The following is a 57,102-nucleotide window of genomic DNA, read 5'->3' on the forward strand; positions in this document are numbered from 1 at the left end:
CCGCGCGGGGGGTCGTGGGGTGGGGCGCGCGCCCGGGCTCGGTCCCGCGCGCGGCGCCCCGGCGGCGGGGGGGGCGGCCCCCGCCGCCCCCCGGGCGGCCCGTGGCGGCCTCCGCCCCGGAGAAGGCCGGGGATCCGAGGGCCGGCAGGCCGACGGCGAACGGGCCGGCGACGAGGGAGCCGGCGGCCGACCCTGCCGCGGCGCTGCGGCGCATGTACGTCGACACGAGCCCGTTCAGCGCGGCGCATCTGAGCCTGAACGCGGAGGTGTTGGGCCCCGAGCGGATGCTGTTCGGCACCGACTCACCGCCGATGGCGGCGCCGCTTGAGGACTTCATCCACATGATCGAGAAGCTGCCGGTCGACCAGGCGGCCCAGCGGCAGATCCTCGGCGGCAACGCCGAGACCCTCTTCGACCTCAGGAGCCGTCCGTGACCACCACGCACGAGGCCGTCACCGCGGCGGAGCGGTGCACCCCCGAGTTCCGGCGCGATCCGCACGCGTTCTACGCCCGGCTCCGGGAAGAGGCGCCGGTCTGCCCCATGCGACCGCCGCACGGCAACGAGACCTACCTCATCACCCGGTACGAGGACGCGCGGGCGGCCCTGTCGGATCCGCGGTTGAGCAAGGACATGTACGGGGCCATGGACGCCTACCGGAGGATCTTCGGTGACTCGTCCATCGCGCTGGACGACAACATGCTCAACTCCGACGCGCCCAAGCACACCCGGCTGCGCAGGATGGTCAACTCCGCGTTCACCCCGAAGCGGGTGCAGGCCCTGCGACCCCGGATCGAGGACATCGTCGAGAGCCTGCTCGACGAGTGCCCGACCCAGGAACGCTTCGACCTGCTGCCCGCGTTCGCCTTCCCGCTGCCGATCGTCGTGATCTGCGATCTGCTCGGCGTGCCGCCGCGGGACCGGTCACGGATGCAGCACCTGTCCACCACGGTGGCGCAGACCGGCTTCGGCGAGGAGGCCAAGCGGGCCCAGCAGAAGGCGGAAGAGGATCTGCACGCGTACTTCACCGAGCTCATCGGCGCCAAGCGGGACCATCCCGGTGACGATCTGCTCAGCGCGCTCATCGCGGTCCGGGACAACGACGACGCGCTCACCGAGAACGAACTCGTCTCCACGGCGTTCCTGTTGATGTTCGCGGGGCACAAGACGACCGCCTACCTCATCGGCAACGCCGTCCACCACCTCCTGTCCCATCCCGCGCAGCTGCGCGCCGTGCGGGAGAACCCGGACCTGATCCGTCCGGCGGTCGAGGAACTGGTGCGCTACGACGGCTCCGTGGAGAGCGCGACGTTCCGCTACGCGACCGAGGACATCGAGTACAGCGGGACCCGGATCCCCAAGGGCGCCCTGGTCCAGATCGCGATCTCCTCGGCCAACCGCGACCCCCGGAAGTTCGACGCCCCGGACGAGCTGGACGTGATGCGGCCGGGCAACGCGCAGGACGCCCATCTGGGGTTCGGACACGGCAGCCACTACTGCCTGGGAGCCCCGCTGGCCCGGCTGGAGACGCAGCTGGCGCTGACCCGTCTGTTCGACCGCTTCCCCAGGATGACCCTGGCCGACCCCGCCGCCGGAGCACGGTGGCTGGAAGTCCCCTTCCCTGCCTTCCGCGGGCTCGCCGAACTGCCGGTCGTCCTCGACCCCGCCGGGTGAGCCACACCGAACGCCGGCCCGGCCACGCCCCCGGTACGCGTGCGAGCGTGCCCCGGAGCGTGGCTGGGCCGACCCAGGCCGCTGACCACCCTGCGGCGAGGTCATGACCATGTACGAGCGGCCTCCAGCAGGTGTTCGCGGACGCGGATCACGTCCGTGTTACCAGGAGCACCGGGTCGCTGGACCAGGTAGCCGGTGTTGATCGGCAGGTCGTCGGGCTCGTGCAGGGGGACGAGGGCGCCGGAGACCAGTTCGTCGGCGCACAGGTAGCGGGGCAGCACGCTGAAGCCCGCACCGCCCACCACCGCGGCCTTCACGCCGCGCAGGTCCGGCACCGTGACGGCGGCGGGGCAGGAGAGCCGGCGGCCGAAGACGTGCCGCCAGTAGCGGCGGACGATGGGCAGGTCCTCCGCGTACGTCACCAGCGGAACCGGGTGCAGGACCGAGGGGCCCTCGACGGCGAGCGGCTCCTTGAGCCGATCGGCCCACGAGGGCGCCGCCACCAGGACGAACTCCTCGTCCGTCAGCGGAACCGCGGACAGCGCACGGCCCCGCGGGCGGATCGTGGCGATCACCAGGTCGTGGCGGCCGGCCCGCAGTTCGTCGAGCAGCGCGTCGGTCAGCCCCGTCGCCACCCTCAGCCGTACCCCGTCGGCCACGAGCGGTGCCAGCGACGGCAGGACCCGGGTGCACAAAAACTCGGCGGGACCCGCGAGATGCACCGGATCGGCCCTGCGGCCCGCCCCGGCGTCCGGGCCGGCCACCGCGGCGAGCATGTCGAGCCCCGGGGCGACCCGCGCCGCGAGTTCGTCGGCCACGGTCGTCGGCGCGACGCCGCGCGGCAGCCGCTCGAACAGCTCCCGCCCCGTCTGCCGTTCCAGCGCCCGCATCTGCGTCGTCACCGTGGGCTGCGACAGCCCGAGTAGCTGGGCGGCACCGGTGAAGGAGCCCGACCGGTACACGGCGAGGAACGTGCGCAGCAGGTTCAGATCGAGGGGGTGCGGGGTGCCGGCGGCTTGGGGCGGAGCCGGAGACGTGCCATGAGAATCGCTATCGCTCACACCGGGAATCTAAGCGTTTCCCTATGGGACCGCCCAGTGCCATGGAGGCTGGGGCAGCCATAGAAGTTTCAATACCAGGCATTGAAGTCTTCATTGGAAACCAATGGCTCAGCGTCCTACGTTCGAGAGCGTCAGCCTCTCTCCCGAAAGAAGCACCATGTCGAAGATCCTGTTTGTGATGACCGGCGCCGACCACTGGACGCTGGCCGACGGCACCAAGCACCCCACCGGCTTCTGGGCCGAGGAGGCCGTCACCCCGTACGAGGCGTTCAAGGCGGCCGGGCACGAGATCGTCGTCGCCACCCCGGGCGGCGTCGTCCCCACCGTCGACAAGGGCAGCCTCGCCCCCGAGGTCAACGGCGGCCAGGAGGGCGCCGACAGGATCGCCGCCACTCTCGCCTCCATCGCCGAGATCAAGAACCCGATCCGGCTGGAGGACGTGAACCTGGACGACTACGACGCCGTCTTCTACCCCGGCGGCCACGGCCCCATGGAGGACCTCGCCGTGAACGCCACCTCCGGCAGGCTCCTCATCGACACGCTCGACTCCGGCAAGCCGCTCGGCGTCGTCTGCCACGCCCCGGCCGCGCTGCTCGCCGCCGAGAAGAGCGACGGCTCCAACGCCTTCGCCGGGTACAGGGCGGCGGCGTTCACCAACGCCGAGGAAACCCAGGCCGGCCTCGCCGAGAGGGCGAAGTGGCTGCTGCAGACGCGCCTCGAGGAGGCGGGCGTCGACGTCCAGGTCGGCGAGCCGTGGGCGCCGAACGTGGTCGTCGACCGCAACCTGGTCACCGGCCAGAACCCCTCCTCCTCCGCCCCGCTCGCCGCCGAACTGCTGAAGAAGCTGGGCTGAGGAGCGGGCGCCGACCGGCTCGACGAGGTCCTGTCACCTCGCTCTCTCGGTGCTGTGGCTCACCGGTCTCGCGTACCTGGCCTCCCGCGTCGCGGGTGCGCTGTCGAGCCGTCTGACCACCCGCCTCGAACAGGTCACGGGAGCGGTGATGATCGCCCTCGGCATGCACATCGCTCTCCAGCCCGCTGCCTGAGCCGGACCGCTAGCGATCGGCGAGGCGCGGCACCGCCCACGGCATCAACTCCGCTGCCAGCGCCCTGCTCCAAGGGCGTACGAGGTCGCGCAGTTCGGTGCAGCCGTCGGCGCCCAGAGCCAGGTACGGGGCGGCGCCGAGGCGGTCCGTGGCGCGTTCCACGGCCGCTCTCCACTCCTCGCCCTCCTGCGTGAGGACCAGGTCCGGGCTGTCGGTCAGCCAGCCTCGGGAACGCAGGCCGGTGACGGCCGCGTCCCACTCCTCCTGCGACCAGGACCGGGTCGTGCGCAGCGCCTGCGCCCCCACTGGGCCCACCGCGGCGTGGGTGACCAGCGCTTCGATGCCGTTCAGGCCGGCGTCCACGAGTGCCATGACATGCCCGTCGCCACGGAATTCACGCAACAGCGTCTGCGCGTGCCACAGCGCCAGGTGGGGCTGTTCGGGCCAGGGCAGTGCCGTGTGCGCCGCGAACAGGGGCCGCCCGTGCAGGTACGCCAGGGTCGCCCGCGCGGCGGTCGAGGCGAGTTCGGCCGCGCGGAGCATTTCTTCGGAGGCGAGCACCTCGTCCCCGAGGACCCGGCGCAGGGTCGCGTCCATACCGCGCAGCCGTGCCGCGAGAAGCGCCTCCGGGGGTGCCGCTTCCCACACGGCGGGCAGTGCGGCCCGTACCGCCTCGGGGTTGAAGTTGTAGAAGGTGGCCGTCACCACCTCGGGACCGACGGGTCCGAGGGCCGCCGCACGGGAGGCGAAGTATCCCGCCTGGCCCACCACTCCCAACTCCCCGTAGGCGGCGTGTGCCTCGGGCGAGAAGTAGACGGCGCCGTGGTACGGCTCGAGTGTCTGCCACGTCTCCCGCACGTGGGCCGGCGTCGGGTCACTCACGAGGTCGCTTCCCGCCCGCTCGACGCTCCCCGGCGCGCACCCCGCTCGGCTTCACGCCGGCGCAGTTCCCGGTGCGCGATGGTCCGCTTGTGCACCTCGTCGGGTCCGTCCGCCAGGCGCAGGGTGCGCAGGTGGGCGTACATGCTCGCGAGGGGGAAGTCGTCGGAGACGCCGGCTCCGCCGTGGACCTGGATGGCGCGGTCGACGACCTTGAGGGCGATCTCCGGTGCGGCCACCTTGATCGCGGCGATCTCGGTCCGCGCCTCCTTGTTGCCCACGGTGTCCATCAGGTGGGCCGCTTGGAGGGTCAGCAGCCGGGCCATGTCGATCTCGACGCGGGCCTCGGCGATCCAGTCCTGGATGTTGGCCCGCTCGGCGATCGGCGCCCCGAAGGTCGTCCGCTGCTGGGCCCGGTCGATCATCAGGTCCAGCGCCCGCTCGGCCATGCCGATGCTGCGCATGCAGTGGTGGATGCGCCCGGGTCCCAGCCTGGCCTGACTGATCATGAAGCCGTCGCCCTCGCGGGCGAGCAGGGCCGTGGAAGGCACCCGTACGTTCTCGAAGAGGACCTCGCCGTGGCCTTCCCGGTCCTGGTAGCCGAACACGGGCAGGTTGCGCAGCACGGTGACTCCGGGCGTGTCCAGCGGCACGACCATCATGCTCTGCTGCCGGTGGCTGGGCCCGTCCGGGTCGGTCTTGCCCATGACGACGAGGACCTTGCAGTGCTTGTGCAGGACGTTGGAGGTCCACCACTTGCGGCCGTTGAGGATGTAGTCGTCGCCGTCGCGCTGCATGCGCAGCTGGATGTTGCGCGCGTCGGAACTGGCGACGGCCGGTTCGGTCATCGCGAACGCGGAGGCGATCTCACCGGCGAGCAGCGGCTTGAGCCACCGCTCCTTGTGCTCCTCGGTGCCGAAGAGCGTCAGCACCTCCATGTTCCCGGTGTCGGGCGCGTTGCAGTTGGTGGCCTCCGGGGCCAGGTGCGGGCTGCGGCCCATGATCTCGGCCAGCGGGGCGTATTCCAGGTTGGTCAGGCCCGGTCCCCACTCGGGATGCGGGTGGAAGAGGTTCCACAGTCCCTGCTTCCTGGCCTCCTCCTTCAGCTCCTCCAGGACGGGAGGGTGGAAGTGCGGATCGCCGGACTGCGCCATCTGCGCCTCGTAGACGGGCTCGGCGGGGTAGATGTGCTCGTCCATGAAGGCGAGCAGCTTCTCCTGGTACGCCTTGCCCCTGTCGGTCGTCTGGTACACGGCTTCCCCTCTGTGGGTGCGTGGGGTGCGAAAGGAACGGGAGTGCGGAAGGAATGTGGGTGCGTAAGGAACGTGAGTGCGGGAGGAACGTTGCTGCGTGGCTGTGGAACGAGCAGGGTCACCGCGTGCGTGGCGTGGCCGGCGGCCGTGCGGCGGGGCCGAGTACTGACTTCAGCGCGGCGGCTGTCGCGGAGGCGTCCTTGTGCAGGATCCCGGCGAGACCCGCGCGCTCGGCCGCGGTGATGTTCTGCTTCAGGTCGTCCACCATCACCGCGCCGTGCGGGCGCACGCCCAGCCGTTCGCAGGCGATCTCGTAGGCCCGGCGCGAGGGCTTGCGGACGCCCACCTCGCCCGAGACGGTGACGGCGTCGAACATGGCCGGCAGGTCGAACCCGGCGTAGCAGTCGTCGCCGAGCGAGTTGGACAGCAGCCCGACGCGATACCCGCCTGCGCGGACCCGCGCGACCAGGTCGATCATGGCGGCGTCGGGCCTCAGCCCGCGCTGGATCCGGCGTACGAGGCCCGGTTCCGCGCGGTCGACGGCCACACCGTGGGCACGGAGCCGCTCGGCGAAGCCCCGTTCGAACTCCAGCTCGCCGATCCGGCCTTCCTCGTGCGCGACGAGAAGGGTGCCGCTCTCCTCGTCCGTGGCCAGAAGTCGAAGCGGCAGCCGCGGGTCACAGCCGAGGTGGGCCCCCAGCTGCTCGAAGGCCGCGAACACGCTGGTGGTGAGCACCCCTCCGAAGTCGAAGAGGACGGCACTGCGTGTCCCGGGCGACGTCTCCGTGCCACGGCTGTCGAGACCGGTACTCACGACGCACTCACCTTCTCGGATGTCTCCCTGCGGAACAGGGTCTGGTCGATGGCGCGGCCACCGTCGCCTCGCCCTGTATAGTTGAATCCAACGTCAAGTTCAATACTTCCAATCCCTTGTTGAACAGGGCATGTTCGCTCGGGGGATCAGCCGATTGGGCGGTGTACGGACGCATGACGACGAAGGCCTCACTCGCGAACTGGGAGCGTCTCGAGCCCCGTGATGTCGCCACGAACGGCATCACTCTCCGCGTCTTCGAGCATGGCGAGCACCGGCCCGGGACGCCGCCGGTCGTCCTGTGCCACGGGTTCCCCGAGCTCGCCTTCTCCTGGCGCCACCAGCTCTTCGCGCTCGCCGACGCCGGGTACCGGGTCCTCGTGCCCGACATGCGCGGCTACGGAGGGAGCTCACGTCCGCAGGAGCCCGAGGCCTACGACGTGCTGAGCCTCTGCGCGGATCTCGCGGGTCTCCTGGACGACGTCGGCGCCGAGGACGCGGTGTTCGTAGGGCACGACTGGGGCGCGAACGTCGTGTGGCACATGGCCTGGCTGCATCCCGAACGGGTGCGCGCCGTGGCCGGCCTGAGCGTCCCTGTCACCCCGCGCGCCCCCGCCCCGCCGCTGCCCATCCTCCGTTCGCGCCTGGGCGACGACTTCTACATCGTGTGGTTCCAGGAGCCCGGGGTCGCGGACCGGGCGCTGGCGCGCAACGTCCGCAGGACGCTCGTGGCACGGGAGATCTTCTCCGCCGAGTGGGCCGCCCGCGACGAGGCGGACCTTCCCGCACCGCCGTGGCTCGACGAGGACGAACTGGCCTACTACGTCAAGACGTTCGAGGAGACCGGCTTCACGGGCGGCCTCAACTACTACCGCGCCATGGACCGCAACTGGGCGCTCACCCGCGAGCTGGAGGGCCGGCCCATCACGCAGCCGTCCTTCTTCCTCACCGGCTCGAAGGACCCCGTCGCGCGGTTCATGCCCGCGGACCGCCTCGGAGACGTCCTCACCGACCTGCGCGAGCACGTCGTCCTGGACGGCGCCGGCCACTGGGTCCAGCAGGAGCGCCCCGCGGAGGTCAACGCGGCACTCCTCCGTTTCCTCGGCTCCCTCGGCCTGGAACGGTGAGGCCTTCGCCGCGTGCGGACCAGGGCCGAACCGCCCGGCGAATACTATGATCGGCTGCCACCCCGCATGTGTTCGAACGACGGTGAATGGACTGCATTGGCTTCCCAGGCCCCGGCCCATGACGGCCCCCGGCAACCGCTCGCCCCGCGCAGCCCGCGCGGCGAGCGTACGCGCAACGCGCTCATCACCGCGGCACGCGAGGTCTTCGAGCGCGACGGTTATCTCGACGCCCGGATCACCGACATCACCGGGGCCGCCCATGTCGCGTCCGGCTCGTTCTACACGTACTTCAACGACAAAGAAGACGTGTTCCGGGCGCTCGTGGACATGGTGCAGGAGGAGATGCTCCACCCGCATCTGCGCGAGCGCACCGGCATCACCGACACCCGGCAGCTCATCGACGCGGCCAACCGCGACTATCTGCGCTCGTACAAGAAGAACGCGCGCCTGATGGCGCTGTTCGAACAGGTCGCCCACATCGACGACAACTTCCGGGCGATGCGGCTGGAACGCGGCAACGCCTTCGCGCGACGCAACGCCAAGATGATCCAGGCACTCCAGGACAGCGGCGAGGCCGACCCCACGCTCGATCCGCTGGTGACGGCCCACGCTCTGTCCGGCATGGTGAGCCGCATGGCCTACAGCGTGTTCGTGCTCGGCCAGCGCATCCCCTTCGAACGCCTGGTGACGACGCTGAACAAGATCTGGGAGAACGCGCTGCAACTGAAGCCCGCCGACGACGGATCGACGGCGTAGGCGACGTCAGCCCTCGCGTGCCGGGCCGACGGGGTCATCCACCCGACGGCGGCGAGGCCATGGTCATGGGTGACACGCGGGTCACTGCGCGGCCGCCTCGCGGGCGATCCGGTCGAACTGGGCCCCCATGGCCTCGGAGAGCGCCTTCGCGGCGGAGAGCGGGCGGACCATCACCAGGAAGTCGTCGATCTTCCCCTCCTCGTCGAAGTGGAGGAAGTCGCAGCCCTGGATCTGCTTGCCGTCGACGGTGGCGGTGAAGACGAAGGCGTGGTCACGGCCGTCGGGGTTCGCGATCTCGCGTACGTACGTGAAGTCCTCGAAGACACGGGACACCCCGCGCAGGATCGCGGCGGTGATCGCCTTGCCGGGGTACGGCTTGAAGGCGACCGGGCTGGTGAACACGACGTCCTCGGCCAGCAGCGCCTCCAGGGCGGCGTGGTCCTGGGTCTCGGCGGCCTTGCGGAAGGGGTGCACGGAAATCACCTCTGGGTATTCAATTCGTTGAATAAGCGTAGGGGAGACTATGGCGTCCCCGCGGAGACTTGTCCACCCTTGACCTAGTCACATCCGCGATTAATCAGCCATGTGCTAGCTTGCGCCTCATGGCATTGCGCAACGCGGTGATGGCCGCGCTCCTCGAAGGCGAGGCGTCCGGCTACGACCTCGCCAAGGGGTTCGACGCCTCTGTCGCGAACTTCTGGATGGCCACCCCCCAGCAGCTCTACCGGGAGCTGGAGCGCATGGAGAGCCAGGGGCTCATCGCCGCCCGGATCGTCGAGCAGGAGCGCCGGCCGAACAAGCGGCTCTTCTCGCTCACCGAAGCCGGGATGGAAGCCGTGCGGGCCTACGTCGCCGAGCCGCCGGGCAAGCCGACGACGATCCGGGACGAGCTCATGGTCAAGGTGCAGTGCGCGGACGTGGGCGACATCGAGGCCGTACGCGCGGCCATCAGTGAGCGCATGGAATGGGCCGCGGCCAAGCTCGCGCGCTACGAACGCCTCCGGGAGCGACTCCTGAAGGGGCGCACCGAGGACGAGTACTGCGCGGAGGCCGAACGCATCGGTCCCTACCTGACATTGCTGCGCGGCATGGCCTTCGAACGGGAGAACATCCGGTGGGGCGAGATCGCGCTCCGGGCACTCGAACGACGTGCGACGCCGACCGGTGGAGAGGTCCGCGCCTCGTCGGAGACCACCTGACGCTCCGTTGACCAGGACCTGCCGCCCGACTCATCGAACAGAGGCTTGCCCATGCCCGGCACAGAGGTTCACTTCTCACGGTTCGTGGCCCTTGGCGACAGCCAGACGGAGGGTGTCGGCGACGGCGATGACATAACCGGGCTGCGTGGGTGGGCCGACCGTCTCGCCGAGCACCTCGCACGGCACAACCCCGCCCTGCGGTACGCCAATCTCGCCGTCCGTGGCCGCCTCGCCGGCCAGGTCCACGCGGAACAACTCGCCCCGGCGCTCGCCCTGCGGCCGGACCTGGCGACCGTGGTGGCCTGCGTCAACGACCTGCTGCGGCCCCGCTTCGACGCGGACGAGGTCGTCGGCCACCTGGACGCGATGTTCGCCGCGCTCACCGCCCAGGGGACGCGCGTCGTCACGCTCACCTTCCCGGACGTCGCCCGCATCACCCCGCTGGCCCGGCCCGTCAGCCACCGTGTCACCGCCCTCAACCACCGCATCCGGGACGCCGCACGCCGACACGGCGTCGTGGTCGCGGAGACCAGCCACCACGCCGTGGTCACCGACCTCCGCCTGTGGAGCCCGGACCGCCTGCACGCCAGTCCACTCGGCCATCAGCGCATCGCCGCAGCCGTCGCCCACGCCCTCGCCCTCCCGGGCAGCGACGACTCCTGGACGCACCCCCTGCCCACCCCGCGGACCCCCGCCCCCACAGGCTGGCGCGCCGGGGTCGGCGAACTGCGCTGGGCCGCCGACTTCCTGGGACCCTGGCTCGGCAGGCGGCTGCGCGGCCGCTCCTCCGGCGACAACCGCACCGCCAAACGCCTGAGCCTCACCCCCTTCACCGCCGCGCCCGGCCGCGAGGCGTGACCTCGGCGCCGAGCGTCGAGTGATCACCAATCCCCCGCCTAAATCGCCCAAACAATCCACATTTAGGCGATAGAAGCCATCTGCACCCCTTTGCCGTAATAGGTAAGAGTTGTACGGTTATTTCACTCGAGGGTGCGGAAGCAGCGCGCACACGGCCGACCATGCCACGCACCTCCACACAGGGGGCACGGAAGGAACGACCCATGGACGGCTCCGCGCACACAGCAGTCACCTCGGCCCGCCAGCCCCTGGACGAGGCCGGCACGGCGATAGCCCTGCTCGACGCCCACCAGGTGGTGGTCGGGTGGACGGAGACCGCGCAGCGGCTTGTCGGCTATTCGGCCGCGGAGGCAGTGGGCCGCTCCGCCGCCGACCTGCTGGCGGTCGGTGCGGACGAGGGGGCGCAGGAGTCGCCGTTCTCGGAAGAGGTCAGAACCCTGGGCCGGTGGTCCGGCCGCGGGGTCCTGCGCCATCGCGACGGCCGCAGGATCGGCGCGCGCCTGTGCGTGCAGTCGTTGTCCGGACACCAGGGCCGGGCCGGGTGGATCGTCACGGCGGCCGACCAGGCCACGCTCCCCCCGTGGGCGGCGAACACCAGGGTGCTGGAGTCGCTGCCGGCCGCGCTGCGTCTGCCCACCCACCCATCGATCGGTGTCGTGATCCGCGACCCGCAACTGCGCTGCACCTGGGTGAACGACACGCAGGCCGCCAAGGACGGCATCCCTGTGCACCAGCGACTGGGGCGCAAGCTGACAGAGGCGGCACCCGGCACGCAGGCCGCGACGCTCGAGGCGTTGATGCGCCAGGTACTGGAGAGCGGTGCCCCGGTGTTCGACGTGGAATTCCGGGCTTCCGGGCCGACGGCGGGGCGCAGTGGGCTCTCGCTGTCCGCCTCCTTCTTCCGCCTCGACGACGCACAGGGCCGAGCGCTGGGCGTGTGCGTCGTGAGCGTCGACGTCACCGACAGGCGGCGCGCCCACGAGCGGCTGGCGGTCCTGGGCGAGGCCAGCAAGCGGATCGGAACCACCCTGGACGTCATGCGTACGGCACAGGAACTGGCCGATCTCACGGTGCCGCTCCTCGCGGACCATGCGACCGTCGACCTGGCGGAGGCGGTCTGGACCGGCGGGGAGCCCGTGGTGCGACTGGGCACCCAGGGCGGGGACCTCCCGGCCCTCCGTCGCGCGGGCCTGGCCTCGGTGCGCCAGGGGGCCCCGGAGTCCCTGTTCGCACCGGGCGAACCGGTTCTCGTCCCACCGACGTCGCCGTTCACCGGTGTCCTGCGCGATGGAAAGTCCCACTTCGAGCCGGCGCTGGGCACCTGTCCCCGCACCTGGCTGAACCCGGACGTGGCGCGGTTGGAGCGGGACCGCGACGACACGAACCACTCCTTGATCGTCGTCCCGGTCCACGCGCGGGGCACGGTGCTGGGCGTGGCGGTGTTCCTGCGGAAGGGGGACCGTGCCCCGTTCGAGGAGGACGACCTGCTGCTGGCCGAGGAGCTCGTCAGCTGGGCCGCGCTGTGTCTGGACAATGCCCGCCGATACGCGCGTGAACGCTCCGCCGCCCTCACCCTGCAGCGCCACCTGCTCCCCCGGCACCCCACCTGCGGGTCCGCCGCCGACGTGGCCTGGCGCTACCTGCCCGCCGACAGCCACCGCGGTGTCGGGGGCGACTGGTGCGATGTGATCCCGCTGTCCGGCGGGCGCGTGGCCCTGGTCGTCGGTGACGTGGTCGGTCACGGCATCAACGCCGCCGCCACCATGGGCCAACTCCGCACCGCCGTACGCACGCTGGCGAACCTGGACCTACCGTGCGAGGAAGTGCTCGCCCGCCTGGACGAGCAGGTCATCCGCGTCGCCGAGACGGATTCCGCCCCCTGGGACCCGGACCCCGGAACCATGGCCGCCACGTGTCTGTACGCCGTCTACGACCCCGTCACGCGGCGGTGCGCGATGGCCTGCGCCGGCCACCTGCCGCCCGCGATCGTCGACCCGCACGGCACGGTCACCTTCCCCGAGCTGCCCACCGGAGCGCCGCTCGGCGTCGGACTGGTCCCCTTCGAGTCCGTGGAGCTGGAACTGCCCGAGGGAAGCGTGCTCGCCTTCTACAGCGACGGCCTGATCGAGGCCCCGGACCACGACATCGGCGCCGGCCTGGACCGGCTGAGCACCGCCCTGGCCCGGCCCGGCCTGCCCCTGGAGGAGCTCTGCACCTCCGTGCTGGACACACTGTCGACGGCGCCGTCGTCCGACGACGTCACCCTGCTGCTCGCCCGGACCCACGCGTTCGGCCCGAGCCGGGTCGCCTCCTGGGAGTTCCCGGCCGATCCCTCCGCCGTCAGCGACGCCCGGTCCCTCGCGACCGCGCAACTGGCCCTGTGGGGGGTGGAGGACCAGGCCGCGGCCACCGAGCTGATCGTCAGCGAACTGGTCACCAACGCCGTCCGTCACGCGGGCGGGCCGATCCTGCTGCGCCTGATCCGGGACCACGTCCTGACCTGCGAGGTACACGACACCGGCAGCTGTTTCCCGCACCTGCGCCACCCCCGCCTCACCGACGACAACGGCCGCGGCCTCTTCCTCGTCGACCAGCTGAGCCACAGGTGGGGCTCCCGCGACACCCCGGACGGCAAACTCCTCTGGGCCGAACTGCACCCGACGCCTGCCCCATGAGGCCGCCGATACCGCGACGCTTCTGTTCGTCGTACGGGCCTGCGATGGCGCAGCCCTTCAGAGCAAGCCGCAGGACGCACGTCCTGTATCGGGAGAGATGACATGAACCGCATCGACCGTTTAGACTTCACATGTAATAGGTGAAATGGCTATGAGCATGTTGCACCGGTCGCCGGTGTGGAGAGAGAGCCGATGATGTCCTGGACCGCGACGGTCCGATACGACCTGGAGCCTGCCCCGGGCGGGCTGGCCCTCGTACAGGACCTGCTCAACACCCTGTCCGCCGGCCGGCCGCGCGAGGCCGACCTCCTGGAGAACGCCGAGGACGCTCGCGCATGGCTCGACCAGGCGCTGAGGAGCTGGAGCGACGCCACCCACCGGCCGGCACCCGCCATCGACCTGACGGCCGAGGACGCACAGGGGCTGCGCGACTTCCGTCATGACCTGAACCGACTCGTGGGGACACAGACCCCTGACGCGTCCTCGGAGCCCGGCCCGGTGGCCTCACTCATGACCTTGCCGACCGCCCTACGGCTCGACGAACAGGGCCATATCCACGCCGAACCGCGCGGCACGGGATGGCGACAGGTCGCGTCACTCGCCCTCATCGAGGCCTACCAGGCCCAGTGCACCGACACCCTGCGCCGCCTGAAGACGTGCCGGAACCCGCGCTGCGCGACGGCCTTCTACGACCGCTCCCGCAACAACAGTGGCGTCTGGCACGACGTCCGCGTCTGCGGCAATGCGGCCAACCTGCGCAACTACCGCGCCCGCAAGCGCGCCGGCGCGGGCGCCGACCAGGCCTGATCACATCGGTTTATGCGGCTTCAGCCGTCCACGAGTGAGTCGAACAGGGCGAAGAAGTCGTCCAGCGACTGCCTGCTCCGGGTCACCTTGGACCGCAGAACGGCGCCTTCCCAGGCGTTGACGAGGAAGTTGGCCAGCGACGCGGAGTCGAGCGTGCTCTTGAGCGTTCCGGCGGCCCGGCACTCCTCCAGTACCGCCGTCACCTTGGCGGTCCAGTTCTCCAGCGCGGCTTCCACCTGCCCGCGGACCTCGGCGCTCTGCGTGGAGAGCTCGGCACCGAAATTGCCGAAGAGGCAGCCCCGGGCGAAATCGAAGCGCTCCAGGTCCTCGGCGAGGAACCGGAAGTGCGCGCGCAGGCGAGGAGCCGGAGCAAGCGTCCGGTCCTCGAGCATGTCCGGCCGGCGGGCCACCGCGTAGCGGTTCATCACCTCGACGGCGAGCGCTTCCTTGCTCGGGAAGTGGTTGTAGAAAGACCCCTTGGGCACGCCCGCAGTACGGGTGATCTCCTGAACGCCGATCCCGTTGAACCCTCGCTCCTGAAAGCAGTCCGCGGCGGCCTCGACCAGCTGCTCCCGGACGCTCGGCCTCGGCATGTGTGCCTCCCCTGTGGAACTCTCCCGGCAAATGCGACCGGTCGTCTTGAGAACGTCAAGCATACGTCCGGCGGGCGTCAGCGGGTGATGGCCCGGGCCGCCCGCTCTATCAGGCCGGTGACCGTACCCGGGTGGGAGATCGTGACGGCGTGGGAGGACGTGACCTCCACGGTGTGCGCGTGGGCGCGCTTCGCCATGAAGCGCTGTTCGTCGGGTGCGATGGCCCTGTCCTGGGTGGTGATCAGGTCCCAGGACGGGATGGTCTTCCAGGCGGCCACGGTCGCCTTCTCGTCGAAGGCCGACGCCGAGACGGGACGCTGGGCGGCGGCCGCCACGTCGGTGACCGACGCGGACACATCGGCGGCGAACACATCGTGGAACTTGTCCGCCTTGACGTACAGGTCGGTGCCGGTGCCGCCGCCGGGCAGCGGGTAGGGCACCGCGTCGAGGGCCGTGGAGAGCTCGGCACCGGGGAACCTGTCGTTCAGCTCCGTCACGGTCTCCCCCTTGTCGGGCGCGAAGGCGGCGACGTAGACGAGGGCCTTGACGTCCGGGTGGCCCGCGGCGGCCTGGCTGATCACGGAGCCGCCGTAGGAGTGCCCGACGAGCACGACCGGCCCGTGAACGCTCCTGAGGAAGCTGCTGATGTACGCCGAGTCGCTCGCCGGCCCGCGCAGTGGGTTGGCCGGGGCGACGACGGGATAGCCGTCGTGCTGCAGGCGCTTGATCACGCCGTTCCAGCTGGAACCGTCCACGAAGGCACCGTGCACCAGCACGATCGTGGGCTTCTGCGCCGGCGGGCGGTGCTCGGCCCGCGCGGCGTCGGCCGGAGCGGTGGCGGCCATCGTGACCGCCGCGACACCGGCGACGGCTCCCAGTGCGACAACGCTCCTGCGGGTGGGGCGGAAGACGTTCCTGACGCTCATGGTGACTCTCTTCGAGGTGGCGAGGTGGCGAGGTGGGAGGTGAGCCGGCCGGCCGACCGGCTCACGGGTGTGGCGTGGCGTCAGCCGGCGTCGAGTACCGCGCGGAAGCGGGCACGCCCGGAGAGCATGTGCTCGTACGCCTTGGGCGCCTCGGACAGCGGGAAGGTCTCGATCCGCGGGCGGATGCCGTTCGCGGCGCTGAAGGCGAGGTTGTCCTCGTTCTCGATCGGGGTCCCGGTGAGGTGGCCCTGGATGACCCGGTTGCCGAAGATCAGGTCGGCGGTCTGCGCCTGAACGGGGTCGGGGGCGGCGCCGAGGACCAGGAGCCTGCCGTGCGGGGCGAGTCCCGCCACGAGGGGGCTCATGGAGGAGCCGCTGGCTGCCGTGGCGAGGATGGCGGAGGCACCGCCCAGGTCCTGCAGCGCGCCGGCGACGTCCTCGTCGGTGCTGTCGATGTAGTGGTGGGCACCCAGCTCCCGTGCGAGGGCCTCCTTTTCGCCGCCGCGGGCGATGGCGGCCACCCGGTGACCGAGACTGCGTGCGTACTGGAGGGCGAGGTGCCCGAGTCCGCCGATGCCCTGAACCGCGACGAGCGCGCCGGGACGGCCGGCGGCCTTGTGGAGCGCGGTGAACGTGGTCAGGCCGGCGCACAGCAGCGGGGCCGCCTCGGCCGCCGGGAAGTCCCCGGGGACCCGGACCAGGCCACTGGTGCGGGCGTAGACGACCTCGGCATAGCCGCCGTCCACGGTCGTGCCCGTCTGCTGCTGGTGCCGGCAGTTGACGAAGTCGCCGCGGCGGCAGGGGTCGCATTCGCCGCAGTGCCCGGCGAGGAAGCCGACACCGACACGCTCGCCCACCTGCCAGGCGGTGACTCCGGCGCCGACGGCGTCGATGACGCCGACGACCTCGTGTCCGGGCACGATCGGCTGTTCGGGGTCGGCGCGCAGGCCTTCGGCGGCGAGCACGTCGCTGTGGCAGACCCCGCAGTACTCCACCCTCAGCCGCACCTGATGCGGCTCGGGGTCGACCAGCTCGCGGTCGACAAAGCGGAAGTTTCGGCTGCCGGTGACTTCCCAGGCCTTGTACGTGGTCATGAGCTGCTCCTGGCGTGTATCGCGGTCAAGATGACCGACCGTCTTAACCAATATGACCGACCGTCTTGGATGGTGCAACGGGGCGGCGCATCCCGCACGCGGGGCCGGCCCTCACGGCGGAGCCTCGACCTCGTCGGGCTCCGTCACCCCCTTGACAGGTGACGAGGACGGGGCACATTGTCGGAGGGACGGTTTCGCCGAGACCAAGAGGGAGTTCGATCATGGAAGACCAGAACACCGCGGACGGCGCCGGGGCGGCACGCCGAGCACGGTTCGGCAAGCTTCCCGAGCGCATCAAGTACGAAGACATGGTCGAGGAAAGGACAGCCGGGCCGAACGACCCGACGCGCTACGCCTACGACCCCGAGGCGTCGTGGACGTCCTTCTCCTGTCTCGCCGCCGACCTCGGCCTCTGAGCCGGCACCCTTGCCCGGCCGACCGTCACCGCCCAGAATGGTGATGTGAATCTCGACCACGTCTTCGTATGCGGCAACCCGGCACTCGACTTCGCCGCGACCCTGCGGGCGCGCCGTTCGGTGCGCTTCGAGATGTTCGCGACGCCGGACAGGCTGAACGCCTGGTATGTGGAGTCCGGCATCGTCGACGCGGTCTCCCCCGCTCAGGAGGCCGACGTCGAGCGGGCGACGACCGTACGGGAAGCCGTCTACCAGCTCGTGACCGCCCGTCGCCTCGGGGAGGAGTACGACAGGGCGGCGCTGACGGTGGTCAACAACGCGGCCCGCAGGCCCCCCGCGGTGCCACAGCTCACTCCGACGGGGCGATGGACCCAGGCGACGCCGGACGAAGCCCTCTCTCTGGTGGCGCGCCACGCCATCGAGCTCCTGAGCGGGCCGGACGTCCCCCTGCTCAAGGAGTGCGGCAACCCCGAGTGCACCCGCACCTACATCGACCGCTCGCGGGGCATGCGCCGGCAGTGGTGCGACATGGAGTCCTGCGGCAACAGGATCAAGGCTGCCGCGTACCGCGCCCGCAAGAAGACCGCGCCCGAGACGGTGTGACCGCCGCGGTCATACCGACGGGAGCGAGCCGATCATTCCGTTCCGCGCCACGACCGCACACGCTTGATGCATCGCAGGCTTGACACATCACAGGCTTGACACATCGACGTCCGACCCGGACGAGAGGTCGGCACAGCCCCCAGGAGCGCACATGCCCACCCTCGACCGCCACGACAACGTCTTCGTGCTCGATCTCGGAGACGGTGAGAACCGCTTCCATCCCGACTGGCTCGCGTCTGTCGACGCCGCGCTGGACGAGGTGGAGAAGGCGGAAGGGCCGCGGGCCCTGGTGACCGCCGCGACGGGCAAGTTCTTCTCCAACGGCCTGGACCTGGAGTGGCTGTCCGCCCACGCCGACCAGCAGGAGAGCTACCGCGGTTCCGTCCACGAGCTCTTCGCCCGCGTGCTGTCCCTGCCGGTGATCACCGTGGCCGCCCTGCAGGGACACACCTTCGCCGCCGGCGCGATGCTCTCCCTCGCACACGACTTCCGTGTCATGCGCGCCGACCGCGGCTTCTGGTGTCTGCCCGAGGCCGACATCAACATCCCCTTCACGCCCGGCATGTCCGCCCTGATCCGGTCCCGGCTGGCACCGCAGACCGCGCACGAGGCCATGGTCACCGGCCGCCGCTACGGCGGGTCGGCTGCCGCGGCCGCCGGCATCGTCGACCGGGCGGTGGACGAGGACGCCGTACGTTCCACCGCCGTGGAGATCGCCGAGGCACAGCTGAGCAAGGCCGGCGAGACCCTCGGCACCATCAAGGCACGCATGTACGCCTCGGTCCTGGACACACTGCGCGACACGGCCGACCCGCTCGGCTGACACCGCTCGACTTGACCGGACACCGCTCGACCCTCTGTCCAACGCCGGCAGGCCCGGCGGTATGGCCCGTAGTACCGTGAACGAAGGTGTTGCGAAGCACTGGGGCGAGTGACATGCGGTCTCCGGCATCCCCTTCTCAGCCGTCGTCCGGCGCCGGCACCACAGCCGACGCGGCGGGCCGCGACGACCTGTTCGTGTCGGTGGCTCGCCGATGCATGCGCGACCTGCACGCGTCGGCCGCCGCCGTCTATCTCGCGGCGCCCGGGGATCAGGTGTTGGCGGCCGCGGTGGTCGTCGCCTCGCCCTTGGGCCTGATCGCACCCGAGCGTCTGCCCCTCGACGACCTGACCCTTCCCTCCGTCCGGGCCCATCGAACGGGGCGGATCTGCACGGACCGCACCTACGACATAGCGGCACAGCATCTCGATTTCGGGGTCTACGCGGCTGCTCCGCACCTCGTGGCCGCCGCACCGCTGGCGGCAGGAGCGCGGCGGTTCGGTGTGCTGGTGGTGTTCTTGCCGCGCGACGTTCAGGAGCCGTCGACGGAGGAGACGGACTACCTGCGCCAAGCAGCCCGACATCTTTCGTTCGAATTGGACCGCCTTGCCCACCGCGGTGTCTCTCTGTCTCCTCCGAAGCTTCCGCTGGTCGTCTCTCCTGAGAGCGGTGCCGCTGCGGAGACCGGCCAGGCCGCCCCGATGGAAGGAGACGGACCGCAGACCTGCTGGAGCGCACCCTTCATCTTTCACCTGCACAAGCTGGCCGTCTCCCTGATGTCGGTCGTGCATACGAGGGACGCGGTGGCGCTGACGATCGAGCGCCTGGTGTCCGGATTCGGGGCCCGAGCTGTGGCCATCAGCCTGATGGAGGGCGATCGGCTCCATGTGGTGGGCGCGTCGGGCTGCTCGAAGGAGTATCTGAAAGCCGTCAACGGAATCTCTGTCAGCACGACGTCCCCGGAAACCGACGCCATCACGCACAAGAGGCAGGTCATCCACGAGGCCGGAGAGCAGGGCCGGCCGTCCGGGCAGGGCCGCCTGACAGGGGACGGCCGTGACGAATACGTGTGGGTCGTGCTCCCGCTGCTGGCGGGCGACCACGCACTGGGCACGTGCTCGATCGGGCTCGCGCCGGAGCAGCGCCCGGTCGCCACGCACCTGTCACCCCTGTCCACCCTGTCGACGCTGCTCGGCCAGACACTCGAACGCACCCAGCTGTACGACGCCGGCCACGCGTTGGCGCAGAAGTTGCAGCAGGCCCTGCTGCCTCGGATGCTTCCCCAGCTCGCGGGTGTGGTGACCACGAGCCGGTACGAGCCGCCCAGTGGCGCGATCGAACTCGGCGGCGACTGGTACGACCTGATCACGCTCCCCTCCGGCGGCGTGGCCGCGGTGGTCGGCGACGTCGAGGGCCACAACACCGCGGCAGCCGTGGTGATGGGGCAGCTCAGCAGCGCGGTACGCAGCTATGCGCTGGAGGGCCACGACCCGAGCACGGTGCTGTATCGCGCGAATCGCCTGATGGTCGACTTGGAGACGGATCACTTCGCGACCTGCTGCTGCGTCTGGCTCGACCCCGACACCGGCACGGCCCAGATCGTCAGCGCCGGTCACCCGCGCCCGGTGATCCGCACCGCTGACGGCGCGTATCCGGCGGCCGCCGCCGACATCGGCGTCCCGCTGGGAGTCGAGGCGAGTCCGTCGTATCAGGCCGGCATCCTCACTCTGGAACCGGGGACGCTGCTGGTTCTGTACACGGACGGGCTGTCGGGAAGGGGTGGCGAGCTGACCCGGGAGACGCTGGAAGCGGCTGTCGCGGCCTCCGGAGACGAGCTGGAACTGCTCGGCGACCGGCTGATGGGCTCCGGTGTCGGAGGGACCCCGCGGGCGGACGACGCCGCGCTTCTGCTGCTGCGGTACGAGGGCCCCTCGGTGGAGGTGAAGGAGTACATCAGACGGCTGCACCTGCACCGCCACGACTACCAGGGCGTCCGGCGCGCCCGGCACTTCCTCACCGCGTCCCTGGACAACTGGCATCTGGCCGAACTGTCCGATTCCGCCGAGGTGCTGGCGTCGGAGGTCGTCACCAACGCGCTCGTCCACGGGGACAGCGACGTCGACCTGTGTCTGCGCAGGTACCCGGACCATCTCCGGGTGGAGGTACGGGACAGTGACTCCCACCCCGCCATGCTCGTGGATCTCGGTCCCGACGAGGACAAGGCGGAGGGAGGACGGGGGCTGGTGATCGTGTCCGCCCTGGCTTCCTCCTGGGGGAACTCGCCGAGCGGCCGGGGGAAGACGGTGTGGTTCGAGATGGACACCGAGGAGGCGTCGTAGCCGCCGCTGCCTCATGGCCGCCGTCGCGGCATGTCCCGTCCGTGCCGGCCGCATCGACTGCCCCTTGTGCCCCGCCTCCCATGTAGTACGGTATTCAACTGTTGAAGCCCAGGAACCGGGAGGCGTCCGTGGTGCTGGAGGTCGTCGGCGTCTCGCCCGAGGAGGAGTCCGTCTACCGGCTGCTCGTCACGTCCGGCCGGGCCACCGCGGAGGACCTGGCCCAGCGCGCGGGTCTGCCCGCCGCGGACGCGGCGCGCATTCTCGACTCCCTGGCCCTCAAAGGCCTCGCGAGTCATACGGACGGCACACCCCGGTTGTTCCGGGCCGCTCCCCCGGACGTGGCGCTGCTTCCCCGGCTCAAGCGCAGCGCCGACACGCTGGAGCTGGCCAGGCTCGAGGCCACCCGTCTGATCCAGGCCTACCAGGACACGATGCGCAGGCACGACGCAGGCCAGTTGCTCGAGGTCATCACCGGGGCGGAGGCCCTGCGCCAGCACCTGAGGCAGATCCAGACCTGCGCGCAGGACGAGATGCTCTGGTTCTGCAAGGCCCAGTACGTGGCCATGCCGTCGGGCAGCAACGCCGAGGAGTTCGAGGCACTGGCCCGGGGCGTGCGCTACCGGGTGCTGTACGAGAAGGCGTTCTTCGACGACGAAGGGGCCGTGGACAACGTGGTGGCGGGCGTGCGCGCCGGGGAGGTCGCCCGGGCCGTGCCACACCTGCCGCTGCGCCTCGCGATCGCCGATCGGTCCGTCGCCGTCTTCCCGCTCGTGGCGGGCGGGCCGCACGGCAGCCCGGAGGAGCCCACCACCGCGCTGGTCAGGGACAGCAATCTGCTCGCGGCCCTGATCGCCCTGTTCGAGCGCTACTGGGAGGATGCCGTCCCCCTGCGTGTCGACGGCTCCGACGCCCTCTCGGGGACGGACGGATCCGGTCCGGCCGAGGCGCTGTCCCCCACCGATCGCAAGCTGTTGTCCCTGCTGGTGGCCGGAGTCGCCGACAAGGCGATCGCCTCGCAGATGGGGCTGAGCCGGCGGACCGTCCAGCGCCGCATCCAGGCCATGATGGAGCGCGCCGGCGCGGAAACCCGCATGCAACTCGCCTGGCACGCCGCCGGCCACGCATGGCTGTGAGCCCGCCCGCTCCCTGGTCCCGCCACGTCCCTGTCGTGATCCCGGCCTGCCCTTAGCGCAGTTGTGCCATGGCGCAGGCGCGCCAGTCGGACCCCATTGCCGGAGGCGGAGGGTGGCTCCATGATCCAAACCACCTTCCGTACTTCCCTGCCTTTAGGGGTCCCCCTTGCCCGAAATACCCGCTCTCAGACCAGGGTTGTCGGCCCTCGGCATGGTCGCCGCCCTGTGCCTCGGGGCCATACCGGCGACGGCCACCGCGTCCGCAGACCCGGCCACGTCCGCGCCCGCCCGGACGGCACAGCGCACGCCCGGTGGCGCCGTACACGCCGTCACGCTGATCACCGGTGACAAGGTCACCATCGGTACCACCGCCGACGGCACCGTCGTCCGGTCCTTCCAGGCGGCGAACGGCGCCACCGCGGGCTTCCACCGCGCCGTCATCGACGGTGCGACGTACGTGTATCCCGACGCCGCCCTGCCCTACGTCAGCGCCGGCAAGCTCGACAAGCAGTTGTTCAACGTGACCCGGCTGATCGCCGACGGCTACGACGACGCACAGACCTCCCGGCTGCCGCTCATCGTGCGCTACACCGACGCCGCCGCCAGGTTCCGGACCCAGCCGAAGGTGGCCGGCACCAACGTCGTCCGCCGGCTGGACAGCATCCAGGGTGCCGCCCTCGCGGAGAACCGCGCGCAGGCGCCGGCGTTCTGGTCCGCGCTCACCCGCGCGTCCGGCGCCGCGGCCCGCTCGGCGACGCCGGCCTTCACGGGCGGCATCGCCAAGATCTGGCTCGACGCGAAGGTGACGGCCGACCTGGCCGACTCGACCGCCCAGATCGGCGCGCAGCAGGTCTGGGCGGAGGGGAACACCGGCAAGGGCGTCAAGGTCGCGGTGCTCGACAGCGGCGTGGACGCCGAACACCCGGACCTGACCGGGCAGATCGACTCCAGCGCCAGCTTCGTCCCCTACGACGAGGACGTCGCCGACTACAACGGCCACGGCACCCACGTGGCCTCGACCGTCGCGGGGACCGGCAGCGCCTCCGACGGCAAGGAGCAGGGCGTCGCCCCCGGCGCCCGGCTGGCCGTCGGCAAGGTGCTGGACTCCGACGGCAGGGGCCAGGAGTCCTGGATCATCGCGGGCATGGAGTGGGCCGCCCGGGACCAGCACGCCAGGATCGTCAGCATGAGCCTGGGCGGCGGCGGCGACGCCACCGACCCCATGAGCCAGACCGTCGACCGGCTCAGCCACGACACCGGCGCGCTGTTCGTCGTCGCGGCCGGCAACGGCGGCCGGCGCGCCATCAGCAGCCCCGGCGCCGCGGACGCCGCGCTGACCGTCGGTGCCGTCGATGCCAAGGACCAGCTGGCCGACTTCTCCAGCCAGGGCCCGCGGGACGGCGACGCCGGGCTGAAGCCCGAACTCACCGCACCCGGCGTCGACATCGTCGCGGCCCGCTCGCACTACAGGCGGGGTTCCGGCTACTACACCACGATGAGCGGCACGTCGATGGCCACGCCGCACGTCGCCGGCGCAGCCGCGCTGCTGGCCTCCGAGCACCCCGACTGGACCGGCTCACAGCTGAAGGAAGCGCTGGTCAGCAGCGTCAAGGCGACGCCGTCGTACACGCCGTACCAGGCGGGCGCCGGCCGGCTCGACGCGTCCGCGGCGGTGCACGCCACGGTCTTCGCCACCGCGAGCGCCTACTCCGGCTTCCACACCTGGCCCCCGAAGCCCGCGGAGACCGACGTCCAGAAGGTGACGTACACCAACGTCGGTGACGCCCCGGTCAGCCTCGGGCTGGCCGTCGACGGCACCGTCCCGGCGGGGCTGTTCACCCTCTCCGACGACCGGATCACCGTTCCCGCGCACGGCACGACCTCGGTCGGCCTGACCGCGCACCTGGACCGTCTGCCGGCCGACCAGCCCGTCAGCGCCATGGTCACCGGTACGGACAGCGCCGGTGCGGTCCGGGCCCGGACCCTGATCGGCGGCGCCAGAGAGGGTCAGCGGCAGAACCTGACCGTCGTCGCGAAGGACCGGTCGGGCCGGCCGCTGTCCGGCAGGGTCATCCTCACCGCCGAGCACCTCTTCACCGTCATCGACCTCGACGAGTCCGGCACCGGCACGGTGCGGCTGCCGGTCGGCGACTACAGCGGATGGCTCACCGCCGACGTGCAGGGGGCAGGCGGGCCGCACTCACGGGGCATGGCACTGCTCGCCTTCAACGACGTGCAGTTGGACCAGGACCGCACGGTCATCCTGGACGGCCGCAAGACCCGGCGGATCCTGGCCCGCGTACCGAAGCAGACCACCGCTGTCGCACCGCGCCTGGACGTCCACCGTTCGTTCACCGACAGCCTGGTCGAGTCCTCCATGCTGCCCAACGAGTCCTATGACAGCATCTGGGCGCTGCCGACCGGCAAGAAGGTCACCGCCGGCGAGTTCGAGTTCGGTGCCCGATTCCGCCTCGAACAGCCGGCGCTGACCCTGCGTACGACGTCGACGCGTTTCGCCGACCCGCTGGTCAAGCGCGCGGCCGAGCCACTGCCGGCCGGCACCCGGACGCTCACGGCGGTCTACGCCGGCGAGGGCACGGCGACGGACCTGGCCCGCCAGGACGTGCACGGCAAGGCCGTGGTGGTCCGGGGCAGCAACACGGCGGGGATCAGGGCGCAGGCGGAGGCCGCCGCGGCCGCGGGCGCCCAGGTGCTCCTCGTCGTCAATGAGGGCCTCGGCCGGCTGCGGCCCTGGGACGAGACTCCGTGGAGTCCCGAGAGCCCTGCCCCGCTGACCGTGGCGACCCTCGACGCCGACCAGGGCGCCGGTCTGATCGGCGCGCTCGAACACGGAACGGTCAAGCTGACGGTCACCTCCCACCCCACCACCGACTACCTCTACGACGTGGTGCACCACTGGTCCGGCGCCGTCCCGGCGGACCCGACCTGGCGGGAGGAGCCCGAGGATCTCGGCAAGGTGGAGGTCTCGTTCCGCAACTACCGGCCCGGCAAGGCGATGGAGTTCCGTCCCGACGTCTGGCATGGCTGGGCCGTCGGCAACCAGCTCACCGCGCCCGCCCAGGGTGAACGGACCGACTGGGTCACCTCCGGCGCCACCTGGCTGGACGACGCCTTCATCCAGGGCGAGACCGGACAGCACTCCATCGGCGTCCTGCGCTACCCGGCGCGGAGGACCGGCGAGGTCAGCTGGTTCGGGCCGATCCAACGACCCCGGATGGGTCCGATGGGCTACCAGCCGGTGCGCTACCTCGACACCATGTACATCACCGCGCCCGGCTGGGGTGACTCCGGGGCCGGACACGTGGGCGAGGCGCGCGCCAACTTCGACGTCAAGGACTGGATGGCGCTCTACCAGGGCGACCAGCAGCTCGACTGGGGCAACGCCGAGTGGCTGCAGGTGCCCGCGCTCGCCCCGGGACGGCTGCCCTACCGGCTGGTGCTGGACAACGACCGGGGAACCTGGGCCGACCCGTACTCGACACACACCCTGACCGAGTGGGACTTCACCTCCGCGGCCACCGGGACCGAGTCGACCGAGTCCCTTCCGCTGATCCAGCTCGACTACGGTGTGGACACCGACGCGGCCGGCCGGGCCGATCGGCGTGCCGAGCTGACGGTGACCGCCTCCCACCTGCCCGGCACCACCGCCGCCATCGGGAAGCCTGCCCTGGAGGTCTCCTACGACGACGGCAAAACCTGGCTCAGGAGCGACCTGAGCCGCGCCGGCGACGGATGGCGGACCGGCCTGAGCGCGCCGGCATCGGCGGACTTCGCCACCCTCCGGGTCACCGCCCGGGACGACGCCGGGAACACCGTCTCCCAGACGATCACCCGGGCCTTCGGACTGCGCTGACATCACCGACAGGGTGACGGCCGGGCGGGGTCGGTCAACGACCCCGCCCGGCCAGGGCGTTGTCTCCGCGAACGCGCACAAGACGGCGTGGAGTAGGCGCCGTACGCGCGGCCGGCAGCCGAGTGCGCCTTCTCAGAACGCGGAGTTGGCGAACCAGTGGGCCAGCAGGTGCTCGTCCCCCTCGTGGGCAAGAGCCTCCGACTCGTAGGTCAGTCGGCCGTAGACGAGCAGGAGCAGGTCGGCCGCGGTTCCCTGGACCGTGGCGTCGGCGGGGGCCGTGGCCGGGTGGGCCGTGTCGAGCCCGAAGCCGTCGGGCCGCAGGCGGACGACCCAGGCCTCGCCACCGTCGGTCGCGCGGAAGCGGATGGTCCGGTCGGGGCCGCGCAGGTCGGCCACCTTGGGGGCGAAGAAGGTGGCGTAGGGCAGATTGACGAGGAACTCGTCGATGCCGTCGACCGCGAGCGGGCGGTCGATCGTGGGCCGGAGTCCGAGCGCGAGTTCGGCGTCGACGCGGTGCAGCAGGGTCTCGAAGAGCATCCGGCGTGCCCAGAACCGGGCGTGCTGGTCGGCGCCCCAGGCCCACATCGGCAGGTCGGGGTCGGTGGCCGCGAAGGCGTCCGCGGCCACGGTCGCGCTCTCGGCCAGCCAGTCGGCGTATCCGCCTTCCTGGTCGGGGAGTTGAAGGTCCACGTCACGGGTGCGCGGGGGTTCCTGGATGCGCGCCCGCAACAGGACCGAGAACCAGCGCTGGACGCTGCCCGTGTGCCTGACCAGGTCGGTCAGGGTCCAGCCGGGACAGCTGGGCACCGCTGTGGCCAGGTCGGCGTCCTTGACCGCCGCGACGAACCGGGTGGTCTCCGCCGCGACCGCCGTGCGGTGATCGACCGGGGTGCGAGCGGGGGCGTGGGGGGTGTGGTCGGGCGTGTTCATCGAGACAGGCCTTTCGGAGATGCCGCGGGTTCGGCCGGATCGTTCCCGGCCGGCTCGCCCGGACCGGGGACGTTCCGGAAGCGGAACGGCTCCGGGTCGCGGCCGGGCTGGATGAACCAGCACTCGCCGGTGCCGTCTCCGGTGACGATCCGCAGCACCGTGTCCGCCACGACCTGAGCCGGGATGATCGGCATGCTCTGCTCGGCGAGCATGCCGCGCAGCGGATCGATGATCCGGGACTCGGCGAACCCGGGGCAGACGGCGTTGAAGCGCACGTTCTCCGGCGCGAGAGCCGGCCCCAGGGAGCGGGCGAGTCCCACGACCGCGTGCTTGTTGGCCGCGTACAGGGGATCGAGCGGTACGGGCGCCAGGCCCGCCAGGGACGCGGTCGCCACGATCGCCCCTCCCCCGCGGGCCCGCAGCGCCGGCAGCACCGCATGGGTGCCGAAGACCACACCGTCGAGGTTGGCTCCCATGGCGCGACGGTAGCGCCCCAGGTCGAAGTCCGCACCGAGGCCGCAGCCGGTCGCCACCCCGGCGTTGAGCAACGCGATGTCGACTCCGCCGTACTGCTCCTGGGTGAACTCCACCAGCGCGCGGTTGGCGTCGGGGTCGGAGACGTCACAGGCGCGGAAGTGGCCGCCGACCAGGTCGGCCACCTCGCGGCCGCCCCGCGCGTCGAGGTCCGCGACGACCACGCGTGCCCCCGCCTTCGCCAGCGTCAGTGCCGTGGCCCGGCCCAGTCCGCTGGCGCCTCCGGTGACGATGGCCACCTTGCCCTGGAGTGCGGCGCTGTCCGTCGGTCCGGGCCGGACTGCGGTGGCGCTCTTCGCGGCGCTCATGCCAGCTCCAGGACGAGCTTGCCGACGTTCTCCCCGCGGAAGAGCATCTGCAACGTCTCGGGGAAGTCGTCCACGCTCCCCCTCACCACATGTTCCTTGACCTTGATGCGGCCGGCGCCGATCCAGGCGGAGATGTCCTGCGCGGCCTGCGCGTAGCGCTTGGCGTAGTCGAAGACGACGAAGCCCTCCATGCGGGCGCGGCGCACCAGCAGCGAGAGGTAGTTGGACGGGCCCTTGACCGGTGTGGAGTTGTTGTACTGGCTGATCGCACCGCAGACCACGACACGCGCGTGCATCGCCAGCCGCGTCAGGGCCGCGTCGAGGATGTCCCCGCCGACGTTGTCGAAGTAGACGTCGATGCCGTCGGGGGCCTCCCGGCGCAGCGCCTGCCTGACGTCCTCCGCGCGGTAGTCGATCGCCGCGTCGAATCCCAGTTCTTCGGTGAGCATGGCGCACTTCTCCGGCCCGCCGGCGATGCCCACGACCCGGCAGCCCTTGGCCTTCGCGATCTGGCCGGCGATGGTGCCGACCGCGCCGGCGGCCCCCGACACCACGACGGTCTCGCCGTCCTTCAGCGCCCCGACGTCCAGCAGGCCGAAGTAGGCGGTCATGCCGGGCATGCCCAGCGCGCCGAGATAGGTCGAGGGCGGGGCCAGCGAGGTGTCGATCTTCATGGCGCCCCTGCCGTCGGAGACGACGTACTCCTGGACACCGAAGGTGCCGACCACGTGATCGCCCGGCTGGAAGTCGGGGTGGTTGGACGCGGTGACCTCGATGACGGATCCGGCGCGCATCACCTCGCCGATGCCCACCGGTGGCAGGTAGGAGGGGCGGTCGTCGAGCCAGCCCCGCATCGCCGGATCCAGGGAGATGGCGCGCGTCCGGCCCGCGAACCGGCCCGGGCCCGGCTCGTCGACGAGTCCTGAACAGTGCTCCCAGTCATCGGGTTTGACCTCGCCCACGGGGCGGGCTGCCAGACGGATCTGGCGGTTGGTCGCGGACATCGCGCCTCCTGTCGTTCACGGCTCCGCCGAGGGTACCGACCAGTAGGTATGCGGGAGTGCGTGACGTTCGCCACACACCGTATGTCACCGAGGGCCGTACCGACCCCGAAACGTGACCCACAGTCGCCTTATGGCCATCCCAACCAGTCGGTATCGTGCGCCGCCACAGCCACTCCCCCGTGCACCTCCCAGGACCCGAGCCGCAGAGAAGGCCATGCGATGACATTCGCCGACGAGAACCGGTACCCGCCATCAGAAACGGGGTGGCCGCCCCCCACCGAGCCCCGGAGGTACGGACACGACGCCCCTCGGTACGCGTCGTACGGACACGACGCCTCGCGGTACGCCTCGTACGGACAGGGCACCCCTTCGTACCAGTCGTACAGGCAAGCCGCTTGGGACGAGCAGTACGCGCAGGAGACGCAACGGCGCAGTGCCGACCTGGCCGCCCTGCGCTCGGCCTACCGCCTGCTCCGCCGGATCTCCACGCTCGCCGCGCTCGGCTCCTTCGTGGTGTACGTCGTGCTGTCCTGCTACGCGCCCGCCCTGATGGGGGCCAAGATCGCCGGCGAGCTGAGCCTCGGTATGGCCCTGGGGGTCCTCCAGCTCGTCGTCACCTTCGCGGCGGTCTTCTGGTACGGACGCAGCGCACAACGTTCGGTGGATCCGCTGGCCCGCACCGTCAGGGAGCGCACGGCCCCCGCCGCCCCGTACCCGGGGGTGGCGCGATGAACGCCTTCGGCTCCGGGACGCAGACCATCGTCCTGATCCTGTTCACCACGCTGGTCACCGTCACGCTGCTGATGTGCGTGATGGCGGGACCTGACCGCGACGACCTGACGAACTTCTACACCGGCTACCGCTCGCTCACGCCGTTCAAGAACGGCCTGGCGATCGCGGGCGACTACATCTCCGCGGCCACGGTGCTGAGCACCTCGGGCATCATCGCGCTCGCCGGATACGACGGCTACGTGCTCGCGGTCAGCACGGCCCTGTCCTTGGTTCTGCTGATGTTCCTGCTGGCCGAACCCCTGCGCAACGCCGGCCTGTTCACCATGGGCGACGTCCTGGCCCGCAACATGCCCGGGCGGGCCGTGCGGGTCGCGGCCAGCGTGGTGACGCTGTCGGCGACCCTGCCCTTCCTGGTCGTCCAGCTCTCCGGGGCCGGGTCGCTGCTCACCTACATCCTCGACATCCCGCACGTGGCGGGCGCCAGGACGGCGTGCATCGTCATCGTCGGCAGCCTGATGATCATCTACGCGGCGCTCGGCGGCATGCGAGGCACCGCGCTCATCCAGATGATCAAGATCGTGCTGCTGCTCGCCACCAGCGTCGTCGTCGCCGCTCTCGTACTGCGCCGCTTCGACTGGAACCCCGGCGACGTCCTCAGGGCGGCCGAGCACGGCAGCGGCGCGGGCCCCGCCTTCCTGCGGCAGGGCCTTCAGCTGGGCACCTCGGCCGTCGACCGGCTGGACTTCGCCGGTCTCCAGATCACCGTGGTCCTCGGTGTGGCCTGTCTTCCGCACATCACGATGCGTCTGTACTCCGCGCAGGACGTGCCGGCCGTGCGGCGCTCCATGTCGTGGGCGGTGAGCACGGTCACCACGTTCTGCCTGCTCGTGATCATCATGGGTACGGGGGCCGCGGCGCTGGTGGGGTCGCGGTACATCACCGCGGCCGACCCGCACGGCAGGACGTCGGTGCTCATGCTCTCGCAGATGCTCGGCGGAGCCCCCGGCTCCGTGGGCTCGACGATTCTCTTCTCGGCCGTGGCGGGCATGGTGTTCATCACCCTGCTGTCGTCGGTCGCGGGCATGACCCTGGCCGCGGCCTCCTCGCTCGCCCACGACCTGTTCGCCCACGCGGTGCGGCGGGGACGGGCCGAGCCGCATACGGAGATGACGGTGGCGGCCTGGACGAGCGTGGCCGTGGGCGTCGTCGCCATCGCGCTCTCCACCCTCGTGCAGAACTGGGACGTCGGCGTGCTGACCACGGTGGCCATCTGTGTGGGGGCGTCGGCGGTCGCACCCGCGCTCACGTACTCCCTGTTCTGGCGGGGCTTCACCCGCACCGGCCTGCTGGCCACGCTCTACGGCGGCGCGGCCTGCGCGGTGCTGCTCATGGTCTTCTCCAAGGCCGTGTCGGGCACACCGGCCGCCGTCTTCCCCGATGCCGACTTCCACCTGTTCCCCATGCAGTCCACCGGGCTGGTCTCCGTCCCGTTCGGCTATCTGGCGGGGTGGCTCGGCAGCCGTCTGGACCACCGGCGCCGGCCCGCCGTCGGCAGCGAGAACCGGCGGCTGTACGAGGAGAGCGAGGCCCGGCTGCTCGCCGCGGCCGAATAGCCGCGGCGGCGGGGCGGGCTACGCGGGCGGCCTCGGTGCCGCCACCGTGGTCCGCCCAGGGGCCGCCCGGCCCGAGACGGTCAGTTGAGCAGGCCGGACAGTGGTTGTTCGGTCCACACGGTCTTGCCCTCACGGCTGTACCGGGTGCCCCAGCGTTCGGCCAGCTGGGCCACCAGGAACAGGCCGCGCCCGCCCTCGTCGGTGGTGCGGGCGCGGCGCAGGTGCGGTGAGGTGTGGCTGGTGTCGCTGACCTCGCACACGAGACACCGTTCACGGATCAGCCGCAGGGTCGCGGGGCCGCTGGCGTACCGGTACACGTTGGTGATCAGTTCGCTGGCGATCAGCTCGGTGGTGAACGTCAGGTGCTCCAGACCCCATTCGGTCAGCTTGGCCGTGGTCAGTGCCCGGGCCCGGGCCGCGCTGGCAGGCTCCGGCGGGAGTTGCCAGGAGGCGACATCGTCGGGTGGCAGGACGCGGGTGCGGGCGATCAGCAGGGCGACGTCGTCGCTGGGGCGCGAGGGCACGAGCGAGTCGAGTACCGCCTGGCAGGTCCGTTCCAGCGCGTCCGCGGGGCGGGCGAGCGCCGCGCACAGTCTGGTCATGCCGGCGTCGGCGTCGATGTGCCGCTCGCCGATGACTCCGTTGGTGTACAGGCACAGCAGGCTTCCTGCGGCCAGTTCGATCTCCCGGACCTCGAACGGCAGGCCGCCCAGACCGAGCGGGGGGCCGACAGGCAGATCGAGCGGAGCGACCTTGCCGTCCGGAGCGGTCACCACCGGCGGCGGGTGACCGGCACGGGCCACGGAGCAGCGCCCGGAGACCGGGTCGTACACGGCGTACAGGCAGGTGGCGCCGACGACCTGCTCGCCCACGGGTCGTTCACCCGCTGCCTCCTGTTCGACCGCCAGCAGGTTGACCAGGTCGTCCAGACGGGAGAGGACCTCGTCCGGTTCCAGGTCGAGGCTGGCGAGCGTGTGGACGGCGGTGCGCAGCCGGCCCATGGTCGCGGCGGCGTGGATGCCCCGGCCGACCACGTCGCCGACGACGAGGGCGACCCGGGCCCCGGACAGGGGAATGACGTCGAACCAGTCGCCGCCCAGGCCCGGGGCCGCGCTGGCCGGCAGGTACCGCAGGGCCACCTCGACGGCTGACTGGTCCGGAACGGCCCGGGGCAGCAGGCTGCTCTGCAGGGTGAACGCGGTCTCCTGCTGCTGGGTGAAGCGCCGGGCGTTGTCGATGGCGACGGCCGCGCGGGAGGCGAGTTCCTGGGCGAGGGTGAGATCGTCCGCCTCGAAGGGGTCGGGGCGGCGTGAACGCCACAGGGTCAGCACGCCCAGCACCAGGCCACGTGCGGCAAGGGGCACGACGATCAGGGAATGGACGCCCAGGTCGGGTGCGTGGGCCCCCTGGTGGCCCTCGGTGGAGAACCAGTCGGGCGGCAGCACCGGTTCCAGGACGGACCGCCCCTCGGCGAGACACTCGGCCTGGGGTGTGTCGGACCCGAACTCCACCGGTTCACCCTGGGGGTGCGGCGGGCCGGGCTGCTGGGCGCCGACGCCGCCCGCCCCCAGCCGGACCAGGGGCCCTGCCAGGGCCCTCGTCGGTTCCTCACCGCGCGTCACCGGCTGCAGCAGGTCGACCGTCGCGTGGTCGGCGAGGTGGGGCACCATCACCTCGGCGAGTTCCCGGGCGGTCTCCCCCACGTCGAGGGTGGTTCCGATACGGCTGCCCGCCTGGTCGAGGAGCGCGAGCCGGCGCTGGGCCCGGTGGCGCTCGGTGATGTCCTCGATCATCTCGGCGACACCCAGAACGCGGCCGGAGGGGTCCTTCATCGGGAAGGAGGAGACCATCGCGACCCGCTCGCGTGCCGGATCCCACTGCATGCGAACGAACTGCTCGGAGTAGACCAGCGGCCTTCCGGTCTCCATCACCCGGCGCACCCGGTCCACGGCCCTGCGTGCGTCGTCGGGGACGAGGAAAGAGCCGGTGGGCAGCTCCCGGAACTCCGCCGCCGGGAGGCCGGTGAAGCGTTCGATGGCCCGGTTGACCCGGAGCAGCTTCAGGTCGGGGCCGTGGACGACCAGGCCGATCGGGCACCGGCGGTACAACCCTTCGAGAACCGCGCGGTCCCTCTGCCACTCCAGGACGTCCACCGCCGGTGCGCCGGAGAGCATCCACTCACGGACCCCGTCGTCGCGGGAGAGGGCATGGGCCCTGATCCCCAGCTCCACGAGCCGCCCGTCGCGGTGCCGCGCGTTCAGCACCCCGAACCAGCCGCCGGCTCTCCTGCACTTCGCCGCGGCCTCACCGACGGCCGGCAGGTCGCGAGGATCGACGAGGACCTCGGAGGCCCGACGACCGATCACGGCCGCGTCCGCGTGGCCGAGCAGTTCCCGCGCCCGCCGGCTCCATCCGACGACGATTCCCCGGTCGTCGAGCACCGCCAGGGCGGCGAAGTACAGGCCGAACGGGTCGTCGTGACCTTCGCTGAGCTCCTTCATCCGCTTCTCCACCGCTGGACACCGCTCGGAGTGGCCCGCCGCAGGCCGGCCTGCTCATGCCCTGCCAGCCTATTGAAACCTGGTGGGAGCCGCCGCTTCGCCCGCCGCGGGGCACGGCGTGGCGGGGATGAGGGAGGAGGGCGCGACGGACGGGGCGGGGGCGGTCCCCCGGGATCGGGGCATCGACCGGGACCGCCCCCGCCGGCTCACTTCGTCAGCGGGCCGAACTCCTTGCGGGTGTCCACCGGCTTGCCGAACAGCTGCCACCGCTCGCCCTTGAACCGCATCAGCTGCATCGTCTCGAGCGGGAAGGCGTCGCCCTGGCCCGTGGACATGGTGACACCGGGCAGCAGCAGGCCCACCTTCACGTCCTTCAGATTGCGCACGGCGTCCCGCAGCCCTTCACGGGTCGGGCACTTCATCGCGTCCAGCGCCTGGTGCAGGCCGGCGGCGACGGCCCAGCCGTAGGCGTTGAACTGGTTGGCCGGGTCGGCGTCGGGGGCGTACTTGTGCAGGGCCTTCGTGTAGGTCTTCATCTCGGGGTCGTCGGCCCACTGCGGGTCGGCGGGGTCCTTGAAGTAGGTCGCCGAGACCACGCCCTGGACGTTCTTGAACCCGACGGGCTGGAGCACGGCGGCGGACGAGGCCACGTTGTTCACGATGTGCAGCGGGTTCCACCTGGTGTTCTTGGCGTCGGCGGCGAGGGCCTGGCTGCCGAACTTGGGGGTGGTGACGTTCAGCAGCACGTCCGCCCTGGAGCGGGCGAGGCTCGCCATCTGCGCCGACACGGACGGGTCGGTGACCTCGTAGCTCTCGGTGGCGACCACCTTGACGCCGCTGCCGGCGACGGCCTTCTCGAATCCGCCGAGCAGGTCCTTGCCGAAGTCGTCGTTCTGGTAGAGGACCGCGACCCGGGCCTTCGGCTTCTCGTCCTTGAGGTACTTGGCGTACACCCGTGCCTCGGCGACGTAGTTGGGCTGCCAGCCGATGGTCCAGGGGTGCTTGTCGTCCGTACCCCAGACGGAGGCGCCCGTGGCGACGAAGGGCTGCGGCACCTTCTGCTTGTTCAGGTAGTCCCACACGGCCGCCGTGGACGGGGTGCCCAGCGTCTGGAAGACGGCGAAGACCTTCTCCTGCTCGACGAGTCTGCGGGCCTCCTCGACCGCCTTGGGCGGCTGGTACCCGTCGTCGCGGACGATGAACTGCACGGTACGGCCGTCTATGCCGCCCTTGTCGTTGACGTACTTGAAGTAGGCGGCCACGCCCTTGCTGATCGTGCCGTACGCGGACGCGGGTCCGGACAGCGGGTAGATCCCGCCCAGCTTGATGGTCTTGTCGGTGATGCCGGTGGTCTGCTGGCCCTTGCACGCGCCGGCGGCGGCGGTGTCCTGGGCGTCCTTCCCTCGCTGGCTGCTGCACGCGGTCGCGGTGAGCAGGGCGGCGGTCGCGGCCGCGGCCGCCCGCAGAGCGGTCGTCTTGCGCATGTGCTTCATTCCTTTTCCGTGCGGGGCGGTGCGCCCACGGGTTGCGGGGCCTCCGGATCGGGTGCGGATCCGGCCTCCGGCGTCCTGTCGAAGGAGGCTGTGGTGGCGGTGGCGGTGGCGGCGGTGCGGGGCAGGCGACGGGCGACGGCGCCCAGGACGCGGCCGGGCACGCCGGCCAGTCCCGTCGGGGCCACGAACATCACCGTGATGATCAGGAGCCCGAACACCACTCCCGGCGCCGCCTCGCTGAGGTCCTGGGACACGCTCGGCACGTACATCACGAACGCCGCGCCCAGTAGGGGTCCGTACAGCGAGCCGAGGCCCCCGACCACCAGGCCGGCCAGCAGGGTGATGGACAGCACGAAGCTGAAGGAGTCGGGCGAGACGAAGCCGATCACCCAGGTGTACAGACATCCGGCGACACCCGCGAACATCGCGCTCCACGCGAAGGCGAGGGTCTTGTGCAGCGACAGCCGCACGCCCATGACCTCGGCGGCGCTCTCGTTGTCCCGCAGGGCGAGCAGTGCCCGGCCGACCCGGGACCGCAGCAGGTTGCGGGCGAGCAGCAGGGCCACCGCGGTGACGGCGAGGACGACGAAGTACATCCACTGGTCCTCGGCCAGCCCGCTCCACGCGGGCGGCCGCAGCTTGTCCACGGTCAGGCCCATGGAGCCGCCCGTCACCGGTTCGAGCCGCTTGAGCAGGGGCGGCAGGAACACCGCGAACGAGAGGGTGACCAGAGCCAGGTACAGCCCGCGCAGCCGCAGGGCGGGCACGCCGAAGCCGAGGCCCAGCAGGAAGCATCCGGCGGCCGCGACCGGCAGCGTGGCCAGGTGGCCGGTGTCGTACCGGTCGAGCATGACCGCCGCCGTGTAGGCGCCCGCCGCGAAGAACGCGCCGTGCCCGAGCGAGATCTGCCCGCCGAAGCCGACCAGCAGGTTCAGCCCGGCCAGCGCCACGGCGTACAGGAGCACCATGGTCAGCTGGAAGACCTGGAAGGGGGCGAAGTAGAAGGGTGCGCCGACGGCGAGCGCCGCCGCGAGCAGTGCGGTGAGCGCGGCCCGCAGCCGCCGGGCGCGGTCCGTGGTGAGTGTGGCGACGATCGTGCTCATGCGCGCTCCACCGCCGCCCGTCCGAACAGGCCCTGGGGCCGCACCAGCAGCACCGCCAGGATGATCACCAGGGGGACGCCGACCTTCAGATCGGCGCCGATCACGTCCACGTACGCCCCGGTCAGCGTCTCGGCGACGCCCACGAACAGGCCGCCGACGACCGCGCCCACCGGGCTGTCGAAGCCGCCGAGGGTGGCCGCGGCGAACGCGTAGATCAGCACCCCGCCCATCATGTTGGGCTCCAGGAACAGCACCGGGGCGACGAGCACGCCCGACACCGCGCCGACCGTCGCGGCCAGCCCCCAGCCGAGCATCAGCACCCGTCCCACCCGGATGCCCGACAGCCGGGCGGAGGCGGGGTTGCAGGCGACCGCCCGCATCACCAGGCCGATGGAGGTGTGCTGGAACAGCAGGTACAGCAGGCCCATCACGACGGCCACCACCCCGATGATCCCGAGCGTCGACCAGTCCACGCGCACCCCGGCCAGGTCGAGCCCGCCGTCGGGGAACGGCTGCGGGAAGTCCTTCACGGTGAACGACCAGATGAGGCCGGCCAGCGCGTTGACGAAGATGAACAGGCCGACCGTGACGATGACCACCGTCAGCTCGGGCGCGCCTTGCACGGGGCGGATGACGATCCGCTCGACCAGCATGCCGCCGGCGAAGGACACCGCGAGGGTGACCGGCAGCGCCAGCCAGAACGGCATCCCGGACGCCACCAGCTGCCAGGCGACGTACGTGGAGAGCATGGCCAGCTCGCCCTGCGCGAAGTTGACGATCCCCGTGAACCGGTGGATCAGCACCAGGGCCAGCGCCAGGCTGGCGTACACCGCGCCGGAGCCCAGTCCTTCCACCACTTGCTGGAGAAGATCGGTCACGGCGCTCACCCGGCCTTGCGGGAGCCGACGGAGACACCGAGGTACACCTCGGCGACCTGCCCGTCCTCGCGGATCCGCTCGGCCGGTCCGGACAGCACCAGGCGGCCGGCCTCCAGTACGTGCGCCCGGTGCGCGATGTCCAGCGCGAGCTGGGCGTTCTGCTCGACGACGACCACGGTGGTGCGTTCCTCCTCGTTGACGGCACGGACGATCTCGAACAACTCGCGGGTGACCAGCGGCGCGAGACCCAGGGACGGCTCGTCGAGGAGCAGCAGCGCGGGCCGCGGCATCAGCGCCCTGCCGATGGCGAGCATCTGCTGCTCCCCTCCGCTGAGGCTGCCGGCGGCCTGCCGCGAGCGTTCGCGCAGTTTGGGGAAGTAGTCGTAGATCCGTTCCAGGTCTGCGGCCACGGCCGCACGCTCGGCGCGGCCCCGCCACCGGAGCCCGGTGCGCAGGTGGGCGCCGATGCGCAGGTTCTCCTCGACGGTCAGGTCGTTGAAGGTGCCCCGGCCCTCGGGGACGTGCGCGACGCCGAGCCGTGCGGCCTGCTCCGGTGAGCGGCCGAGCAGCTCGGTGCCGTTCAGGGTGACCGACCCGCGGCCGCGGACCATGCCGCTCAGCGCCCGCAGCGTGGTGGTCTTGCCCGCGCCGTTCGGTCCGAGGATCGCGCACACCTCGCCGCGGGCGACGGAGAGGTCGAGGCCGTGCAGCACGCGGGCCTGGCCGTATCCGGCGTGCAGCCCGGAGACCTTCAGGAAGTCCGGCTCCGCCAGGGTGAGTTCAGGGGTCGGCTCGCTCATGCGGGCACCCCCAGGTACGCCTCGACGACCGCCGGGTCGCGCTGGATCTCCTCCGGTGCGCCCTCGGCGATCTTGCGGCCGAAGTCGAGGCAGACCACCTTGTCGCACAGGCCCATCACGAACCCCATGTGGTGTTCGACCACGACGAGCGTGAGGTCGAACTCCTGGCGCACCGAGCGGACCAGATCCGCGAATTCGCCGACCTCGCCGTGGCTGAGGCCGTTGACGGGTTCGTCGAGCAGCAGCAGCCGGGGCCGTACGGCGAGCGCCCGCGCGAGTTCGACGCGTTTGAGCGTGCCGAACGGCAGCCCGGAGGCGGGGTGGCCGGCGACGTCCGCCAGGCCGAGCCGTCGTAGCAAGTCGTCCGCCCGGTCACGCAGTTCCCTTTCCTCGCGCCGGACGCGGGGCAGCCGGAGCGCCGCGGCGAGGTGTCCGGTGCGCCCCCGGCTGTGGGCGCCGACCATGACGTTCTCCGTGACCGTGAGTCGCGGGAACAGACCCAGGTTCTGGAAGGTGCGGGCGATGCCGCGCTCGGCCACGGCGTGCGGTGGGAGGGCCAGGAGGTCCTCGCCCTCGAACCGCACGGCTCCCGCGTCGGGGGTGCAGCGCCTGGTGAGGCAGTTGAACAAGGTGGTCTTGCCGGCTCCGTTCGGCCCGATGAGCCCCACGGCGGTGCCCGGCTCGACGGTGAACGCGACACCGTCCAGTGCCGTGATCCCGCCGAAGCGCACGGTGATACCGTCGACCGCGAGCATGAGTGACGCCCCTTCCGACGTGCTGGGGGGTTGGGAGAGCGTCACAGTAGGTGGGGGCGTTCCGGCCGCACATTGGGTGTGAGCACCCAACTTCGCGGGCGCCGGACTGTGCGCCGCGCACAGGTGCCGGGAGATGTCTCACCCCGGCCCTGTTGACGGAGCACGAAGTGGGCGGCGACGATCTGCGCCATGCCTCGCGGTCCCGTCCTGGGCTCTCCCCCACTCTCCGAACCCGTCCGGCGGGAGCGGCGGCGGATCCTGCACGCCGTCCACGACCGGGTCGAGGAGGTGGCGGAGACCGCCGTCGCGGTGATGCGCGCGGAGATCCCGTCGTACGCGCTGCAGGACGAGCGGTTCTTCGACGAGGTGCGCGAGCAGGTGCTGGAGCACTACCGGATGCAGTTGGCGGCGCTGGCCGGCGACCGCGCGATCTCCCCCGAAGACCTGGTCTTCAGCCGGGCGGCGGCGATGCGCAGGGCGCGCGCGGGGTTCGCCCTGGAGGACTGGATCAGTGCCTTCCGGGTCGGCCGGCAGGTGATGTGGGACGCGATGCTGGAGTGCGCGGGCACGTCCGCCGAGGCCCAGCAGGCCGCGCTGTCCCTCGTCACCCCGCTGATGCGGTACGTCGACTACGCCAGCACCCATGCCGCGCAGGCGTACGTCGAGTACCAGCAGCATGTGGTGGCGGACGCGGACCGGGAGCGCCGGGATCTCCTGGACCAGCTCCTGGCGGGCGTGGCGCCGTCCCGCGGTCCGCTGTTCGCCGCGGCACAGGCCTACGGCATCGGGCCCCGCTCGCCGATGATGGCGGTCGTGGCGGTCTGCGTCGGTGACACGCGGACGGGCGACCACGCCTCGGCCGAGAACGGGTATGCCGTCAGCGCGTCGATCAGCGTCGCCGGGCCCTGGGCCGGCCGGACCCTGGTCGTCGTGCGCCACGGCGAGGTGGTGGCCGTGCCGGTGCTCCGGGCCGGCATGGACGCGGACGACATATGCGCCCACTTCGAGGCCGTGCAGGAGCGGCTCGCGCGGAAGGGCACGCTGCTCTGCATGGGCATCAGCACGGTGGCCCGGGGCGCGTCCGAACTGCCGCGCGCGTACGAGGAGGCGCGGGCCGCTCTCGACCTGGTGCCGAGCGGGGGCGGCGTGGCGGCGCTGCCGCGGCTGTCCCCGTTCGACTATCTGGCGCTGCGCGCCGACGACCTCGCCCGCCAGCTGGTCGATCCCCGGGTGCGGGTGCTGCTGGAGGAGGACCGCGGACGGGGCGACACGCTGGCCGCCACCATACGGGCGTTCGCCGAGGCGGACCTCAATCTGCGGCTGGCCGCCGACCGGCTGCGGGTGCACCACAACACGGCGCACTACCGGTTGCGTCGGATCGAGGAACGCACCGGCCGCAATCCGCGCCGGATCGCCGACCTCCTGGAACTGCTGGTCGCCCTCGCCATCCGCGACGGCGCCGGGGAAGGTGAGGATTGCGGGTGAGCGGCATCGTGGAGTCCACCGGGGCCGGGGCGGCACGTCGACTGCCCGGCGGACGGGGCGGCATGGATCTGCCGGAGGAGGGGCGCGCGGGACGGGACCGAACGGTACGGCGTGCGCTGCTGGACGCCGCGCTGGAGGTGTTCACCGAGCGCGGTTACACCGACGCCGGTCTCACCGAGATCGCGGCGCGCTCCGGCGTCTCCGGCGTCCCGGTGGGCAGCCTGTTCCAGCACTACGGCGGCAAGCGAGGGCTCTACCTCGCCCTGTGGGAGGAGTTCCGGGAGGAGCAGGAACGCCGGACCGCGGCCACGCTCGCCGCCGAACGCGGCCATGGTGTCGACGACCCCATCGCCCTGTTCGTGGCGGGAGCCAGGGCGTATCTGGAGGGTGCCTGGGACAATCGGCGGCTCGGCGCACTCCTCGCGGAGGACGACGGCCCCTCCGGCTTCGACGCGCTGCGCCGCCAGTGGGACCGCGCCTGGGTTCGGCGCAACGCCCGGCTGCTGAAGGTGGACGAGCGGCAGCGCGCCGGCCGGGTCCGGGTGAGCGTGCTGACCACCGTCATCGGCGGCGCGGCCCGCGAACTGGCCGACTGCGGGGACGAGACGGAGGCCCGGGAGATCGTGGACGAGGTGTGCGGCATCCTGGTCCACCTGTCGACACCGCCGGGCTGAGACGCCCGGCGCACGGCCGGGTCGGCACCGAGGGTGTCCTTCCCGTCCTCACCAGTCGTGCACGGTCCCGTCGCGCAGCCTGCTGATCGGCAAGTACGCCTGCTGGTAGGGGAAGTGGCGGGCCGCTTCGACGTCGAGGTCGACGCCCAGGCCCGGGGTGTCGGACGGATGCAGCAGTCCCTGCTCGAAGCGGTAGGAGGTACGGAAGACCTCCAGGGTCCGCTCGGAGTGCCGCATGTACTCCTGGATGCCGAAGTTGTGCACGGCCAGGTCCAGATGGAGGGCGGCGGCCATGCCCACCGGGGAGATGTCGGTGGGGCCGTGCATCCCGGACCTGACGCCGTAGACGGCCGCGAGGTCGAGCAGTTTCTTCATCGCGGTGACGCCGCCGGTGTGGGTCACCGCGGAGCGCACGTAGTCGATCAGCCGCTCGCTCAGCAACGTGGTGTAGTCGTACACGGAGTTGAAGACCTCGCCGATCGCCAGCGGTGTCGTCGTGTGCTGCCGGATCAGGCGCAGGGCCGCCTGGTCCTCCGCGGGCGTGGCGTCCTCCAGCCAGAACAGGTCGTACGGTTCCAGTGCCTTGCCCAGCCGGGCGGCCTGGACCGGTGTCATCCGGTGGTGGCCGTCGTGCAGCAACGGCAGTTCCGGGCCGAACTCCGCCCGGACGGCCTCGAAGACGCCGGGCAGATGCCGTAGGTACGCGCGCGTGTCCCAGGTCTCCACGGTGGGCCGGGACCGGTCGCCGCTCGTGCGGCGCGCGGGCTCGTAGTCGTAGCGGTCGCCGCCGCCGGCGCTCGAGGCGGCGACGCCGTACACCGAGTCGAAGCCCGGGATCCCGGTCTGGACGCGGATCGCGCGGTAGCCCTGCTCCAGGTGGGCGCGCATGGAGTCGAGCAGTTCGGGCACATCGCGGCCGGAGGCGTGTCCGTAGGCGAGGGCGCCGGTGCGGGACGCACCGCCGAGGAGCTGGTAGAGGGGCATCCCCGCGCACTTGGCCTTGATGTCCCACAGCGCCGTGTCCACGGCCGCGATGGCCGCCATGGTCACGGGGCCGCGCCGCCAGTACGCCCCTCGGTAGAGGTGCTGCCAGGTGTCCTCGATGCGGGAGGCGTCGCTCCCGATGAGCAGAGGCACGACATGACTGTCCAGGTAGGAATGGACGGCCAGCTCACGGCCGTTCAGCGTGGCGTCGCCGAGGCCGACGACGCCGTCCTCGGTGGTGATGCGCAGGGTGACGAAGTTCCGGCCCGGGCTGGTGACGATCACCTCGGCGGACACGATCTGCATGATGGATCCCCCTCTTCGCGGCGGCGGTGCGGTTCGGGCGCTTCGGACGGGATGAGACCGGGGTGGTCAAAGACCCCAGGTGCGCTTGGCCAGCTCGGTCTGGACCTCGGCGACGATGCGCGCGACCGGCCAGGTCGCGTCGACGGTCATCCCGTCCTCCTCGTCCTTGTCGAGTGGCTCCAGGTCCTCGAACTGTGAGGAGACGAGGTCGGCGGGCATGAAGTGCGGCTCTCTGCGCTCCACGCGGGACGTCGCCTCGTCCTGGTCGATCTTCAGGTACACGAAGAACGCGTCGGGCCGGGCCACCCGGAGCAGCTCCCGGTAGATGCGCCGGAGCGCGGAGCAGGTGATCACCAGCCCCTCCTCCGCACCCGCCGCCCGCATACGGCCCGCGATGGCGGTCAGCCAGGGACTGCGGTCGCGGTCGTCGAGGGGGACGCGGTTCCTCATGGACCGGACATTGCTCAGGGGATGGAAGTCGTCCCCCTCCTCGAACGGCACCCTGAGCGACTCCGCCAGGTACCGGCCCACCGTGCTCTTGCCGCATCCGCTGACTCCCATGACGACGACGGGGGCGCGCCGGGCGCGGAACAGGGCGGCCATGGCGTCCTGGAAGCCGGCCCGATGAGCGGAGGGCAGGCCGTTGGCGTTGAACTGGTCCAGGCCCGCCCGGAGTCGGTCGCGCACGCCGGGATCGTGCAGTCGTCCGCTGCGGATCTCGGCGAGGAGGGCCTCCGCGAAGGCCTCCGCGGCCGTGGCCAGGCCCTGGTCGATGGCGTAGGCCAGGCCCATGTGCAGCCACATGGCGATCGGTTCCGGCCGGGTGGGATACCGCTGGACGGTGCCGGAGCCGACGAGGGACCTCGTCGGCGTGATCACCGCCTCCTGGTGGGCGCCGGCCCAGTCCCTGTCGATGCGGTGGTTCAGCGCCATGACGACCGGATAGGAGAGGCGCCCGAACAGCTCGTTGCGCGAGCCGGCGAGGAGGGTCCGGTGGAAGGCCGCGTCCACGTCCCTGAAGCGCCGGCGGATCGCCGCGCCCTCCTCCGGCTCCGCGAAGTCCGGGTCCTCGCTGAGGGCGAGCAGGGTGCGGGCGTTGCTGGTGAGGTCGTGGCAGATCTCCGCGGACCGGCTCAGGGCGGCCAGCCGGGCCGCGCGGGGCTCGATCACCTCCCGCAACTCGGTCAGCGACCGCATCTGGCTGTCGGGGGCCACCTCCAGCCGCCACGCGATCACGTCGGGGTCCAGCAGGTCCCACCGTTCCAGCGGCTGGACGGTGGCCCCGATCCGCGGCTGCAGGTTCACCAGGCCCTTCTGGTGCAGCGTCTGCAGGGCCTCGCGGGCCATGGGCCGCGTGACCTCGAACTCCTGGGTGACGGCGTCCACGGTGAGGTGGTGGTCGCGGGGCTTGCCGCCTTCCACGATCTGGCAGCCCAGTCGCTCCACCACCCTCGCGGTGGAGCCTCGTAGCGCGTCCTCGGATCCTTCGGGCGGTTCGACTTCGGGACCAGTCATGGCGGCGATGCTAAGTCACAGCGGCATACTGGTCAGCCATCCGAGCGCCGCCAAACGCCGCCAATTGGAGCGCGGAATGCCCTTGGGGCGTACGCCGGAGCGCGCGGCTTGTCACGACCACCCCTGAGCGAGCCCATTGCCGATTGATGGGGCATCAGACACCTTCCTGATGCAAGGTCACATGAGTACCGTGGTCACTCATTCGAAATGTTTCGGTATTGCCGAGAACCGGCCCAGCCGCAGGAGATCCGCATGCCCGAACCGACCTCGCCCACGCCGCCGCCGGAGCGGTTGTCACTGCGCTGGGCGCTCATCCTCTTGGCCGCGGTGGTGGCGGGACTGCTGGCGGGCCTGCTGACGTACGCCCAGTCCCGCAACTGGCCGGCCTCACTCCTGGCGGCGCTCGGAGCCGCCGGTGCGGCGCTTGTGGGCCTTCCACCGCTGCTCTGAGGAGCCGGCGAAGTACTCGCGGGGCCGCCCGCGGCTCGGCCACGGACGGCCCCTTCGTGCGAGAGCAGATCACTCGTGCCGGAGGCGATCACTCAGTGGCAGCTGGTGGTGCCGCTGTCGCTGTAGGTCTTGCCCGCCTCGGGCACGAACTGCCAGTCGTAGCTGTTCGCGTGCAGGGTGAACTTGAGCACGCCATAGGTGTCACTGTTGCGGGCTTCGCTGTTGGGCATGATGGTGCCGAAGCTGTAGTGGCTGGCGCCGCCCATGCCGGCGACGAAGTGCCGGATGCCGCGGGTGGTGTCGAGCTGGCCGCTGGCGTTCATGGGAGCGAACCGCTCGTACTGGTGGTTGTGGCCCGCCACGATCACGTCGGCGTTGTTGTCGTACAGCGCCTGCACGAGGGGCCCGGTCGCGGTGTTGGGAGCGTGGTTGGCGCCGGAGGTGAACCGGGGCTGGTGCCAGTAGGCGAGGGTGCACGGCTTGGTGCTGGCGGCCAGGTCCGAGCGCAGCCACTGCTCCTGCGGGGAGCCGACGGCCATGTTGACCTCGGAGTTCAGCGAGACCACGTGCCAGCTGCCGAGGTCGTAGGAGTAGTAACCCCGACCGGACGGGCCCGCGTTGGCGCCGAAGTAGTTGTAGTAGCCGGTGGCGCCGGCCGTGTTGTAGTCGTGGTTGCCCGGTGCCGGCCTGGTGCGGGCCTTGTGCCGGCCCCACGTCGGGTCGTAGTAGGTGGCGAACTCCGTGGCGGTGCCGCTGTCGTAGGCGTTGTCCCCGGCGGTGAACACCGTGCCCGGGATGCCGTCCAGCAGGTTGGCGGTCGCGGTGTCGCCCGTGCCGGAGTTGGCGATGTCGCCGGCGCCGACCAGCACCGGGTCGCCCGAGGGCGGCGGGCTAGTGGGCGGCGGGGTCGCACCGGTGGTGATTACCAGCTGCGGGGCGTCGGCGCCGCTCTCCCGCGCGTCGTAGTAGGCGCCGTCGTTGTTGGGGGAGGTCGCGCCGACGCTGAACGTGCCGTTGCCGGTCACAAGCGAGGTCACGTCGATCTCGTACCAGGTGTCCCTGACGACCGAGCCGAGCGTGCCCAGGGTGGCGCCGTCGATGGCGGGCTTGTTGTTCCAGGTCGTGCCGGTCTCCGACCACGTGGTGTCGGTCATCGCCTTGAACGTGCCGCCGTCGCTGCTGCCGTTGTTGCCGCTGATGGTGCGGATGCGCAGCTTGGCGCTGGTCACCGGATCGGTGATGCCGCTGACGGTGAACTTCAGGAACGACTGGCGGACCGGCGAGTTGTCGACCACGAACTGGGCCGAGGTGCCGTAGTTGGTGGAAGGGGTGGTGCTCTGTACGTAGGTGTCGGCGACCGGGGTGAACGTGGTCGTGGCCGCGGTGGCCACGGGAGCGGTGGTGAGCAGGCCCGCGACGGCTACGGCCGTCACCGCGACTGCTCCTCCCGCCAACGCTGATCTCCGGAAGCGGCGGTTGCCCATCGGATGGTCCCTTCTGAAGTGAGGGCTGTGGAGGGCGATTCGGGAACTTAGGGACCCGCCGGAACGGCCGCCACCCCCCTTTGAATGAACTGTGAGTGAGCTGTGAGCGAGGACTTTTCGCCCTCGCACACGCGTTCTGACGACTCGTAAGTAGGCCACCAGTTGTTCAGTTGCCGCACGCTCGCTCGCCCACTTCCGGGGGTGGTTCACCCGCCGCGGGCACCGGACGATGGGCCGTCGTCATCGCGATCGAGTACCGCCGCGGACGGACGCTCCCGTGAGCGTCCGCCGCCGCGGCGGCACCCCCACCCGCTCGCCCCGCGCATGCAGCAGGAGGTGTGCAACCGCGTGTACCTGTCGACAATCGGCTGGGCCAAGGGGGCCGTCGGCACCGGCGGGGCCGGCAGGCGCCGACTGGCCGCGATCGGCGCCAACGTCTTCGCTCTGGGCGCGGTCAGCCTGGTCACCGACATCTCCGCCGAGATGGTCACCGCAGTCCTTCCCCTCTACCTGGTACTCGGCCTCCAACTCGGCCCGATGGCCTACGGAGTGATCGACGGGACCTACACCGGCGCCACGGCGCTGCTGCGGATCGTCGGCGGTTACGTCGCCGACCGGACGCGCGGCCGCAAGGCGGTGGCGGGCATCGGTTACGCGCTCTCGGCCGTGGCCAGGCTCGGCCTGCTCGCGGCAGGCCGGTCGGTCGCCGCGATCGGGCTGGTGATCGCGGTCGACCGGACCGGAAAGGGACTGCGCACGGCACCTCGGGACGCGCTGATCACGCTGTCGACGCCACCGGACTCCCTGGGCCGGGCCTTCGGTGTGCACCGGGCGATGGACAGCCTCGGCGCCTTCCTCGGCCCGCTGGTGGCCTTGGCGGTCCTCGCGGCCGCGGGCCAGTCCTTCGACGCGGTCTTCGTCACCAGCTTCTGTATCGCCGTTCTCGGGGTTGTGCTGCTGGTGCTGTTCGTCCGCGACCGGCGGGACCCGCGACCCGCCGCCGGGGCCGTCTCACCGCGCGGCGCCGCGGCGCTGCTGCGAGCCGCGCCCGTCCGGCGCCTCGTCCTCGCCGCCTGCCTGCTCGGCCTGGCCACCGTCGGCGATGGCTTCGTGTACCTGCTTCTGCAGCGACGCGCGGAGTTGAACGCAGGCTGGTTTCCGCTGCTCGCGGTCGGCACCAACCTCGGCTACCTGCTGCTCGCCGCTCCCCTCGGCGCCCTGGCCGACCGGGTCGGCAGGCCCCGGGTGTTGCTGGGCGGCTACACGTCGCTGGTCGCCGTCTACCTGTTGTTGTTCGGGCCGCTGGGCGGTTGGCCGCTCATCGTCCTGGCGCTCGGCCTCTACGGCGTCTTCTACGCCGCCACCGACGGCGTACTGATGGCGCTCGCTGGCCCGCTGCTGCCCGAGCGGCTGCGCACCACGGGCATCGCGATCATCCAGACCGGGCAGGCGCTGGCCTACCTCGCCTCCTCGGTCCTGTTCGGGATGGCCTGGCAGGCGTGGGGTCCGGTCACCGCCTGCCGGGTGGCCGCCGGGTGCGTGGTGGTGGCGATCATCGCCACAGCCGTGCTGCTCGCCCGCCCCGCCATGGCCGTCACCCAGGAGGTGTCCGGTTGAGCGCGCTGAGCGACCTGACCCTGCGGGCGCGGATCGTCATCGTCATGGCCACCACCGCGGTGCTCGCGGTCGCCGCCGTCGGCTACATCCGGCTGGCGCCCGACCGGACCGGCACCACTGGCGCCAGGACCGACTCGGTCACCACCACGGCGGACCGTGTCACGCTCGCTCCCGGTCCACGGCTACTGGTGGTCAGCGACCGGCATCTCGCCACCGTCTCCCGGGACCGTCCGGGGGGCCCGCGTGCGGTCGCCCGGCTGGAGTGTGTCCGCGTCTACGCCGCGGCGGGCACGGGTGTCTGCGTCCGTCCCGACTCCCCGTGGGCCTACCACCTTGTCGTCCTGGACCAGAATCTTCATGAGAAGCGGGCGGTCCCCATCCCCGGCCTGCCCAACCGCGCCCGGGTCTCGGCCAGCGGCCGCATGGTGGCGTGGACCGCCTTCGTCGGCGGCGACTCCTACACGAGCAGCGGGTTCTCCACCCGTACTGGCATCCTCGACACCCGCACCGGCGCGCTCGCGAGCACACTGGAGACGTTCGCGGTGACCAGGGACGGCCGGCCCTACCGGGCCGCCGACGTCAACTTCTGGGGTGTCACCTTCGCCGCCGACGACAACCGGTTCTACGCGACCATGTCCACGGCCGGCCACCGCTACCTCGTCGAGGGCGACTTCGCCGCCAGAGCCGTCCGTACGCTCAAGGAGAACGTCGAGTGCCCGTCGCTGTCCCCCGACGGCACCCGCATCGCGTTCAAGGGGGCCATCGGGGCCGATCCCACCCGCGGCTGGCGGCTGTCCGTGCTCGACCTGGCCTCGATGCGGGTGACACCGCTGGCCGAGACCCGCAGCATCGACGACCAGGCCGCCTGGCTCGACGACGCCACGATCGCCTACACGGTGCGGGACAGCAGCGGCGACCCCGACGTCTGGTCCGTGCCGGCTGACGGCTCCGGCACACCTCACCTGCTCATACCCGAAGCAGAGTCACCGGCCGCACTGGGATGACCCGGGACCGGCAACGGGAGCCTGCCCTCGCACCGCGACCGGCTCCCGGTGTCAGGTGGGGATGCGTACCGTCTCCACCCAGCTCGGGGGCTGTGGTGCGGTGGAGCCGATCAGGGCCGCGATGATGCGGCAGGGCGGGGTCTCGGCGGGCCAGGGGGTGAATCCGTCGGTGAGGACGACGACGATGCTCGGGCGGTCCGGCGTCGCGAGCGCCGCTTCGATACCGACGCGCATGTCCGTGCCGCCACCGCCGCCCAGGGTGACCTGTTCGGTGGCCGTCACCCGGGACACGGCGTGCACGTCGGCGTCGCAGGCGAGCACGGTCACACGATTGCCGCGGATACCCACTTCACGCAGCACGCCCGTCACCTCCGCGAGAGCGGCGGCAAGTTCGGCGTCGCCCATCGAACCGGAGGTGTCGATGACGACGGCCACGCGAGGCAGCGGGCGGCGCAGGCTCGGCAGGACGACGCCGCGCAGCGCCGGGGTACGGCGCGAGGGGCGGCGGTAGGTGTAGTCGACGGCTCCGCCGGCCCAGGCGGCGGCCTCCCGGACCGCGCCGGACAGCGCCCGCCGCCAGTCCACCGTGGGTTCCAGGATCTCCTCGGCCCAGCGCTGCCACCCGGCGGGCAGGGTGCCGCGAGTGCGCTGATGGGCGCGCATCGCCTCGGCGGTCTGCCGCCGCAGGGCCTGCGCCTCGACGTCACCGAGCCGTGCGGGGCCGGCGGACTCGGGGAGTTCCCAGGGGACGGGCCGGCCGTGGGCGCCCGATCCGCAGTCCGGCGCCCGGACGTGCGGCGGCAGCTGGTCGAGGTACACCTCGAACAACTGGCCCTCGGGGAGGCCGAAGAGGCGGGGTTCCATGCGCCCCTCGGGCAGGCGCAGGCCGTCGGCGAGCAGGTCGTCGTTGATCTCGCAGTCCTGCGCGACGTTGACGCGGTGCCGGTCGCGCTGGGCGGCGGCGGGGAGCCGGTCCGCCCGGCCGTGGTGGTCGCGCAGCAGGTGCGCCGCCTCGTGTACCCAGACGCCCGCCAGCTCGGGCACCGGTGTCGCGTCGACGAAGGCGGGCGACACATAGCAGCGCCAGTGCCGGTCCACCCCCATCGTCGGGACCTCTGTGCTCGGGACGACGGTCAGGGCGTACAACGCCGACGCCAGGTACGGCCGGTCGCTCGCCGCCCGGTAGCGGGCGGCGAGCAGTTTGGTCCTGTCCAGGGCGCGGCGGGAATCCTCCGTCGCGCGGCGGGAGTCCTCCGTCATCCCGCGCGCCTCACCGGCCGCCGCCCGGCAGCGCCCCGGACATCTGCAGCAGGCCGAGGAACCCGTCGATGCCGGGCGGTACGGGCCAGTCGAGGTGGCGCATCGCCGCGAGGTCGGTGGCGGCCCGGGCGGCCACGTCCGGTACACCCGCGTCCACGGCCTTCGCCAGCACCGCCCAGCCGGCCTCCCACCGGGGCCGGGTGAGGTCGCTCTGGATGGCGGCGACCACCGCGATGAGGAACGCCAGCTGCCGGTCGCCGCGTTCGGGCAGGGCGAAGGCGTCCGGGTCGGCGAGGACCCGGTCGGGGTCGGGCAGATCGAGGTGTTCCAGGTAGGACAGCAGCTCGATGCCCGCGCCGTCCCCGACGGCACCGGTGAGGGCGGCGGCCAGCGCCTCGCGGCCGACCCCGGCCGCGTACCCGGCGGCGAGCAGCCTGAGTGCCATCTCCCAGGTACGCGGGGACGGCCAGGACCGGCCCCGGCTCTCGGCGTCGCCGGGGATGTGGTGGACCAGGCCCGGCCGGGCCGTGAGGAAGCCGGATATCGCGCCCCGGGCTCGTGCCACCGCGCCGGGCACCCGGGCGGCATCGACGACGGGAACGGCCACCTCCGGCCAGGTGCCGGCCATGCCACGGGCGACCGTCCGGGGGTCGTGGGTCCACTCGAGGTGGACGAACCGGTTGGCGAGCGGCGGGCTCAGGTGCCAGCCGTCCGCCGCGCTGGAGGGCGGGTTGGCGGCGGCGACGATCCGCACCGCCTCGGGCAGGACCAGGCTGCCGACCCGTCGTTCGAGCACCACCCGCAGCAGCGCCGCCTGCACGGCGGGCGGTGCGGAGGAGAGTTCGTCGAAGAAGAGCAGGCCCTGTCCGGCCCGGGCGAGGCGGACCGCCCAGTCCGGCGGGGCCATCGGCACGCCCGTCACGGCCGGGTCGTCACCGACGATGGGCAGTCCGGCGAAGTCGGAGGGCTCGTGCACGCTGGCGATGACCGTCTCCAGCGGCAGGCCGAGCCCGGCGGCGAGCTGCTCCAGGGCGGCGGACTTGCCGATTCCCGGCTCCCCCCACAGCAGCACGGGCTGATTGGCCGTCACCGCGAGGGCGAGCGCCTCCAGTTGCGGGTTCGCGGCGGGCTCGGTCCGTCGCGCGCGCAGCCGGCGGTTGAGGTCGTCCGCGGCCGCCAGTGGTCCGGACGGTGCGGTGGGGGCGGCGGCGGTGCGGGCGGTGCTCAAAAGGGCGCCTCTTCCTCGTCGTCGGGCTCGGCGGGGTCGTACGGGTCCTCGGCGTCGTACTCCTCCCGCTCGTCCATCCACTCGTCCCACCACTCGGCGCCGACGCCTGGATGCTCCTGCCGTACGCGGTCCCGGAGGAAGGCCAGGTCGCGTCGCTTGTACCGGCGGACGAGCTGGTCGAGCGACAGCTCGGACTGGTCGATCACGTCGAGTCGCGCCCCGGCGGCGACGAGCGCCTCCACCAGCGCCTTGGAGCCGAGGTCGTTGACGGCCACGAACAGCGGTGTGCGGTCCCGCCGGTCGCGGGCCTCCAGGTCCAGTCCCTCCGCCAGCAGCCGCGGCAGCAGTGTCTCGTGGTCGAGGAGGTTCAGTACGTGCAGCAGGGTGCGGCCGCCGCCGTCCCGCACGCGGGGGTCGACGCCCGCGTCCAGGAGCGCCAGCACGCCGGGGGTGTCACCGTGTTGGGCGCGCAGGAACAGTTCCTGGCGGCCCGCCCGCAGCGCCTTCGGCAGGCGGCCCTCTCCGGAGGTCCACGTCTGCTCCACGGCGAAGCATCCGGCGACGGCACCGCCGAAGGCGCGCATGGCGCGTTCGCGCTGCTGTTCCTCGTCGGTGTGCGGCATGCGCAGCAGGCCGCCGGGCCGGAAGGCCACCTCGTGCCATTCGCCCCGGCACCTGACCCGCACGGGTGCGGGGGCCGTCGGTCCCGGCGGGCCGACCGGGCCTTCCGGAGCCTGGGGGGCGGGGAACGCGGGAAACAGCGCCTCGCGGACGAGCGGATGCAGATGCTCCGCCGCGACGCCGCCGACGCGCATCAGGTCGAGGTCGGGGAGCCTGCGCCACAGGGCCTCGGCGAGGACGGGCTCGCCCTTCACGTCGTCCCGGTCGACGACTCGCGCCGACAGCCCGCCGGCCGCCGTGGGCTCCAGCAGGATGTAGGTCCGCCAGTGCGGGACGATGAGGAAGCGGTCGCCGACGCCCTCGGCCATCAGTCGGCGTATCTCCGGCTCCAGGCGGGTGTGGTTGAGCGCGAGCCCGCCCAGGAGCCGCTCCGGATCCGCCTGGTACCAGCCCGATCTCTGCGGGGGTGTCAGGTCCAGCTCGATGCCCGCGGCGGCGAAGGCGGCCCGTGTCTCGCCCTTCTGGTGCAGCAGCGTGGCCCACTCGGCCCGCGCCGCCGGGTCGCCGTCGCCGGGATCCGCCGTCGGCAGTTCGTCCGCGCCGCGTGGGGTGGCGTCGGCGTGGAAGAACGGCGGCCGGTCCGTGCCGCCGCCGCACCGTTCACGCAGCTCCGCGGCGTGCCGTACGTCCCACAGGTGCCGCGCGGACCGCCAGTCCTCGGTGTTCCGCCCGAAGACGCCTGCGGCCTGCTCGTCCCTGACCGTGCTGAACCGCAGGGCGACCCGCTGCGGTCCGTCCATCATCGGAGGAGTGGTGATGTGCAGGTAGGGCGTGGCCCGGCGGCCCTCGTCCGGTCCCTTCGGGCGGTAGCGCGCGAGGACGACCGTCCTGTCCGTGGCGAGCGTGGTCCGCCCGCCGAGCACGCGCGGCAGGTGCCAGCGCAGCAGGTCGGGGGCGAAGTGGCGGAGGTCCTCCGCCAGGGCTGCGGCGACATCGTCGCCGCAGTGCTCGGCGACGTCGGACAGATCGAAGGTGACGTCGACATCGGCCGCCGCGCAGGCGCCGCGCCAGTCACCGGCCAGACGGCGCGCGCTCGCCCGCTCGATCATCCAGCCGGGCACCGCGTACCGCCGGATCCGGCGCCGGCTCGCCGCCTCCTCCGGGGAGAAGCAACGGAGTTCGCCACGAGAGCTCAACGGTAGACACTCCCTATCGCGCGCAGGTCGGGATGCGCCCTGCCGACGGGCCGCAGGCGCTGGGTGAACGACCGCTTCACCCTGCGGGGCAGGCCCGGCCCCAGACCGACGTACTCCAGGGGCGAGTTGGCGGGCACGGCCGCCAGCAGCGTCTTCGCGCCCCGGCCGGTCACGCCGGTGTGGCACAGCTCCAGCCGGCGCAGCGGGCTGCCCGGCAGTGCGGCGGCCAGCGCGTGCGCGCCGTCGTCGCCGGTGGTGTTGGCGGGGGCGCCGAGGCTGCGTTCCGACGGCGGCCGGCCCAGGTCGAGCGCCTCGATCCCGCCGAGCGAGTCGGCGAGGGCCCGGACGCCCACGGGGCCGATGCCGTTGCCGCCCAGGCCGAGGCGCACCGGCCGTGCGGGGTCGGCCGCGGCGGCGAGGATCGCGGCGCCCTCGTCTCCGAGGTGGTTGGCGGGGAGGTACAGCTCGCGCACACCCGCCTCCCGGATCAGCGCCGCCAGCAGCGGGGCGGCGTCGGCGGTCAGGCCGTTGCCGCCGAGGAAGAGGCGTTCCACCGGGGTGGGCCGGCTGGTGAGGGAGTCGAACAGGTCCCGCAGACCGTCCATGGTCACACCGGTGTTGACCAGGTCCAGGGTGCGCAGCGTGGTGTTGCGGCGGAGCATCGCGGCGAGCGCCCGGGCGCCTTCGTCTCCCACCGGGTTGCGCTTGAGCCACAGGGCGCGGACGGTGCCGTCCGTGGTCAGCGCGCCGGCGAGCGCGGACGCGCCCTCGGGGCCGATGCGGTTGCAGCCGAGGTAGAGCGTGTGCAGACCGTGGCCGTCGGCCAGCGCGCCGGCAACCGTGCGGGCGCCTTCGTCGCCGATGGCGTTGGTGCCGAGCAGGACGTGCGCGGCGTGCGGAGAGGAGGCGGCGACGGGCATCAGCCGGGCGGCGCCGACCGCTCCGAGGCCCTGCTTGCACAGGTCGACACGCCCGTCCGCGCGCACCGTGCCGAGCGGGAAGGCCTCGTCGTCCTCGACCCGCTGCGCGGACCGCAGTCGGTCGAGCAGCGGCTCCAGAGCGGCGGGATCGCTGATCGGGATGTCGGGGTGCTCGATCGCGGGGCAGCGTACGGGTGTCGGCTGCGTCATCACCACTCCACCGGTCCATCGCCGGTGCCCGGCTCGCCGAGGGCGGCATCGCCCTCCGCCCGCCCAGGACGAACCGACGCCAATCGACTTTCCTCCACGACAAGGGCGGCAAGGCTGGTCGGATTCGAACCGACGTCCTCCAGCTTGATGCGTGGGCGCGACGACCTCTGCGCTACAGCCTTGCCGCGGAGATCATAGCGGTCTTCGCCCTTGCGTTCGAACCCAGTTGGGCTCGGCCGTGCTCAACCGGGCCGGCCCCGCTCCGCGTCGATGTCCGGCTGGATCTCGACCGTGAAGGCCGCGTCCTCGGGGCCGGTGCCTTCCTCGTCCGCCCAGATGATCACGCGCACATGCTTGCGGACGGCGCCGCGGCGGTCCCACTCGGACACCAGGTCGGTGACGACGAGGGCGGCGACGTACTCGGCGTCCTCCTTCGGGTCGTCGGTGGTGACGGTCCCCCGCCAGCGCTCGGGGCGGTCGCCGTAGGGGCGCCAGCCCTCGGAGCCGTGCGGCTCGTCCACCCGGTACACCCAGTCCGTCATGGTGCTCATGGAGCCGATCCTGTCACTTTCCCGGCGGTTGCCGGGGAGCGGATCCCGATCGTGCCCGTCGCGCTGATCACGGGGCCGAGCCGTGGCGAAACACCAGGTCAGGGGCCTGCCCCTGGTATGCGGTCCGCGCGGCGGGCGTGATCGGCGTCGGCTTCCCCGCAGCGGTGCTATCAAGGGTGTATGGAAGAATTTTCCGGGCGCCCTCGGGGCCCGGAACGCAGTCCGCCCGTCGGACGCTCGCGCGCACGCCGCGCCTCCCTGCCGGACCTGCGCAGTGCGGCCGGACAGGTGTTCCTTCTCCAGGTCTTGATCGTGGTCCTGCTGGTGCTCGCCGCGGTGGGAGCCATGGTGCTCCAGGCGGCGAACGACGCGCTGCAACAGGGGCGCAGGGAGGCGATCGTCGCGGCTCAGTCGTTCGCGAACGCCCCTGGCACGGCCGAGGCGCTGCGGAGCCCGGATCCGGCAGCGGTGCTCCAGCCCCGGGCCGAGGCGGCGCGGAAGCGCGCGGGCGTGGATTTCGTCGTCGTCCTGAGCACGAAGGGGATCCGTTACACGTATCCCTACCCGCGGGAGATCGGGAAGAAGTTCGTCGGCACCATCGAACCGGCGCTGAAGGGCCAGACCGTCGTCGAGGAGGCCGGTGGGCCGCCGCTGCCCGCGGGCAGGGGGACGGACGTGCAGGCGGTGGTCCCGGTGACCGACGCGCACGGCAAGGTGGTCGGCCTGGTCTCCGCCGGGCTCACGGTCAAGAACGTGGCGGGACTGTGGCTGCCGCAGCTGCCGATCATCCTGGGCAGCGGCGCGGCCGCGCTGGCACTGGCCGTGACGGGAATGACGCTGGTCTCCCGGCGGCTGCGGCGGCAGACGCACGGCCTGGCACCGGAGGAGCTGGCAGAGCGGTACGAGCACCACGACGCGGTGCTGCACGCGGTGCGGGAAGGCGTGCTGATCACCGGCGCCGACGGACGGCTGCTGCTGGTCAACGACGAGGCGACACGGCTGCTCGGACTGCCGGCGGACGTGCGGGGGCGCCCGGCGCGGGAGCTGGGCCTGCCGGAGCCGATCATGCGGCTGCTGGCGTCGCCGGAGGCGGTCACCGACGAGGTGCTGCTCGCGGGAGACCGGTTGCTGGCAGTGAACAAGCGGCCGACGTACCCGGAGGCCGGCCAGGGAGGCAGCGAAGCGGGCCGGGAGGGCGGCGAGGCCGGCCGGGGAGGCTCCGTGGTGACGCTGCGGGACACCACGGAGCTGGCGGCGGTCTCGGGGCGGGCCCAGGTCGCGCGGGAGCGGCTGAAGCTGCTGTACGAGGCCGGGGTGGGGATCGGAACCACGCTGGGTGTGGAGCGTACGGCCCAGGAGCTGGCCGACGTGGCGGTGCCGCAGTTCGCCGACTTCGTGACGGTGGATCTGCTCGAGGCGGTGCTGCGGGGGTGGGAACCCACGGCGGAGGGCTGGCGGCATCTGCGCCGGGCGGCGATCGGCGGCGATCGGCGCAGGATTCCGGTGTACCGGCTGGGCGAAGTGATCACGTTCTCGCGCCAGACGCCGCAGATGCGGGCGCTGCAGGAGCGGCGGGTCCTGGTCGAGGAGGACCTGCGGCAGGCACAGGGCTGGCGGGAACAGGATCCGGAGCGCGCCAGGAGGGCCCTGGAGTGCGGGCTGCGTTCGCTGGTGGCCGTGCCGCTGCGGGCACGGAACGTACCGCTGGGCGTGGTGAACTTCTACCGGACGGTGGATTCCCCGGCGTTCGAGTCGGAGGATCTCACCTTCGCGGAGGAACTGGCCGCGCGAGCGGCGGTGGCCCTCGACAACGCCCGGCGGTTCACCCGGGAGCACGCGATGGCGGTGACGCTGCAGCGCAGTCTGCTGCCGCGGCGGCAGCCGGAGCAGGACGCGCTGGAGGTGGCCTGGCGGTATGTGCCCGCGGAGGCGGGGGTCGGCGGGGACTGGTTCGACGTCATCCCGCTTCCGGGCGCCCGCGTGGCCCTGGTGATGGGTGACGTCGTCGGTCACGGGCTGCACGCGGCGGCGACGATGGGCCGGCTGCGCACCGCCGTGCACAACTTCTCCACCCTGGACCTGCCCGTGGACGAGGTGCTCGGGAACCTGGACGACCTGGTCGTCCGCATGGACAGCGAGGAGTACACGGGTGATGAAGCGGATGGCCACGAGGGGGAGGGCGTGACCGGGGCGACCTGTCTCTACGCGGTCTACGACCCGGTGACACAGGCCTGCACGATGGCCCGTGCGGGACACCCGGAGCCGGTGGTGGTGCGCCCGGACGGAACGGTCGTCTGTCCCGGCGTGCCGGCCTCGGCACCGCTCGGCCTGGGCGGCTACCCCTTCGAGACCGTGGAGCTGTCCCTGCCGGAGGGTTCCCAACTGGTGCTGTACACCGACGGGCTCGTGGAGAACCCCAGCCACGACATCGATGTCGGGCTGGAGCGGCTGCGCCGGGCGTTGGACGGTTCCGGCGACCGCACGCCGGAGGAGACGTGTCAGACGGTGATCGACGCGCTGAAGCCGTCGAACTCCTCCGACGACATCGCGCTGCTGACGGCACGTACCCGGAAGTTCCCGTCCTCGGACGTGGCCACGTGGGACGTGCCGCAGGACCCGGCGCTGGTTCCCGCGGTGCGGGCGCGCTGCCGGGAGACGTTGCTGGAGTGGGGGCTGGAGGAGACCGCGTTCGCCACGGAGCTGATCGTCAGCGAGCTGGTCACGAACGCGATCCGGTACGGCTCGCCGCCGGTCGGCCTGCGGCTGCTGCACGGACGCTCTCTGATCTGCGAGGTGTCGGACGGAAGCGGCACCTCTCCCCGCCTGCGGCGGGCGACGACCACCGACGAGGGCGGGCGGGGGCTGTTCCTGGTGGCGCAGTTCGCCCAGCGGTGGGGCACGCGGTACACCACCCACGGCAAGGTCATCTGGGCGGAGCAGCTTCTTGACGAGGCGTCCGCCGGCCCGGGCCTGGCCCCGGTCGACTTCCTTCTCGACCAGTTCG

The 57,102-nt window shown here is 71.7% G+C and carries 49 protein-coding genes and 2 pseudogenes (1 of these 51 only partly in view); 24 read left to right on the forward strand and 27 right to left on the reverse strand.

Translation table 11 applies throughout. The features are described from left to right. A pseudogene (locus tag ABZ865_RS23750) lies at positions 1-214 on the reverse strand (hypothetical protein); the annotation flags it as partial. Here ABZ865_RS23750 and ABZ865_RS23755 point away from each other — a divergent pair. After that, the gene (locus tag ABZ865_RS23755) at positions 213-434 is read left to right on the forward strand and encodes an amidohydrolase family protein (protein WP_361233697.1); all 222 of its coding nucleotides are present in this window, start codon (positions 213-215) and stop codon (positions 432-434) included. The pseudogene ABZ865_RS23750 and the gene ABZ865_RS23755 overlap by 2 nt on opposite strands. Continuing rightward, complete coding sequence (locus ABZ865_RS23760; protein ID WP_361233700.1) at positions 431-1,672, forward strand: cytochrome P450; 1,242 nt, start codon at positions 431-433, stop codon at positions 1,670-1,672. Before ABZ865_RS23755 ends, ABZ865_RS23760 begins: the two co-directional genes overlap by 4 nt. A 101-nt stretch (positions 1,673-1,773) precedes the next feature. Here ABZ865_RS23760 and ABZ865_RS23765 read toward each other — a convergent pair whose 3' ends face one another. Next, a complete protein-coding gene (locus ABZ865_RS23765; protein WP_361234563.1) occupies positions 1,774-2,661 on the reverse strand; it encodes a LysR family transcriptional regulator in 888 nt (295 codons plus the stop codon). Between the two features lie 229 nt (positions 2,662-2,890). On the opposite strand from ABZ865_RS23765, the gene ABZ865_RS23770 reads away from it, so the two are divergent. Both ABZ865_RS23770 and ABZ865_RS23775 read left to right on the forward strand, forming a co-directional pair. Continuing rightward, entirely contained in the window at positions 2,891-3,586 is a 696-nt protein-coding gene (locus ABZ865_RS23770; RefSeq protein ID WP_361233703.1) for a type 1 glutamine amidotransferase domain-containing protein, read from the forward strand. Positions 3,587-3,635: 49 nt separating this feature from the next. Further along, a complete protein-coding gene (locus ABZ865_RS23775) occupies positions 3,636-3,779 on the forward strand; it encodes a hypothetical protein (protein WP_361233707.1) in 144 nt (47 codons plus the stop codon). A 9-nt stretch (positions 3,780-3,788) separates the two neighbouring features. Here the strand turns inward: ABZ865_RS23775 and ABZ865_RS23780 are convergent, their stop codons facing one another. The 3 genes from ABZ865_RS23780 to ABZ865_RS23790 form a co-directional block, all read right to left on the reverse strand. After that, positions 3,789-4,661 carry a hypothetical protein gene (locus ABZ865_RS23780; RefSeq protein ID WP_361233710.1) on the reverse strand — a complete coding sequence of 291 codons (873 nt, stop codon included), beginning with the start codon at positions 4,659-4,661 and terminating at the stop codon, positions 3,789-3,791. After that, complete coding sequence (locus ABZ865_RS23785) at positions 4,658-5,911, reverse strand: acyl-CoA dehydrogenase family protein (RefSeq protein ID WP_361233713.1); 1,254 nt, start codon at positions 5,909-5,911, stop codon at positions 4,658-4,660. Before ABZ865_RS23785 ends, ABZ865_RS23780 begins: the two co-directional genes overlap by 4 nt. A 118-nt stretch (positions 5,912-6,029) precedes the next feature. After that, positions 6,030-6,725: an HAD family phosphatase gene (locus ABZ865_RS23790; protein ID WP_361233716.1), complete on the reverse strand. Its 696-nt coding sequence runs from the start codon at positions 6,723-6,725 to the stop codon at positions 6,030-6,032. A 173-nt stretch (positions 6,726-6,898) separates the two neighbouring features. Between ABZ865_RS23790 and ABZ865_RS23795 the strand changes: the two genes are divergently transcribed. Both ABZ865_RS23795 and ABZ865_RS23800 read left to right on the forward strand, forming a co-directional pair. Continuing rightward, positions 6,899-7,849 carry an alpha/beta hydrolase gene (locus ABZ865_RS23795; protein ID WP_361233721.1) on the forward strand — a complete coding sequence of 317 codons (951 nt, stop codon included), beginning with the start codon at positions 6,899-6,901 and terminating at the stop codon, positions 7,847-7,849. A gap of 96 nt (positions 7,850-7,945) precedes the next feature. Continuing rightward, on the forward strand, positions 7,946-8,605 hold the full coding sequence (locus ABZ865_RS23800) for a TetR/AcrR family transcriptional regulator (protein WP_361233724.1): 660 nt from the start codon (positions 7,946-7,948) through the stop codon (positions 8,603-8,605). An 81-nt stretch (positions 8,606-8,686) separates the two neighbouring features. Here the strand turns inward: ABZ865_RS23800 and ABZ865_RS23805 are convergent, their stop codons facing one another. Beyond that, positions 8,687-9,079, reverse strand: a complete 393-nt coding sequence (locus ABZ865_RS23805; protein WP_361233727.1) for a nuclear transport factor 2 family protein — start codon at positions 9,077-9,079, stop codon at positions 8,687-8,689. A 128-nt stretch (positions 9,080-9,207) separates the two neighbouring features. Between ABZ865_RS23805 and ABZ865_RS23810 the strand changes: the two genes are divergently transcribed. The 4 genes from ABZ865_RS23810 (at position 9,208) to ABZ865_RS23825 (ending at position 14,144) form a co-directional block, all read left to right on the forward strand. Continuing rightward, positions 9,208-9,804, forward strand: coding sequence for a PadR family transcriptional regulator (locus tag ABZ865_RS23810; RefSeq protein WP_361233730.1), 597 nt, complete (start codon positions 9,208-9,210; stop codon positions 9,802-9,804). A 51-nt stretch (positions 9,805-9,855) separates the two neighbouring features. Further along, the gene (locus ABZ865_RS23815) at positions 9,856-10,662 is read left to right on the forward strand and encodes an SGNH/GDSL hydrolase family protein (protein WP_361233733.1); all 807 of its coding nucleotides are present in this window, start codon (positions 9,856-9,858) and stop codon (positions 10,660-10,662) included. Between the two features lie 203 nt (positions 10,663-10,865). Continuing rightward, the gene (locus ABZ865_RS23820) at positions 10,866-13,337 is read left to right on the forward strand and encodes a SpoIIE family protein phosphatase (RefSeq protein WP_361233736.1); all 2,472 of its coding nucleotides are present in this window, start codon (positions 10,866-10,868) and stop codon (positions 13,335-13,337) included. A gap of 192 nt (positions 13,338-13,529) precedes the next feature. Beyond that, positions 13,530-14,144: a CGNR zinc finger domain-containing protein gene (locus tag ABZ865_RS23825; protein WP_361233739.1), complete on the forward strand. Its 615-nt coding sequence runs from the start codon at positions 13,530-13,532 to the stop codon at positions 14,142-14,144. 20 nt (positions 14,145-14,164) lie between these two features. Here the strand turns inward: ABZ865_RS23825 and ABZ865_RS23830 are convergent, their stop codons facing one another. The 3 genes from ABZ865_RS23830 to ABZ865_RS23840 form a co-directional block, all read right to left on the reverse strand. Then, a complete protein-coding gene (locus ABZ865_RS23830; RefSeq protein ID WP_361233742.1) occupies positions 14,165-14,737 on the reverse strand; it encodes a TetR family transcriptional regulator C-terminal domain-containing protein in 573 nt (190 codons plus the stop codon). 77 nt (positions 14,738-14,814) lie between these two features. Next, a complete protein-coding gene (locus tag ABZ865_RS23835) occupies positions 14,815-15,663 on the reverse strand; it encodes an alpha/beta hydrolase (protein ID WP_361233745.1) in 849 nt (282 codons plus the stop codon). Positions 15,664-15,743: 80 nt separating this feature from the next. Next, positions 15,744-16,757, reverse strand: coding sequence for an alcohol dehydrogenase (locus tag ABZ865_RS23840; RefSeq protein WP_361233748.1), 1,014 nt, complete (start codon positions 16,755-16,757; stop codon positions 15,744-15,746). Positions 16,758-16,978: 221 nt separating this feature from the next. Here ABZ865_RS23840 and ABZ865_RS23845 point away from each other — a divergent pair, with 221 nt between their 5' ends. The 6 genes from ABZ865_RS23845 (at position 16,979) to ABZ865_RS23870 (ending at position 25,942) form a co-directional block, all read left to right on the forward strand. After that, positions 16,979-17,173 (forward strand): hypothetical protein, encoded by a 195-nt coding sequence (locus tag ABZ865_RS23845; RefSeq protein ID WP_361233751.1) that lies wholly within the window; start codon positions 16,979-16,981, stop codon positions 17,171-17,173. A gap of 45 nt (positions 17,174-17,218) precedes the next feature. Continuing rightward, on the forward strand, positions 17,219-17,776 hold the full coding sequence (locus tag ABZ865_RS23850) for a CGNR zinc finger domain-containing protein (protein WP_361233753.1): 558 nt from the start codon (positions 17,219-17,221) through the stop codon (positions 17,774-17,776). Between the two features lie 151 nt (positions 17,777-17,927). Then, a complete protein-coding gene (locus tag ABZ865_RS23855) occupies positions 17,928-18,599 on the forward strand; it encodes an enoyl-CoA hydratase-related protein (RefSeq protein ID WP_361233756.1) in 672 nt (223 codons plus the stop codon). A gap of 215 nt (positions 18,600-18,814) precedes the next feature. Further along, on the forward strand, positions 18,815-20,935 hold the full coding sequence (locus ABZ865_RS23860) for an ATP-binding SpoIIE family protein phosphatase (RefSeq protein WP_361233759.1): 2,121 nt from the start codon (positions 18,815-18,817) through the stop codon (positions 20,933-20,935). A 128-nt stretch (positions 20,936-21,063) separates the two neighbouring features. Continuing rightward, positions 21,064-22,068, forward strand: a complete 1,005-nt coding sequence (locus tag ABZ865_RS23865) for a helix-turn-helix domain-containing protein (RefSeq protein ID WP_361234566.1) — start codon at positions 21,064-21,066, stop codon at positions 22,066-22,068. A gap of 166 nt (positions 22,069-22,234) precedes the next feature. Then, a complete protein-coding gene (locus ABZ865_RS23870; protein ID WP_361233761.1) occupies positions 22,235-25,942 on the forward strand; it encodes a S8 family serine peptidase in 3,708 nt (1,235 codons plus the stop codon). A gap of 132 nt (positions 25,943-26,074) precedes the next feature. On the opposite strand, the gene ABZ865_RS23875 is transcribed toward ABZ865_RS23870, so the two are convergent. Genes ABZ865_RS23875 through ABZ865_RS23885 form a run of 3 tightly spaced genes read right to left on the reverse strand, consistent with a single transcriptional unit; the run spans position 26,075 to position 28,718 of the window. Next, positions 26,075-26,872 carry a maleylpyruvate isomerase family mycothiol-dependent enzyme gene (locus ABZ865_RS23875; RefSeq protein ID WP_361233763.1) on the reverse strand — a complete coding sequence of 266 codons (798 nt, stop codon included), beginning with the start codon at positions 26,870-26,872 and terminating at the stop codon, positions 26,075-26,077. Beyond that, positions 26,869-27,714: an SDR family NAD(P)-dependent oxidoreductase gene (locus tag ABZ865_RS23880; RefSeq protein WP_361233766.1), complete on the reverse strand. Its 846-nt coding sequence runs from the start codon at positions 27,712-27,714 to the stop codon at positions 26,869-26,871. Before ABZ865_RS23880 ends, ABZ865_RS23875 begins: the two co-directional genes overlap by 4 nt. After that, entirely contained in the window at positions 27,711-28,718 is a 1,008-nt protein-coding gene (locus ABZ865_RS23885) for an NADP-dependent oxidoreductase (RefSeq protein WP_361233769.1), read from the reverse strand. Before ABZ865_RS23885 ends, ABZ865_RS23880 begins: the two co-directional genes overlap by 4 nt. A 219-nt stretch (positions 28,719-28,937) precedes the next feature. On the opposite strand from ABZ865_RS23885, the gene ABZ865_RS23890 reads away from it, so the two are divergent. Next, positions 28,938-29,450: a DUF485 domain-containing protein gene (locus ABZ865_RS23890; RefSeq protein ID WP_361233772.1), complete on the forward strand. Its 513-nt coding sequence runs from the start codon at positions 28,938-28,940 to the stop codon at positions 29,448-29,450. After that, a complete protein-coding gene (locus ABZ865_RS23895; protein ID WP_361233775.1) occupies positions 29,447-31,063 on the forward strand; it encodes a cation acetate symporter in 1,617 nt (538 codons plus the stop codon). Before ABZ865_RS23890 ends, ABZ865_RS23895 begins: the two co-directional genes overlap by 4 nt. A gap of 80 nt (positions 31,064-31,143) precedes the next feature. On the opposite strand, the gene ABZ865_RS23900 is transcribed toward ABZ865_RS23895, so the two are convergent. The 6 genes from ABZ865_RS23900 to ABZ865_RS23925 form a co-directional block, all read right to left on the reverse strand. Then, the gene (locus ABZ865_RS23900) at positions 31,144-33,564 is read right to left on the reverse strand and encodes a SpoIIE family protein phosphatase (protein ID WP_361233778.1); all 2,421 of its coding nucleotides are present in this window, start codon (positions 33,562-33,564) and stop codon (positions 31,144-31,146) included. 206 nt (positions 33,565-33,770) lie between these two features. Then, complete coding sequence (locus tag ABZ865_RS23905; protein WP_361233781.1) at positions 33,771-35,048, reverse strand: ABC transporter substrate-binding protein; 1,278 nt, start codon at positions 35,046-35,048, stop codon at positions 33,771-33,773. Between the two features lie 5 nt (positions 35,049-35,053). Next, on the reverse strand, positions 35,054-36,160 hold the full coding sequence (locus ABZ865_RS23910) for a branched-chain amino acid ABC transporter permease (protein WP_361233784.1): 1,107 nt from the start codon (positions 36,158-36,160) through the stop codon (positions 35,054-35,056). Further along, positions 36,157-37,038, reverse strand: coding sequence for a branched-chain amino acid ABC transporter permease (locus tag ABZ865_RS23915; protein WP_361233787.1), 882 nt, complete (start codon positions 37,036-37,038; stop codon positions 36,157-36,159). The genes ABZ865_RS23910 and ABZ865_RS23915 overlap by 4 nt, the downstream gene beginning before the upstream one ends. A gap of 5 nt (positions 37,039-37,043) precedes the next feature. Continuing rightward, positions 37,044-37,838 carry an ABC transporter ATP-binding protein gene (locus tag ABZ865_RS23920; RefSeq protein WP_361233789.1) on the reverse strand — a complete coding sequence of 265 codons (795 nt, stop codon included), beginning with the start codon at positions 37,836-37,838 and terminating at the stop codon, positions 37,044-37,046. Further along, complete coding sequence (locus ABZ865_RS23925; RefSeq protein ID WP_361233792.1) at positions 37,835-38,593, reverse strand: ABC transporter ATP-binding protein; 759 nt, start codon at positions 38,591-38,593, stop codon at positions 37,835-37,837. Before ABZ865_RS23925 ends, ABZ865_RS23920 begins: the two co-directional genes overlap by 4 nt. A gap of 189 nt (positions 38,594-38,782) precedes the next feature. Here ABZ865_RS23925 and ABZ865_RS23930 point away from each other — a divergent pair, with 189 nt between their 5' ends. Both ABZ865_RS23930 and ABZ865_RS23935 read left to right on the forward strand, forming a co-directional pair. Further along, positions 38,783-40,078, forward strand: coding sequence for a helix-turn-helix domain-containing protein (locus ABZ865_RS23930; RefSeq protein ID WP_361233795.1), 1,296 nt, complete (start codon positions 38,783-38,785; stop codon positions 40,076-40,078). Next, a complete protein-coding gene (locus ABZ865_RS23935; RefSeq protein WP_361233798.1) occupies positions 40,075-40,752 on the forward strand; it encodes a TetR/AcrR family transcriptional regulator in 678 nt (225 codons plus the stop codon). Before ABZ865_RS23930 ends, ABZ865_RS23935 begins: the two co-directional genes overlap by 4 nt. A gap of 48 nt (positions 40,753-40,800) precedes the next feature. On the opposite strand, the gene manD is transcribed toward ABZ865_RS23935, so the two are convergent. Both manD and ABZ865_RS23945 read right to left on the reverse strand, forming a co-directional pair. Then, a complete protein-coding gene (gene manD, locus ABZ865_RS23940; protein WP_361233801.1) occupies positions 40,801-42,042 on the reverse strand; it encodes a D-mannonate dehydratase ManD in 1,242 nt (413 codons plus the stop codon). Positions 42,043-42,108: 66 nt separating this feature from the next. Further along, positions 42,109-43,557: a gluconokinase, GntK/IdnK-type gene (locus tag ABZ865_RS23945; protein ID WP_361233804.1), complete on the reverse strand. Its 1,449-nt coding sequence runs from the start codon at positions 43,555-43,557 to the stop codon at positions 42,109-42,111. Positions 43,558-43,809: 252 nt separating this feature from the next. On the opposite strand from ABZ865_RS23945, the gene ABZ865_RS23950 reads away from it, so the two are divergent. Beyond that, positions 43,810-44,007, forward strand: coding sequence for a hypothetical protein (locus ABZ865_RS23950; protein WP_361233807.1), 198 nt, complete (start codon positions 43,810-43,812; stop codon positions 44,005-44,007). A 92-nt stretch (positions 44,008-44,099) separates the two neighbouring features. Here the strand turns inward: ABZ865_RS23950 and ABZ865_RS23955 are convergent, their stop codons facing one another. Beyond that, complete coding sequence (locus tag ABZ865_RS23955) at positions 44,100-45,440, reverse strand: DNRLRE domain-containing protein (RefSeq protein WP_361233810.1); 1,341 nt, start codon at positions 45,438-45,440, stop codon at positions 44,100-44,102. A 399-nt stretch (positions 45,441-45,839) separates the two neighbouring features. On the opposite strand from ABZ865_RS23955, the gene ABZ865_RS23960 reads away from it, so the two are divergent. Together ABZ865_RS23960 and ABZ865_RS23965 are read left to right on the forward strand one after the other, a co-directional pair. Then, positions 45,840-47,108, forward strand: a complete 1,269-nt coding sequence (locus tag ABZ865_RS23960; protein WP_361233813.1) for an MFS transporter — start codon at positions 45,840-45,842, stop codon at positions 47,106-47,108. Further along, a complete protein-coding gene (locus ABZ865_RS23965; protein WP_361233816.1) occupies positions 47,105-48,112 on the forward strand; it encodes a hypothetical protein in 1,008 nt (335 codons plus the stop codon). The genes ABZ865_RS23960 and ABZ865_RS23965 overlap by 4 nt, the downstream gene beginning before the upstream one ends. Before the next feature lie 51 nt (positions 48,113-48,163). On the opposite strand, the gene ABZ865_RS23970 is transcribed toward ABZ865_RS23965, so the two are convergent. The 6 genes and pseudogenes from ABZ865_RS23970 to ABZ865_RS23995 form a co-directional block, all read right to left on the reverse strand. After that, a complete protein-coding gene (locus ABZ865_RS23970) occupies positions 48,164-49,372 on the reverse strand; it encodes a VWA-like domain-containing protein (RefSeq protein ID WP_361233819.1) in 1,209 nt (402 codons plus the stop codon). Between the two features lie 10 nt (positions 49,373-49,382). Then, positions 49,383-50,600, reverse strand: coding sequence for an AAA family ATPase (locus tag ABZ865_RS23975; RefSeq protein ID WP_361233822.1), 1,218 nt, complete (start codon positions 50,598-50,600; stop codon positions 49,383-49,385). Next, the gene (locus tag ABZ865_RS23980) at positions 50,597-52,417 is read right to left on the reverse strand and encodes an ankyrin repeat domain-containing protein (RefSeq protein ID WP_361233825.1); all 1,821 of its coding nucleotides are present in this window, start codon (positions 52,415-52,417) and stop codon (positions 50,597-50,599) included. The genes ABZ865_RS23975 and ABZ865_RS23980 overlap by 4 nt, the downstream gene beginning before the upstream one ends. Then, complete coding sequence (locus ABZ865_RS23985; RefSeq protein WP_361233828.1) at positions 52,414-53,547, reverse strand: gala protein; 1,134 nt, start codon at positions 53,545-53,547, stop codon at positions 52,414-52,416. Before ABZ865_RS23985 ends, ABZ865_RS23980 begins: the two co-directional genes overlap by 4 nt. Positions 53,548-53,656: 109 nt before the next feature. Next, positions 53,657-53,729, reverse strand: a pseudogene (locus ABZ865_RS23990). A gap of 60 nt (positions 53,730-53,789) precedes the next feature. Then, positions 53,790-54,098 (reverse strand): hypothetical protein, encoded by a 309-nt coding sequence (locus ABZ865_RS23995; RefSeq protein WP_361233830.1) that lies wholly within the window; start codon positions 54,096-54,098, stop codon positions 53,790-53,792. Positions 54,099-54,278: 180 nt separating this feature from the next. On the opposite strand from ABZ865_RS23995, the gene ABZ865_RS24000 reads away from it, so the two are divergent. Then, positions 54,279-57,102, forward strand: partial view of a SpoIIE family protein phosphatase gene (locus ABZ865_RS24000; RefSeq protein WP_361233833.1) — the 5' portion only. 17 nt of this gene lie beyond the right edge of the window; the window shows 2,824 of its 2,841 coding nt (coding positions 1-2,824); it begins with the start codon at positions 54,279-54,281; the stop codon falls past the right edge of the window.

Source organism: Streptomyces sp. NPDC047085 (genome assembly GCF_040643735.1).
Classification (GTDB): domain Bacteria; phylum Actinomycetota; class Actinomycetes; order Streptomycetales; family Streptomycetaceae; genus Streptomyces.

Excerpts from the sequence above, each read along its gene's own strand:
- ABZ865_RS23755 (WP_361233697.1), top strand. The coding sequence starts at position 213 with ATGTACGTCGACACGAGCCCGTTCAGCGCGGCGCATCTGAGCCTGAAC.
- ABZ865_RS23770 (WP_361233703.1), top strand. The coding sequence starts at position 2,891 with ATGTCGAAGATCCTGTTTGTGATGACCGGCGCCGACCACTGGACGCTG.
- ABZ865_RS23795 (WP_361233721.1), top strand. The coding sequence starts at position 6,899 with ATGACGACGAAGGCCTCACTCGCGAACTGGGAGCGTCTCGAGCCCCGT.
- ABZ865_RS23810 (WP_361233730.1), top strand. The coding sequence starts at position 9,208 with ATGGCATTGCGCAACGCGGTGATGGCCGCGCTCCTCGAAGGCGAGGCG.
- ABZ865_RS23815 (WP_361233733.1), top strand. The coding sequence starts at position 9,856 with ATGCCCGGCACAGAGGTTCACTTCTCACGGTTCGTGGCCCTTGGCGAC.
- ABZ865_RS23820 (WP_361233736.1), top strand. The coding sequence starts at position 10,866 with ATGGACGGCTCCGCGCACACAGCAGTCACCTCGGCCCGCCAGCCCCTG.
- ABZ865_RS23825 (WP_361233739.1), top strand. The coding sequence starts at position 13,530 with ATGATGTCCTGGACCGCGACGGTCCGATACGACCTGGAGCCTGCCCCG.
- ABZ865_RS23830 (WP_361233742.1), bottom strand. The coding sequence starts at position 14,737 with ATGCCGAGGCCGAGCGTCCGGGAGCAGCTGGTCGAGGCCGCCGCGGAC.
- ABZ865_RS23835 (WP_361233745.1), bottom strand. The coding sequence starts at position 15,663 with ATGAGCGTCAGGAACGTCTTCCGCCCCACCCGCAGGAGCGTTGTCGCA.
- ABZ865_RS23840 (WP_361233748.1), bottom strand. The coding sequence starts at position 16,757 with ATGACCACGTACAAGGCCTGGGAAGTCACCGGCAGCCGAAACTTCCGC.
- ABZ865_RS23845 (WP_361233751.1), top strand. The coding sequence starts at position 16,979 with ATGGAAGACCAGAACACCGCGGACGGCGCCGGGGCGGCACGCCGAGCA.
- ABZ865_RS23855 (WP_361233756.1), top strand. The coding sequence starts at position 17,928 with ATGCCCACCCTCGACCGCCACGACAACGTCTTCGTGCTCGATCTCGGA.
- ABZ865_RS23860 (WP_361233759.1), top strand. The coding sequence starts at position 18,815 with ATGCGCGACCTGCACGCGTCGGCCGCCGCCGTCTATCTCGCGGCGCCC.
- ABZ865_RS23875 (WP_361233763.1), bottom strand. The coding sequence starts at position 26,872 with ATGAACACGCCCGACCACACCCCCCACGCCCCCGCTCGCACCCCGGTC.
- ABZ865_RS23880 (WP_361233766.1), bottom strand. The coding sequence starts at position 27,714 with ATGAGCGCCGCGAAGAGCGCCACCGCAGTCCGGCCCGGACCGACGGAC.
- ABZ865_RS23885 (WP_361233769.1), bottom strand. The coding sequence starts at position 28,718 with ATGTCCGCGACCAACCGCCAGATCCGTCTGGCAGCCCGCCCCGTGGGC.
- ABZ865_RS23890 (WP_361233772.1), top strand. The coding sequence starts at position 28,938 with ATGACATTCGCCGACGAGAACCGGTACCCGCCATCAGAAACGGGGTGG.
- ABZ865_RS23895 (WP_361233775.1), top strand. The coding sequence starts at position 29,447 with ATGAACGCCTTCGGCTCCGGGACGCAGACCATCGTCCTGATCCTGTTC.
- ABZ865_RS23900 (WP_361233778.1), bottom strand. The coding sequence starts at position 33,564 with ATGAAGGAGCTCAGCGAAGGTCACGACGACCCGTTCGGCCTGTACTTC.
- ABZ865_RS23905 (WP_361233781.1), bottom strand. The coding sequence starts at position 35,048 with ATGCGCAAGACGACCGCTCTGCGGGCGGCCGCGGCCGCGACCGCCGCC.
- ABZ865_RS23910 (WP_361233784.1), bottom strand. The coding sequence starts at position 36,160 with ATGAGCACGATCGTCGCCACACTCACCACGGACCGCGCCCGGCGGCTG.
- ABZ865_RS23920 (WP_361233789.1), bottom strand. The coding sequence starts at position 37,838 with ATGAGCGAGCCGACCCCTGAACTCACCCTGGCGGAGCCGGACTTCCTG.
- ABZ865_RS23925 (WP_361233792.1), bottom strand. The coding sequence starts at position 38,593 with ATGCTCGCGGTCGACGGTATCACCGTGCGCTTCGGCGGGATCACGGCA.
- ABZ865_RS23930 (WP_361233795.1), top strand. The coding sequence starts at position 38,783 with ATGCCTCGCGGTCCCGTCCTGGGCTCTCCCCCACTCTCCGAACCCGTC.
- manD (WP_361233801.1), bottom strand. The coding sequence starts at position 42,042 with ATGCAGATCGTGTCCGCCGAGGTGATCGTCACCAGCCCGGGCCGGAAC.
- ABZ865_RS23945 (WP_361233804.1), bottom strand. The coding sequence starts at position 43,557 with ATGACTGGTCCCGAAGTCGAACCGCCCGAAGGATCCGAGGACGCGCTA.
- ABZ865_RS23950 (WP_361233807.1), top strand. The coding sequence starts at position 43,810 with ATGCCCGAACCGACCTCGCCCACGCCGCCGCCGGAGCGGTTGTCACTG.
- ABZ865_RS23970 (WP_361233819.1), bottom strand. The coding sequence starts at position 49,372 with ATGACGGAGGACTCCCGCCGCGCGACGGAGGATTCCCGCCGCGCCCTG.
- ABZ865_RS23985 (WP_361233828.1), bottom strand. The coding sequence starts at position 53,547 with ATGACGCAGCCGACACCCGTACGCTGCCCCGCGATCGAGCACCCCGAC.
- ABZ865_RS23995 (WP_361233830.1), bottom strand. The coding sequence starts at position 54,098 with ATGAGCACCATGACGGACTGGGTGTACCGGGTGGACGAGCCGCACGGC.